This window comes from Streptomyces beigongshangae (assembly GCF_019710745.1).
GTDB classification, from domain to species: Bacteria; Actinomycetota; Actinomycetes; order Streptomycetales; family Streptomycetaceae; genus Streptomyces; species Streptomyces beigongshangae.
This window is the reverse complement of the sequence record NZ_JAHKJW010000006.1, coordinates 115,343-173,013: the sequence shown is the minus strand read 5'-3', so window position 1 is coordinate 173,013 and position 57,671 is coordinate 115,343. Positions and strand designations below refer to the sequence as shown.

Here is a 57,671-nt window from a genome sequence, read left to right as displayed (position 1 = left end):
CAGGAGGACGTACAGGTGCCGCAACGCGTCGGCGATGCGCTGCTCACCCTCCAGTACGAGGCGTACGTACCGGGAGTCGCCCCAGTCCGGGAAGGCGGTGTCCAGCGGCACGGGTTCCGCGTCCACCGTCCAGCCGAGCGGTTCGAAGAGCGCGCGGACGAGATCGGCGCCACCGCGGGCCGGCAGGGCGGGCACCTCGATGCGCAGGGGCAGCGGGCGCCCGGGCAGCTCCGGCCTCGTCCGGCAGACTCCCTTCATCGCGCTGGAGAACACGCTGCTCAGCGCCACGGCGAGCAGGGAGGAGGCGGCGTACGGGCGGTCGTTGACGTACTGGGCGAGGGCCGCGTCCGGTGCTCCGCCACGGCCCTTGCCCTTGCCGCGCCGGACCAGCGCCACCGCGTCGACCTCCAGGAGCAGCGCCGCCGTGCAGCGCTCCGCGCTCGCCTCGGGGTAGAGGACGTGCGCCGTGCCGTAGGAGGTGGAGAACGCCTGCGCGTTGTCGGGGTGCTTGTGCAGCAGGTGGCCGAGGTCGGTCGCAGGGTGCTCGGGAGCGCCGGTGGTACTGATCGTGAGGAACACTGGTCTGCCTCGAAACGTCTTCTGAGCTGCGGGAACGTACCGTGTCGGCGCGCCCGCCCAACGTACAGCGAACGTCTTCGCCGTACGCAGGCATTTTTCCCGCCTGGGATCGGGCCGCCCGGGAGCGGGGCGCGGGCCGTCCACGCCCCGCGCCCCGCGTCCCTTCCTGGCCGTGTTCCTCAGAGCTGGGACTGGACCTGGGAGGAGATGAGGTCCAGGTGGTCCAGGTCGTCGAGGTCGAGGATCTGGAGGTAGATCCGCTGGGAGCCGATCTGCGCGAAGCGCCCGATCCGGTCGACGACCTCGGCCGGGGAGCCCGCGAGACCGTTGGCCTTCAGCTCCTCCACCTCACGGCCGATCGCGGCCGCGCGGCGGGCCACCTCCGCGTCGTCCTTGCCCACGCAGGCGACGAGCGCGTTCGAGTAGACGAGGTCGGTGGCCTTGCGGCCGGCCTGCTCCGCGGCGGCCCGCACCCGGCCGAACTGGCGCTCGCTGTCGTCGACCGACGCGAACGGCATGTTGAACTCGTCGGCGTACCGGCCCGCGAGCCGCGGTGTACGGGACGCGCCGTGCCCGCCGATGAGCACCGGCACCCTGGACTGCGCGGGCTTGGGCAGCGCGGGCGAGTCGGTGAGCTGGTAGTGGGTGCCGTCGTAGCTGAAGGTCTCGCCGGGCGCGGTCCCCCACAGACCGGTGACGATCGCGAGCTGCTCCTCCAGGCGGGCGAACTTCTCCTTCGGGAACGGGATGCCGTACGCCTTGTGCTCCTCCTCGAACCAGCCCGCACCGAGGCCCAGTTCCACCCGGCCGCCGGACATCCGGTCGACCTGGGCGACCTGGATCGCCAGGACGCCGGGGAGGCGGAACGTCCCGGCGGTCATCAGCGTGCCGAGCCGGATCCGCTTGGTCTCCCGGGCGAGTCCGGCGAGGGTGATCCAGGCGTCCGTCGGGCCCGGGAGGCCGTCCCCGGAGCCCATGCGGAGATAGTGGTCGGAGCGGAAGAAGGCGTCGAAGCCGAGGTCCTCGGTGGCCTTCGCCACGGTGAGGAGGGTGTCGTAGGTGGCCCCCTGCTGGGGCTCGGTGAAGATGCGAAGATCCATGCATCCATCCTGCACGGTCCGCCGTCGGCGGGGGCCACCGGTGCCGTCGGCGGTCCCCGCCGGGTTCCCGGTTCCACCGGTCGGCCCGCACCCCCTCGTCACTGCCGGGGCTCCCTATCCCGCCGCCGCCCGCTGGTCCCGCACGGCGAGTCTTCGCAGCATCTCCAGCACCCGGTCGCGCGACTCGTCCGCCGCGTCGATCGCCTCCATGCACTGCCAGTACGTCGCCTCGTCCTCCGCGGCGCACGCCACACCGACCAGGGCTATGCCGACCTCGGCGAGCAGTCCCCCGAGCTGGAGCAGCGCCTCTCCCGCGTCGCCGAGCCCGGTGAGCTGCGCGGCCCGCAGGCTGCCGACGTCGTGCACGGGCGCGCCCAGGATCCCGCACCCCCGGCCCGCCAGCTCCGTCAGCCCCAGCGCCTCGCCCCGCAACTCGGGCGGCCCCGACACCGCCAGCCGACTGCCTATCGCCTGGGCGAGGGCCGACGCCTGCCACGCCTCGCCCATGGTCTCGGAGGCGTCGCCGCTCCGCATCAGGGCGCACCTGCTCGCGCCGATGAGCCGCATCGCATCCATGCGCTGTCCCCGTCTGTTCCGACGCGTTGTGCACACGCCTGCCCGAACTCCACCTGCCACTACCCAGAGTGAAGTAAGCCGGGACGAAAAGCCAGAGGAAGTCCGAAATCTGCGGACACGTAATCGAATTTATATAGATCGATAACTACACAGGGTGACAATCGGAGTGATTGGTCCCTTTTCTCAGGTTCTCGGGTACCGCGCGGGAGCCGGCGCAGTTCGACGCAGCCGACGGCGGCGGACGAGCCGGCTGCCGCGCCCCCTTCACTCCCCCGTCGGAATCACCGGAGCCGCAGGAGCCGCAGGAAACCTTTCCTCGTTCCGGTTCATCTTCGCGTCCAGCGCCGCCAGGGGATCGACGCCGAGCACCTCGCACAGTTGCAGCAAGTACGCCAGCACGTCCGCCACTTCGTCCGCCACGCGGGGCGCCTTCTCCGGGTCGTCCATCACCCGGGCCGACTCCTCGGGCGTCAGCCACTGGAAGATCTCCAGGAGTTCGGATGCCTCCACGCTGAGCGCGGCGACGAGGTTCTTGGGCGTGTGGTACGGCTGCCAGTTCCGCGCCGCGGCGAACGCGGTCAGCCTCCGCTGCAGGGTCGCCAGGTCAAGTTCGGTCACGGCCCAGGTCTACCACCGTCACCCCGTCCACCTCCGCCGCCCAGGACGCGTCGCCGGCGGCCGCGACCAGCCGGACGTGCCCGCGTTCGCACATGCGCGCCGCCAGCCGCACGAGTTCGTCCCGCTGCCGTACGTCCAGGTCGCGGTCGAAGCCGTCGGCGAGCACGGTGAGGGTCTGCAGCGCCGCGGGCACCTCCCCCGCCGGGTCGACGTCCAGCACGCCGGGGCCGGTCAGCAGCACCAGGGCCAGCGCGAGGTACCGCAACTCCCCGTCCCCGAGCCGCCCGAGCGGTGTCCGCGGTCCGTCGCCCCGGTCGAGCAGCGCCCGGACCGTCCTGCCCGCCCCGCCGGTCGCGCTCTCCGCCAGCACGTCGCGGACCGGGCCCGCGCAGCCTGCCCGCACCGCCTCCACCAGCAGTCCGTGACGCCGTCCGCACTCGGCGCGCGTACGCAGGAGCACCTCGGCGAGGTTGCCGCAGCCGCGCAGCAGGCGGCCCGCGCCGAGCGGTACGGCACCGCGCATGGAGCGGGGCAGCGGATCGCAGGCGAAGACCGACCGCAGGGCGACCACCATCTGCTCCGCGGCGGCGATGACGCGGCACTGGCCGTCCGTCCTGCCCGCGACGCGCAGGGGCAGCAGCGCGGTGCCCAGCCGGTCGTCGGGAAACGGCGCCCTCGTCACCGGGGACGCCCCCGCCGTGTGCCAGGCCGCCTGCACCGTGGGCCGGGCCGGATCGCGCAGGGCCGTCTCCAGCAGCGTGAGTCCGCCGGCCGTCAGCCGCTCGCCCGCGATGCGCAGTTCCGGTTCGGCCTGTACGGCGACGTCGAGCCGTACGGGGCCCTCGGGCCCGTCCGCCGTGCAGCCGATGCGGAAGCCGCGCCGCCGCCCGCTGTCGGGCCGGGCCCGCTCGGGCACGCAGGCACCCGGGTCCGGGAACACCTCGGCGAGCCCGGCGCCGCCGCCGAGCCGGGCCAGTGCCTCGTACGCCCGCAGGACACTGGACTTGCCGCTCCCGCTGGGCCCGCAGAACAGGCTGAGGGGGCCGAGCGGGAAGGCGGCACCGCGGTGTGCGGCGAAGGAGGAGAGGCGCAGTTCGGTGATGCTCGGCCGGTCGTGACGGGCCTCGGTCCCCACGTGCGTCGCGCCGGATGACATGGTCATACCGGGACGGTAGGACCCCGCCGGGAGGCCGAACCGTTTCGTCCGCGGGCCTTCCCGCGATCGGGGGATCGGATCAGCGGATCGGGAACCCGGTCAGCCGATCGGGGGACCCGGTCAGCCGGTCGGAAGATCCGGTCAGCCCATCGAGGGACCCGGTCGACGCCCCGGCACGACGGTGCCCCGGGGTGACCCAGGGTGACCCGGTCGGTGTCCCGGTACGGCCGGCTTCACATGCCGGGGATGCCGGTTTCCTCCATCAGGCCCCCGACCTCGGTTCCCGGCGGGGTCAGCAGGAAGACGTTCCGGTCGACCCGGTGCATCCCGCTGGCGAGGCCGAAGACCACGCCCGTGCTGAAGTCGAGCACGCGCTTGGCGACGTCCGGCTCGGCGCTGGTGAGGTCCAGGAGGACCGGGATGCCCGCCATCAGGGTCTCGGCGACCTCGCGGGCGTCCGCGAAGATCGTGATGCGCAGGACCACGAAGCGGCGCCTCGTCTCGGTCTCCGCGTCCGGCATCGACCGGTGGTCCACCGCCGACGGCCAGGCGTCGCGGCCACGCAAAGGAACGACCTGGGCGAGCCCTTCCCACTGTTCATCGGTGACGTCGTGCCTGTTCACCGGCTCCCCCCGCCCTGAATCGTCCTGATTGCCTGTAGCGGCCATTGTTGCGCATGGTCACCCGTTCGGCCGAATGCGACACGGTGCGCAGCCAACCGACCGTAACCGCTCGCGCCCACCCGCACCGGGCCGGGCCGCACGGTGTGACGGGCGTAACGCGGTACGGGGCGGCGAACGTTTCCCCAACTCCGTGCATCAAAACTTGCATCGTTCGTTTACTTGAACTGTTCGTGTTTCTGTCAGTAGGTTGAGCACCATGACCGCACCCCGCCCTGCGAGCACCGCCGAGGAGTTGCGCGGCGCGGGCCTGCGGGTGACGGCCGCCCGCGTCGCGCTGCTCGAGACCGTCCGGGACGGTGATCACCTCGGTGTCGAGGCGGTCGCCTCCGGCGTACGGGCCCGCGTGGGCCACATTTCGCTGCAAGCCGTGTACGAGGGCCTCCACGCGCTGACGGCGACCGGGCTCGTGCGACGCATCGAACCGCCCGGCAGTCCGGCCCTCTTCGAGGGACGCGTCGGGGACAACCACCACCACCTCGTGTGCCGGTCCTGCGGTGTCGTGGCCGACGTCGACTGCGCGACCGGACACGCCCCCTGCCTCACCGCGTCCCAGGACCACGGCTTCTCGATCGACGAGGCCGAGGTCATCTACTGGGGCCTGTGCCCCTCCTGCTCCACCCCCAGCGGTTCCTGAGCCTGTGAACCGCGCCGTTCGGAAGGATTTCCTTATGACCGAGAACCATGACGCGATCGTCACGGACCCGAAGCCGGAGGAGACGGGCGGCTGCCCCGTCGCGCACGGGCGCGCCCCGCACCCGACCCAGGGCGGCGGCAACCGCCAGTGGTGGCCGGAGCGCCTCAACCTGAAGATCCTTGCGAAGAACCCCGCCGTGGCCAACCCCCTCGGTGAGGAGTTCGACTACGCGGCGGCCTTCCGGAGCCTGGACCTCGCGGCGGTCAAACAGGACATCGCCGAGGTCCTGACGACCTCTCAGGACTGGTGGCCCGCCGACTTCGGGCACTACGGCCCGCTCATGGTCCGGATGGCCTGGCACAGCGCCGGTACGTACCGCATCAGCGACGGCCGCGGCGGCGCCGGCGCCGGCCAGCAGCGCTTCGCCCCCCTGAACAGCTGGCCGGACAACGCCAACCTGGACAAGGCCCGCCGTCTGCTGTGGCCGGTCAAGAAGAAGTACGGCCAGAGCCTGTCGTGGGCCGACCTCCTGATCCTCACCGGCAACGTGGCCCTGGAGACGATGGGCTTCGAGACCTTCGGCTTCGCGGGCGGCCGCGCCGACGTGTGGGAGGCCGACGAGGACGTCTACTGGGGTCCCGAGACCACCTGGCTCGACGACCAGCGCTACACCGGCGACCGTGAGCTGGAGAACCCGCTCGGCGCCGTTCAGATGGGCCTCATCTACGTCAACCCCGAGGGTCCCAACGGCAACCCGGACCCGGTCGCCTCGGCCCGCGACATCCGTGAGACGTTCGGCCGGATGGCGATGAACGACGAGGAGACGGTCGCCCTGATCGCGGGCGGTCACACCTTCGGCAAGACCCACGGCGCGGGCCCCGCGGACCACGTCGGCGACGACCCCGAGGCCGCCTCGCTGGAGCAGCAGGGTCTCGGCTGGAAGAGCAGCTACGGCACCGGCAAGGGCGGCGACACCATCACCAGTGGCCTGGAGGTCACCTGGACGAGCACGCCCACCCGGTGGAGCCACGGCTTCTTCAAGAACCTGTTCGAGTACGAGTGGGAGCTGACGAAGAGCCCGGCCGGCGCCCACCAGTGGGTCGCCAAGGACGGCGCCGGCGCGGGGACCATCCCCGACGCCCACGACCCGTCGAAGAGCCACGCCCCGAAGATGCTGACGGCCGACCTCGCGCTGCGGTTCGACCCGATCTACGAGCAGATCTCGCGCCGCTTCTACGAGAACCCCGACCAGTTCGCGGACGCGTTCGCCCGCGCCTGGTACAAGCTGACCCACCGCGACCTGGGCCCGAAGTCGCTGTACCTCGGCCCGGAGGTCCCGGAGGAGACCCTGCTGTGGCAGGACCCGCTGCCGGAGGTGACGCACGAGCTGGTCGACGCGGCGGACATCGCCTCCCTCAAGGAGCAGATCCTCGCCTCGGGCCTCACGGTCTCGGAGCTGGTGTCCACGGCGTGGGCGTCGGCCTCGTCCTTCCGCGCCAGCGACAAGCGCGGCGGCGCCAACGGCGCGCGCATCCGCCTGCAGCCGCAGAGCGGCTGGGAGGTCAACGAGCCCGACCGCCTGGCCTCGGTGCTGCGCACCCTCGAAGGCGTCCAGCAGTCCTTCAACTCCGCGCAGACGGGCGGCAAGCAGATCTCGCTGGCCGACCTGATCGTGCTCGCCGGTGCGGCGGGCGTGGAGAAGGCGGCCGCGGACGCGGGCTTCGCCACCGAGGTCCCGTTCGCGCCGGGCCGCGTCGACGCGTCGCAGGAGCAGACGGACGCCGAGTCGTTCGCCGCCCTGGAGCCGGCCGCCGACGGGTTCCGCAACTACCTCGGCAAGGGCAACCGCCTCCCCGCCGAGTACCTGCTGCTCGACAAGGCGAACCTGCTGGGCCTGAGCGCTCCCGAGATGACCGTCCTGGTCGGCGGTCTGCGCGTCCTGGGCGCGAACCACGGGCAGTCCTCGCACGGCGTCTTCACCGACACCCCGGGCACCCTGACGAACGACTTCTTCGTCAACCTCCTGGACCTGGGCACGACGTGGAGCTCGACCTCCGCCGACCAGACCGCCTTCGAGGGCCGCGACGCCGCGACCGGCGAGGTCAGGTGGACCGGCACCCGCGCCGACCTGGTCTTCGGCTCGAACTCCGAGCTGCGCGCGCTGGCCGAGGTCTACGCGAGCGACGACGCGAAGGAGAAGTTCGTGAAGGACTTCGTCGACGCCTGGGTCAAGGTCTCGAACGCGGACCGCTTCGACCTGGTCTGATCCCGACCGAGGTCTGACGCCCGGGCCGGTCCGCCTGGACCGGCCCGGGTCCCGTCTTCAGCCGTTCAGTTCAACCGCCCGTCCCGGGCCGCCGGTATGAAGGCGGTCCAGCCGGCAGCGGGAAACACGAGCACCGGGCTGTACGGGTCTTCGCTGTCCCGCACGGGCACGTCCGCGGCGGCGGAGTCTGCGGATACTTCGACGCGAGCGCCGCCGTCCTGGTTGCTGTAGCTGCTCCTGCGCCAGGAGGCGGCAGTCAGGTCGACAGTTCGCACGTCGCTTCCCCCAGGCTCCGCAGGATGAACTTGCGCCACTCGGCCGGGGTGGGCGCCAGGTCGCGCACCGCACCGTCGTGCGATGCGTCATGCGGGGGAGGAACGCACGCGCCGCGTCCGGCACAGGCCCGGCAACGGCGCAGAACCTCGACGACCGGCCAGAACCTCAACGACCGGACGGTGCGGGCTGTGCCGGCACGGGTACCGGCTTCCCGTCCGCGGTGCTCCTTCGCCCGGTCGGCATGAGCCCTCGTCCCGTGCGCCGCACCACCTGTCCCAGGTGCCGGTAGAAACGGTCCGGCAGGAACACGGCGTCCGCCACGATCATCGCGCCGGAGAAGAGCGGAAGTCCCATGAACACCGCGATACCCAGGTGCATGACCAGCAGGAGGGCCAGGACCGGGTACTTGAGCCGGCCGAACAGCACGAACGGGAAGGCCACCTGCAGCAGCACGGTCAGATAGCAGGCGAGGGCGATCGGTACGGGGTACTCGTCCGCCAGCAGCGAGAGCTCGGGCCACGGCCGGAACAGGTCGAGGTTCAGGACGTAATGGAGGGCGGTGCCGTCGCCCCAGGTGCCGCCCTGCACCTTGTAGAGCCCCGCGGATCCGTAGAGGAAGCAGACCTGGGTCGCGATGACACACATACCGCAGTTGTGGAGCACTGCCGTCACGGTCCGCCGTGACACGTTCAGCTGCTGCCGGAGAGGCCCTGGGCCCGGATGTGCCGTCCTGTTCTTCGTCCCGGCCCTCCCCGTGAAGGTTCGCTGCCGGGCTCTGCGCGCATCCAGGGACCAGCGCCGGCCGCACGCGGTGAGGACGAGGTACACCGCCATCAGGAGGATGAGGTTGTCTCCTCCGTCGGTCATGAAGATGGCCCTGGCGTGGAAGGACGCCACCACGACCGCGAAGAGCACGGACATCACCCTGGTCCGCCACCCCAGCATGAACAGGGCGGACGTGAGAAGGGCCGCCGCGTAGCAGACCTCGAAGTACGGCCGGCTGTCGGACAGGGTGAGGAAACTGACCCACCCCGTCTGGTCGAACAGCTGCCTGGCCAGCTCGGGGGTCCACGGGGATCCGGGACCCCAGATCTCGTTGCGGTGCGGAAACTCGCGCAGCAGGAAGACGAGGTAGAGAAGTCCGTAGCCGATCCGCAGAACGGCCGCGGCGCAGAGGGCGACGGGCCGTTCGGTCAGGGCGGTGAGAGCGGTGAGGACGGTGACAGATGCCCCGCCCCGCTCCGTCGCACGGTGCGGCGCCCCCCTGTCCGCCGCTTCGGGCATACGCCGGTACGACGCGAGTGGCTGCTCAGTTTCCATGGGAGCCCACCTTCCACCAGGGCAGATACCGTGTTTCGGCGGACTTCGGCGCGTCGGTGGCCGAGCCCGGGCCGGCCGGGGCGGGAGCGGGAGCGAAAACGGGAGCTGCGATGGGTGTCGTGATCACCCGTAGCTGTACGGATTCGAAGGTTCCGTCGCGGTGGGCCGTGATGCGGTCCGCCGCGATGTTGGTCAGGTAGTGCTGCATCATCAGCGCCCGCTGCGAGTGCGGTCGGTCGTCGCCTCCGTGCGTCTCCAGGTAGGAACTCCAGGCCCGCCGCAGCGCGTTCTGCGCCGAGTGACTCGGGAAGACATGGTGCTTCACCGCGGAGTTGTCGAGGGCGCTCAGATCGAACCATCCGCTCACCTGGACGCGACCGTCCGGAGTGGTGTGCGCGGTCCTCGCCGAGATCTGCCGGTTGACCGACTCGGGATCCGGTGCGAAGAGCCGCCAGTTCTGTTCGAACAGGGGGAGAACCCAAGCGTCGATCTGTCGGCTGTACTGCCGGGAGAGGGGGTTCGGGGGCGCCACGTGCAAGAACACCAGGAACACATGGAGCAGGGCCGTCGCCAGGCACAGGACGACGGTAGCTCCCGTGCCCGCCCTCAGAACCTTCACGGGACGGGGCGGACGACCCGAAGCCCTCGACGGTTCCGGAGGTCTTCCGTCCCCCCGCCGGGCCGACCCGGCGCCGGGCCCGTCCACTTCGCCGGCGTCCACCGTTCCGACTCCGCCCCGCACGGCCCCACCCGGCCATTCCATCCAGGCTTCTCCATTTCTCCGCTTCTCCGCGGCCTTCACGGGAGACGCGCGGCGGAATCGATGACGATCCGCCGCGCGCCCCCGTCCTGCTCACCCGCTCACCCGGAACTAGGCGGACTTCCCGTGGTGGTTCTCGTGCCCGCCGGAATGTCCTTCGTGGTGGCCGGGCTTGCCGTGGTGGTCGGGCCGGTCGCCGTAACCGCCGTGGCCCCCCGGCTTCCCGCCGTGGTCGTGGCCGCCGGGCTTACCGGGCTTACCGGGCTTACCGGGTTTACCGGGCTTGCCCGGCCTCTCGCCATGACCGTGGCCGCCACCCGTGCTGCCGTGGCCGCCACCGATGGAGCCGCCCGAGACGCCTCCCGTGGTTCCGCCCGTGTTCCCACCGGTGGTTCCGCCGGAGGTGACACCCGCGACCAGGCCACCGAGGGCGCCGCCGGTTCCACCGCCCGTCGGTACGCCGCCGATGACGCCGGCCGTGGTGCCACCGGTGGTCCCTGCCGTGGTGCCACCGGTGGTGGCGCCTGCGATCAGACCGCCGGAGACGAGACCGCCCGTGGTGCCGGCCGTGGCGCCCGTGGTGGTACCGCCCGTGGTGCCGCCCGTGGTGCCGCCGGCCGCGCACGGCCCCAGGAAGATCCTGTTGGAGTCCAGCGTCACGGCGCCGTCGCCGCGGCCGCCCGCGTCGGCCAGCAGTCGGCCGTTGACGGTCGCTCCCGTGGTGGCGGTGATCGACGTGTCGGCCAGGATGGTGCCCACGAACGTGGAATCGGTGCCGAGCGTGGCCGAACTGCCCACCTGCCAGTACACGTTGCACGGCGAGGCGCCGTTGACGAGGTTCACCGAACTGGCGGACGCCGTCGTCAGCGTGGAGCCGACCTGGAACACCCACACGGCACTGGAATCGCCCTGGGCGTCCAGGGTGAGGGTGCCAGTGATCTGCGCGGAGCTGTTCGCCCGGTAGAGACCCGGTGTCAGCGTCTGGCCGCCGTACTCGTGGGGGGCGTCGTTGTACACCGCGTCCGGCAGGGACTGTCCGGCGGCCTGGTTGTACCCGGTGGTCAGGTCGCTCTTGGCCTGGCCCGCGACGGCGTCGGCGGAGTGCAGGGCGCCGGGCGCGGTGACGATGCCGGGTCCTCCGTCGGACGCGGCGAACCCGGTGATGGCCGTCCCGGGGCTCACACCGACGTCGAGGCCTTCCACGACCGTGGGGCCGGTGTTGGTGACCGTCGCACCGGCCAGCACTCCGAAACCGGCCGCCGTACCCAAGGGCACAGGGGTCGCGACGGCATGCGCGCGCGTCGGCGTCATCACGAGTACGGCAGCGGCGATCACCGCAGCCGCCACCGCGGCGATCCAGACCGACATGATGCGCCGTAGCGGCGCGTCAGGAATATTCAGCGTCATCGAGGGGCCAACTCCTGTGAGAGGGGTGGTGCCTGCCCGGCGATTCGCGGTCGCACGCAATCGCCTGCTTCTTTCGCGGGCATATTACGTACGCGGAGAATCCAGGCGACGTTTGGTTCGCGCGTCGCACATGGAACAGGCAAATGGCCTCGTGAAATACATAGAAATGCTTAAGGGGCCATGTGGCACCGGTCACGGAGCACGGACGCACCGCGGGAAACCTGCACAGCCCCGGATGGCGTCCTGGAGCATTGCCGCCGAGCGCTCTCGTGATCGATGCGATCCCACCCAAGCCACACCGACAGTAATACTGTGAGATTCGGTTTTATTCACTCCTCCGTGCAACCGCCTCGAAAAGCGCGACCCTGTGATCTCGTGACACGATCTTGAGCGGGGAGCCGCGTCCGTCGCAGATCAAGTGGTGCTTGCCGCCCGTCTTGCGCCGGTCGACCGGTGACGGACCACTGTCGGCTCCCCTTTTCGCGCGGATGCGGGAGCCGTCCACACAACACTCGCGACCGGTCGAGTCCGCCGGCCGCATCCAGCTCGGCGAGCGGAACGCGGTGCGACCGGTCGAAGACACCGGCCCGCCGCCGGCGGTCCAGACGTCGCCAGCAGGTCCGTCCCGAGCCAGATCCCAGCTCCAGGGCAGGAGTCGCCAGGCCATGTCGTCGTGGAGCACGTACAGAAAGAAGGCCCCGGAGGCGCAGTCGATCCGTCACCGGCTGCAGGTCTGGCGACTTCTGCGGCCGGGGTGGCAGCAGCCGCCCGGTCGACGCCCGTAAATCGGCGCCCACGATCCATGGCCGCACACACCATTCCGAACGGACGAATCGCCACGTCGGTCACGCCCGACCAGAGCACTCCGACGAGATCCCGTTACGAGCTCAAAGGGTGACAGCCGAAAAGAACGGCGCCCGTTCAGCGCTGAATCACCACGTCACCGAATCACCGACTTACCGGCTGTGGGCATCGTGCGTGATCTCATGCCTGTTTCACGAGTACGGCGCGGGTGTAGAGCAGGTGGAATCCCTGTCGTTGTACGTTCTCCTGGGATTTCGAGCCCGGCTGTGTGGTGACGACGGCCAGATCGCAACCCGCCGCGGCGGCGTCCGCGAGCCGGGCCGCCAGGAAGGCCGTCTGAACGCCCCGGCGCCGGTGGGCCGGGGCGGTGGCCGCGCCCGCCAGCTGGGCGATCCCGTCGGCCAGGCGGACACTGGCTCCTCCCACCACCACGCCGTCACGCAGGGCGCTGTACCGCCGCACACCGGCGGCACCCACCAGATCGCGGATCGCCGCGGCGACCATCTCGCGCGAGAACTCCTCCTGGGAGGCGACGCCTTGCGTGTCGGGATGGGCGAAGCCGTCCGCGACGACGTCGAGCCATTCCTCGAAGTCCTCCTCGCCACTGAGCCGGATCTCGATCCCTTCGGCCTCGGAGCGTTCGTACGTTCCGGTCAGCGGCAGGCCGAGCACGTTCTCGTAGGACGTGAGCCGGTATCCCCGCTCCGTCAACACGGCGCCGACGGCCGGGTCCGACAAGTGGGCCAACTCGACCTGTACGGGAGCGCCCCGGTCGGCGAATGCCTGCTCGACCTCGTCGAGCAGGCCCTCGTCGGGCACGCCACCGAATCCGAGCCCGGCGACCTTGTTGAGCGGCGACGCGTCCTCCGCGAAGGAGGCCACGCCCCCCGCGACCGGTTTCAGAAAACCCGCACCGTCCCCGTTGCGGCGGTGCGCGGCCGTGCTTCCGTTCGCGATCAGCTGCGCCTCGGCCCGTTCGATTCGCTCAGCCAGCTCGACATCGCAGAAGAATGGCTTTCCTGTGATATTCACCGGCGGATGATATAAGGTGGAACGATTCGGGCGCATCCCTTTTCATCACCGGCGGGGCCTACTCGCTCAGCAGCCGCAGTACCGCCTCCTCCACCGGCCCCTGTGTCGCCAGGCCGCCCGCCTCCGGGACCGAGCCCAGGGACGTGAGGGCGGGGGCGATGGTCCTCCCCTCGTCGAAGAGCTCGAACAGGCGCGGGTTGATGTAGGAGGCCCGGCAGACCGACGGGGTGTTGCCGAGGTAGCCGGCCACCTCGCGGACCGCCCGCGCGGACGCGCGCTTCCTGGCGCTCGGCGAGGTGCCGGCGACGGGGTCCGACACGGCGAGCGCGACCGCCGCCAGCACCGTGGCGTGCCAGGTCCGGAAGTCCTTGCTGGTGATGTCGAGGCCCGCGAGGCCCCGCAGGTGCCCGTTGAGGTCGGCGGCGTCGATCGTGTGCCAGCGGCGCGACGCGTAGTAGGCGAAGAGGTGGTCGTCGTCGTCACGGCGGCGCAGCAGGGCCCGGACGATGTCGTGGGCCTGCTCGTCGACGATCTCCCGGCAGTAGCGGCGTCCGCTCTTCGCCGCGTAGTCGAAACCGACCGCGCCCCGGCGACAGGTGACCTGGTGACGCCGTACGGTCGTCAGGCCGTAGGACTCGTTCGCCTTCGCGTAGCGGTCGTCGCCGACCCGGAAGAAGCCCAGGTCGAGCAGGCGGACGGCGAGTGAGAGGACCCTTTCCCGGGTCAGGCCGCGGTCCTCCAGGCCCTTGGCGACCTGGCGTCTCACCTCCGGCAGGGCGGCGCCCACCTCCAGGATCCGCGTGTGCTTGGCCGCCTCCTGCTGCTCACGGAAGGCGGGGTGGTAGAGGTACTGGCGGCGGCCGGCCTCGTCCGTGCCCACCGCCTGGATGTGGCCGTTCGGGTACGGGGAGATCCAGACGTCCTTCCAGGCCGGCGGGATGACGAGAGCGCGTACGCGTTCCAGCTCCGGGCCCTCGGGAAGGGGCCGGCCCCCGGTGTCGCGGTAACCGAAACCGCGGCCGTGCCGGCGCCGCCGGTAGCCCGGGCCCGTGAGGTCACTCGTCCGGAACCGCATCACGTACCTCCTCCGCCCGCGTCGCATGTGTCACACACGTTGCATACGTTGCATGCGTTGCACGGACGTGGGTTCCCTCGGCCGTCTCCCCCAAAAGGCACACCCCGGGAAGTACGCCTCAAAAGGCGTATCTGATGCGCAGCCACGGCGCGTGCGCGGACAGCAGGTGCCGCAGGCGCACCAGGGACCGCTGCTTGGTCTCCAGGGCGTAGCGGACGTTGAGCGCTCCGTTCTGCGAGCGCTTGGTCTCCTGGATCTCCGGTTGCCACAGCAGGTCCTCGGCCCGGGGGTGCCAGCCCAGGTTGACCTCGTGGAGCGCCTGGTTGTGGGTCAGCATGATGATCTCGGCCGCCGCCTGGTCCTTCACACGGGTGGGCAGGACGTCGTCGAGGTGGGTGAGCAGGTCGGCCCAGTCCCGCTCCCACCCCGGGCGCAGCACGACGGGCGAGAGGTTGAAGTGGACCTCGTACCCGGCGTCGAGGAAGTCGGCGGCGGCCGCGATCCGCTCGGGGACCGGGGTGGTGCGGATGTCCAGCAGCCTGGCGTCGTCGGCCGGCATGACGGAGAACCGCACCCGGGTGCGGCCCCGCGGGTCGAGCGCCAGCAGGTCGGGGTTGACGAACTTGGTCGCGAAGGACGCCTTGGCCGTCGGCAGGTGCCGGAAGGCCGCGACGAGATCGGCCGTGTTGTCGCTGACCAGGGCGTCGACGGAGCAGTCGCCGTTCTCGCCGATGTCGTAGACCCACGCCTTCGGATCGCACTGGTTGGGTTCCGTCTTGGGGCCCCGGGCGTGTACGTGGCGCCGGACGTGGGCCACGATCGCCTCGATGTTGGTGAACAGCGTGATGGGGTTGGCGTACCCCTTGCGACGCGGGACGTAGCAGTAGGCGCAGGCCATCGCGCAGCCGTTGGAGGCACCCGGGGCGATCCAGTCGGCCGATCTGCCGTTGGGGCGCGTCACGAGCTTGTGCTTGACCCCGAGGACGAGCGTCTCGGTCTTGGTGCGGGCCCACCGGCCGATGTTGCCGTCGTTGCCGTGGAGGGAGGGGATCTGCCAGTGGCTGGCGACCTCGGTCACACGCACTCCGGGCAGCCGGGCCATGATCTGCCGGCCGCGCGGCGAGTCGAGGGCGGCCGGTTCCGCGTAGACCTCTCGCACGTCGAGCATCCGGCGCGCCTGCGGGCTGTGCCGGAACGTTCCGTCCACGGTCTGCGCGGGCGCGGTGTCCGCCCACTCGAAAAGTGTCTGCTGCTCGGGTTCCCCCGAGTCGGTTCGGTCCGCCGGCTGATCCACGTGCTGTTCCTTTCCGGTTCAAGTGTCTCATTCACGGCGGTATCGGTCCCGGTGGTCGTGCGGTCCCTGGCCGCCCGCATCCGGAACTCGTCGCGCGGCTGACGCACGTCAGTCGTGCGTCAGTCGTGCGTCAGTCGCGCGCCGCCAGAAAGCCGTGCGTCGGCGGGACACGCGCGGAGGGCAGTGCGCGCACGGAAGGCAGCGTGCGCGGGGCGCAGGCCGTACGGGGGCGCGGGTCCGGGCGCGGGTCGGGCACAGGCCGTACGGGACGGGCCCTCCGGCCGGTCCGGTGGTCCTCCGGCCGGTCCGGTGGTCCTCCGGCCGGTCCGGTGGTCCTCCGGCCGGTCCGATACGGCCGGGTACGGTGTCATCCGGCGTCGGCCGGGCCTGCCGGGTTCTCCTGGTCCTCCTGGCTCTCCGGGGTCTCCGGGGTCTCCGGGGTCTTCCGACCCTCCTGGATCTTCCGGCTCTTCGGGATCTTCCGGCCCTCCGGGGGGTTCCGGTCCTTGGAGCCCTTCTGGTTCTCCGGGTGCTCGGGGCTCTCCCGGTGCTTCCCGGGCCGGCCGGGCTCAGCACGCGGGACGGGCGGGCTGCGCAGCGAGGAGCCGTTCTCGATGACGTCCCGGGCGACGCCGCCGAGCAGGATCCGGTGGCTCCGCGCATAGCGGCGCATCATGTCGAACGCCTGATTGAGGCTGATGTTGCGGCGGGCGGCCAGCAGGCCCTTCGCCTGTTCGATGACGATGCGGCTCTGCAGGGCGGTGTGGAGCTGTTCGTTCACGGTGCCCTGCTCGCGGATGGTGCGTGAGTGCAGCAGGCCGATGGTGGCGGCGTCGGCGAGGGCCTGACCGAGAGCGAGGTCCTCGGCGTCCATCGGACGGGGAGCCGCGTGCAGGAGCAGCAGACTGCCGATGGTGTCCTGGCGCAGCCGCATCGGCAGGGCGGTGGCCAGGGAGTAGCCGGCGTGCTGCACGCGCGAGGCGAACTCCGGCCAGCGCCCGGCCGCGTCCTCCGGGCTGCGCGCGTCGACCGGCCGGGCGCTGCGGTAGGCGTCCGCGGCCGGCCCCTGCACACAGGCCACGTCCAGTACGCGCTGCAGGGCGGGACTGGGGTCGCACGGTGCGGGGCTGTACAGGTGCGGGCCGGTGTGCGACAGGAAGACCGCGGCGTCGACGACGTCGAGGAGTTCCTGGCAGCGAACGGTCATCTGCTGCAGGAAGCCGATGACGTCGAAGCCCTCCACCAGCGTGTCGGCCAGTTCCACGAAGGTACGGGCGATGTGTTGCTCCCTGCTCATGGGTGAGCTCCTTGTCCGCCACACAGGGTCATCGTGTGGTCGAACGGGTCGAGTGGTGTCATTGCGGTAGTTCCCGCTCGATGACGGCTTGGGCGGTGTCGGTCAGGGACCGGCCGGAGGCGTACGCCTGGCCCCGCAGGCGGTCCAGGGCCTCGGTCAGGGGAACGCCGAGGCGCGCGCTGAGGACTCCGGTGGCCTGGTGCACTTCGGCGCGGTGCAGTCCCACCGTGCCGCTGCAACCGCGGTCGCGGCCGTGGTGGGTGTTCGCGGCGGCGGGGGCAGGCCAGTTCCCCAGCAGCTGATCGGCGAGCGCGTCGGCGACCAGCCGGCCCTCCGCCGACTGCCGTGGGGCGAGCGGGCCGGGCGTGCGCCGGTAGCCGGTCATCGTCCCTGCCTGTACGGCACCGATGTGCACGGGCCAGACGAACAGCGCCGCGATCTGGAGTTCCGTCACCTCGGCGGCGAACTGCGGCCACTGCCGGGCCGGCAGCCGGTCGAGGTCGGGCAGCTGCCGGACGTCCGACCGGCCCCGGAAGAGCAGGCTGGGGCCCTCCCCCAGGATGAACTGAAGATCCTCCAGGCGGGCACTGGTCATGTCGCTGAACCACAGCAGTTCCCGCCCCAGGGAGACGGCGATGCCGCCGAGGCCGAGCGCGTGCGCGCAGGCGACCGCCCACGCGCGCCGCTCTTCCTCGTCGGCTTCCGGACGCAGGTTGTCCAGCAGGCTCCTGACAGTCGCTGCCATGGCGTCGACCACCGCCCTCCTGGTGTCTTCCGAACGGCATCGGCTGCGATGCCAGCGTAGCGAGGACCGCACCGTGTGTGACAGTGAGTCGGTTCGGTCACCCGAAGTGACAGCGTCTGACAGAAACGGCAACCGACCGTCACTCGCGCAGGTCCGCCGTTGTCGGGCCGCTTCCGGGTCCGGGTCCGGTCCCGGGTTCGGGTCCGGTCGCGGGTCCGGGTCCGGTCGCGGGTCCGGGGCGTGCCGGGCCGCGCTCCCAGCCGTCGTTCGAGCGGTTCCAGTGGATCAGTCCGCGGTCGGCGAACGCGTCGAGCCAGCCGGTCATCGGCCACCATCCCCAGTGGCGGCGGAAGATCCCGGCGTTGCGCAGGATGTCGGACAGGTGCCCCGTCGGCGGGTCGGAGACCGGGTGGTACTGGTGGTAGGCCGGTGCACCGCCCACCCAGGTGAGCCGGACACCGGCCGCGCGGGCCCGCTGACCGTAGTCGGTGTCCTCGCCGCCGTATCCCTCGTACTCCTCGCAGAAGCCGCCGACGGCGTGCCAGGTGTCGGCGGTCAGGGCGAAGGACAGCGACCAGAAGAGCGTGTGGTCCGCGGCGACGCGGGTCTCGCCGGGCGCGGGCGCCGGCCGGGCGGGGTGCGGCCCGGCGAGGGCGGGGAGGTCCGTCAGGCGGTAGCCGGCCGGAGCCGGGGGCGGCAGGTGGGCGACGGTGCCGCAGAGCAGGGAGCGGTGGTGGGCGGGATCGCGTGCCACCTGCGTGTAACGCTCCAGCAGTTCCTCACCGGGGACACAGTCGACGTCCAGGAAGACCAGCAGGTCGGCGCCGTGCGCCAGGGCATGGGCGGCGCCGAGGTTCCGGGCGCGGGCCAGGGGCAGGTTCCCGTCGCGTACCGGGCAGTCGACGACGGTCGCGGCGGGCCGCCGGCCGGCGAGGACGGCACCCAGTTCCGGGTCGTCCATGGCGACGACGACGTACTGGTCGGGAGAGCGCGAACCGGCGGCGAGTCCGGCCTGCTGGAGGGCCAGATGCCGGTGCCGGCCGGCCGCGAGGGTGATCACGGCGGTACGTGCCCTGCCGGTGCGCACCGCCGTGATCACCGGCGGGGCAGGGGTACGCGTCGTACGCATCAGAGGGCCCGCCCGGCCCGGGCCGCGTCGGTCCCCGCCGGGCCGGTCCCCGCCGGGCCGGTCCGGGCCGCGTCGGCCAGGGCGGTCGCGGCCCGCGCGGCGCCGTCGCCGGGCGCCCACAGGGCCCATCGCCCGCCGCCGTTCGCGTGGGCCCGTTCCAGCAGGGCGGGCCAGTCCCCGGCCGCGGGCCACCGGGGGACGACGACCGCGAGCCGGCCGCGGACCAGGGCACGTCCCGTGGCGGCCTGTTCGCCGAAGGGCCGCTCCTGCGGGACGACCACCGCCGGGCGGCGGGCGGCGGCGCACTCCGCCAGGGCGTTCTGACCCGCGTGGGTGACCACGACGTCCGCCGCGCACAGGGCGGGCCACGGGTCGGCCGACCATCCGCCGCCCGGGCCGCCGAGCGTCGTCCACCGCCAGCCGGGGGTGGCCGCCCGCGCGGCCTTCACCTCTCCGGGGGTCAGGTCGGTCCCGCCCGTACCCATCATGAGGAGCACCCGGCGCGGGCGCGTCCGGTCCGTGTCCCCCCGGGCGGACACGGGCTCCGGACGGAGTACGGGGTGCGGACGGCCGTCGAAGCGGGAGAAGGCGCCGGTGTGGACCGTCTTGGCCTGCCAGTGCGCGGGCCGGCCGGGCTCGGGCAGGGCGGCAGGCCAGGGGGCGAGGAGCAGCTCGGCCAGGCCGTACGCCGTCCGGTGCGGCAGGTCGGTCCGCTCGCCCCGCATCGCCGCCACCGCCACGGGAATACCCAGGAGCCGTGCCAGCAGGGCCACCTCGACGGAGACGTCGGACACCAGGAGCCGGGGCGAGGTCTCCGCGATCCACCGTGCGATCAGTGCCATGCGCCCGCGGAGCCCGGCGTGCCGGACGGGTACCCAGTGCAGCCTGCCCCTCGCGGTCACGTCGCCGAAGGACGCGGGGTCGCCGTCGTCGTCCCTCGGCAGGCGCACCCAGTTCCCGGGCCAGTCCCCGGGTGCGGGCAGGGTGGACAGGCCGGTCACCGGGAGGGGGCAGTGCGCGGCGACGCACCGGGCGCGGTTCAGGTGACCGCTGCCCTGGTGGTGCACGTAGTAGCCGATCACGCCGGTTGCTCCGGTTACCCCGGTCGCTCCGGTCATACCGCCCATGCCGTTCACGTCATTGATGCCGTTCATGCCGACACCGACCGGTAGAAGCGTTCGTAGCTGCGGGTCATGACCTTCATGGAGCAGAAGTCCTCCGCGTGCCGCCGGGCGTCGGCGCGGGACAGACCGGTCGTCGGCCCGACGGCCCTCGCCAGCGCCTCGCAGTCGCCGGGCGGCACGAGCCGGGCGCAGTCGGGCGTCACGATCTCCGGCAGGGCGCCACGGGCGAATCCGCACACCGGGGTACCGCAGGCCAGTGCCTCCGCGATCACCAGTCCGTACGGTTCGTCCCAGCAGGGGGAGACGACCGCGGCGGCCGAGGAGCCGACCAGCTCGCACAGTTCCGGCTGGGGCAGATGGCCCACGTAGGTGATCGCGCGGTCCAGGCGCGGGCGGATGCACCCCTCGAAGTAGTCCGGGTCCCCCACGGGTCCGGCGAGCCGCAGCCCGCGGCCGGCCAGCCGTGCGGCCTCGATCGCCAGATGGGCCCCCTTCTCCGGCACGATCCGGCCCGACCAGACCAGGTCCTCCCCGCCGGGGCCCGGGCGCCAGCGCCGGGTGTCTATGCCGTTGCGCACCACGGTGGCGGCGGGCACGACGTGCCGCCAGGCCGCGGCGGTGTGGTCGCTGACCGCGCTGAACCGCATCGGGCAGCGCGGCGCCGCCTGGATGGCCGACTCCAGCCACGGGGTGGGCGGGGTGTGGAGGGTGGTGACGACGGGGACGGGGAGCGCGGCGGCCATCGCCACCGGCAGGTAGTGCAGGCTGTTGTTGTGCACGATGTCGTACCGCGCCGGACCGCGGGAGAGGTCGAGCATCAGCTCCAGGTAGGCGTGGTGCTCCGCCAGCCAGTGCGCGGCCACCATGCTCGTGTCCCGGCGGGCGACGGCGCTGATCCGGGGCGGGCGGAAGGGCATCTCCACCACCCCCAGCGCGGGGTCCGAGCCCGGCCCCGCGAAGATCGTCACCTGGTGGCCGCGTCCGCGCAGGGCCTTGGACAGGGTCCAGGTGTGCGCTTCGAGTCCGCCGGCGAAGGGGTCGCGGATCGGGTACCGGGCGGAGGCGATCAGGGCGATCCGCAGGGGCGCGGGTGCGGGCTGCGACGCGGGCCGCACGGCAGCCGTCACAACAGGTCCGCGTAGAGCGCTTCGTGCTCCCGGGCGAGGCGGAGGCGTTCGGCCCGGCGGTCGGCCGGGTCGGCCCGCCAGGCGGGGCGCAGCTCGTGGGCCGTACGCACCGCCTCGCGCAGCGACACCGCGTCCAGCCCCCGCCGGTCGTGACCGTAGGTGAGGCAGGGCCGCTGCTGCGCGTAGAACCCGCAGGACGGGGCGAGGACCGTGGTCCCCAGGTCGTGGCACGCCTCCAGCCAGCCGGAGTGGGTGCCGAAGCGGTAGGGCAGCACGGACACGTCGAGGTTGATCAGGTAGTCGTGGAGCGCCTCGTCGTCGAAGTAGTCGTGGACGTGCAGCTCCAGCCGCTCCTCGCGGGCCGTCGCGCGCAGCTCGTCGAGCACACCGGGCGCGTACCAGTGGCTTGCCGGGTCGTCGATCTCCGGGTGGCAGTCGACGCGCAGCACGGCGTCGGGCAGTTCCGACAGCGCGTCGGCGAGCACGCGGACCACGGGCAGCGGGTCCATGTTGGGGCGGATGCTCTTGGCGTGCACGCCGACCGTGAAGGTGTCCCGTTCGGGCCGGGGGCGTACGAGACCGGTGGCCCCGACCACGTGCGGGTGCGGCAGGACCAGTGCGGTACGGCCCCACCGTGCGGCGATCTCCGCCGCGGCGCCCGGGGTGAGGGTGATGATCCGGTCCGCGGCGGGGACGAGCACGTCCAGCTGCGCCCGGTGCTCGGCCTCGTCCCGGTGGTGGGGGTTGACGAGGTCGTGGACGGTGTGGACGAGCGGTCTGCCGTTGCGCCGCAGGGCCTCGACGAGTGCGCGCAGCGCCGCGGGGCTCTGCGCGTCGAAGCCGAAGTGGAGGTGGAAGACGTCGAAGTCACCGGCGTGCGCGTCGACCCAGCCCGGTTCGAGCATGACCGGCGGCCACCACTGCTGGGACCCGCTCGGCGCCGTGCAGGGCCGGGGATCGACCAGCCGGACCACCCTGTCGCCCCCGGGCGGCGACAGGTGCCGCACGTAGACGTGCCCGGCGGGGACGGAGGCGACGCGGATGGGGCGGGAGGGGTCGGCGGACGGACGGGAGGAGCCGACAGGCGAGCGGGAGGGGGCGGCGGGCGCGGGGGCCCGGCCGGAGGGGGCGGTGGTGGCGGTGGTGCCGGGAAGCGGGCCGGTGCCGGGGGCGGCCTCGGACGCCGTACCCGTGCTGCCGGGAGCCCTGGACGCGGGCCCGGTGCCGTCAGCGGTCACGGGCACGGACGCGGACGCGGACGCGGACGCGGACGCCGACATGGACCCGGTGACGACGGCCGTCGCGCGCACGGGACCGGGACCGGAAGTTCCGGCAGCCGCACCGGTCGCCGGGTCGGCCGACCCGCGGCCCGGCCCCGCCGTCGCGCCGGGTCGGGAGGCGGACGTCTGCGAGGGTGGCTTCGCGGGATGGCGGTGGGCGACCGGTTCGGACACAGGCGTCTCCTCGTTCCGTCACGCGGGGCCGCCCCGCCCTTCGGGTCCCGGCGGGGCACCGTGGTGCCGCGTGGAGCACGGCGGAGGCCGTATCTGCGCGTCTCGATCTCCGCGTCTCGATCTCCGCGTCCCATCGTCTCCCGCGGACGGACCGGCGGCATGCCGGGCTCGGCCGGCCGGGTGAACACGGCCGCCCCGCCCCCTCCTTCAAGACCGGGACGCGCCCACCGGAGCCGCGGTCCGCCTCCGGCGTCACAGTCGTGGGAAATCCGTCGCCGCGGGTGCAGCCCGCCCTGTGACGCCGGGCACAGGGCGGGCATCCGGGCGATCCGCCGCCTGCCGGGCACTCCACCGGGTATACGGCATCCCGTGCACACTCCTCCCGTCGAGCCCCGGACGTCGTCGGACGCCCCCACCGCGCTCAAAAAGGTCCTGACCACCCCGCTGCTCTACTTCTTCATCCTCGGCGACGTCCTGGGCGCGGGCGTGTACGTCCTGATCGGCCAGGTCGCGGCCGACGCGGGCGGCGCCGTGTGGGTGCCCCTCGTCGTGGCGCTGTGCCTGGCGCTGCTGACGGCCGCCTCGTACGCCGAGCTGGTCACGAAGTACCCGCGCGCGGGCGGTGCGTCCCACTACGCCACCCTGGCCTACGGGCCCTTCGCCGGGTTCCTCGCCGGGTTCTGCATGCTGGCCGCCGGCATCGTGTCGGTGGGCGCCCTGGCCCGCGGCTTCGGCGGCGACTACCTGTCCGAGTTCATCACGCTCCCCGTGGTGCTCGTGGTGATCGTCTTCCTGGGTGCGCTGGCCCTGCTGAACGCGCGCGGCATCAGCGAGTCGACGCGGGCCAACACGGTCGCGACGGTCATCGAGGTCGGCGGACTGGTGCTGGTGATCGGGCTCGGTGCCTGGATCGTGCTGCGCGGCGACGGGGACGTGGGTCGGCTGGTGGACCTGGGCACGTCGGAGAACGGGCCCGCCGCCGCCGTGCTGAGCGGGGCGGTGCTCGCCTACTACTCGTTCGTGGGGTTCGAGACGTCGGTCAATGTGGCCGAGGAGACCCGCGACCCCCGGCGCGCGTACCCCAGGGCGCTCTTCGGGGCCCTGGTCACCGCGGGCGCCGTGTACGCCCTGGTGGGGGCCGCGGCCGCGGCGGCCGTGCCGACCGGGAAGCTGGCGGAGTCCAGCGGTCCGCTCCTGGAGGTCGTCCGGGCGGCGGGCGGGGTCCCCACGGAGGTGTTCAGCGCCATCGCGCTGGTGGCGGTGGCCAACGGCGCGCTGCTCACCGGCATCATGTCCTCGCGGCTGGCCTACGGCATGGCCCGGGACGGTCTGCTGCCGGGATTCCTGACCAAGGTCCTGCCGGGCCGGCGCACACCCTGGGCCGCGATCGCCGCCACCACGGTGCTCTCGCTCCTGCTCGCGCTGACCGGTGACGTCGCCACCCTCGCCTCGACCCTGGTGCTGCTCCTCCTGGTGGTCTTCTTCTTCGTCAACACCGCGCTCCTCGTCCTGCGCCGGGACGCGGTCGCCCACGACCATTTCAAGGCACCCACGGTCGTGCCGGTCCTGGGGGCGGTGTCCTGCGTCGTGCTCGCGACCCAGATCGAACGGGACGTCTGGCTGCGGGGGCTGCTCTTGCTCGCGGTGGGCGCGGCCCTGGGCGTCGTCGCGGCGGTGCGGCTACGGCGCGCCCGCTGACCCGGACCTGGCGGGCAAGCGCACGGGCGGGGCGGAAACGGACGGAACGGGAACGGACGGAGCGGGAGCGGACGGAACGGGAACGGACGGAGCGGGAGCGGACGGAACGGGAACGGACGGGGCGGGGACGGGCGGGGACCGCTCCCGCCCACCGCCGGCTCACTTCTTCGGGTCGTGCCCCCAGTTCATGAGGGAGTACCGCCATCTGGTGTCCGTGACGTCACCGGAGGGCTGCTGCTTGAGGTGCCGGTGCACATAACCGACGACCTTCCGCATGTGCGCGATGTCGTCGTCGGTCAGGTCGGCCTTCTTCTTCTCCAGCAGCCCGACGATGCGGCGCCCGTACCCGTGCCCCACGCTCTCGCCGCCGTCGGACTGGCCCACGCTCTTGGAGTCGTCCGTCTCCAGCCACTTCTTGAGGCTGCCCGGCGTCATGTTGACGGCGTCGCCGAACTCCTTGATCGTGTCCTCCCGGCCCGTGTCGCCCTTCCCGCTCATGACCCGCCGCTCTTCTTGCGCAGGGACCCGGGCTTGTGGACGGCGCTGCGGCCGGACTTGTCGCTCTCGACCTCGTACTGCGGTTCGTCCTTCGAGGCGTCGACGCTGCGCCCCGCCACCTCACCGCGTCCGGTGATCTTCTTCTTCACCTTGCCGGGGACGGTCTGCCCATGACTGCTCCAGGAGACCTCGTCGCCCTTCTCGAGTTTCTTTTCCTTCGCCACGATCCGCACACTCCCTCGGCTACGGCCCCCGTCGACTGGCCCCCGCGACGACCTCAACTCTCCCGCCCTTCACGGCCGGGCGCATTTCGGCGGGCCGCCGGGGCGAAGCCGGGCGGGGGCGGCGGGAGGACCGCGCCCGCGCGCGCGGCGGCGTACACGTAGGCGTCGGGGCGCAGCGCCACCGTGGCCGCGCGGTGCGCGGCGAACCAGGGCAGCAGGACGCCGTCGGTGTCGACGACGGTGCCCGCCGCCGGGCGGGACCCGGCCGGTACGACGGTGAGGGACGGGACGTCCCACCGCGGCTGGGGGGTGGCGGTGCGCGCGTGCAGCAGCAGCCAGCCGCCCCCGAGCACCTCGTCCAGCCGTACGCGGGTCCCGTCGGGCGCGGTGACACGGGGCTGCGGGATCTGGTGACCGGTCGCGCGGATCCGGGAACGGGCCAGAGGACGGGTCCGGGGACGGATCCAGGGGCGGGGCCGGGGATGGGCCCGGAGCCCGGTGGCGTAGTGGGCGGCCGGGGTCCAGTGGGAGTCCCGCAGCCACCGGGTGAACCCCGGTACGCGGCTCAGGAGCGGCAGGACGGTGTCCCGCAGGCGGGTGAGGGGGCGCCGCCGCTCGGTGACGATCCGGCCCACGAACACCGAGCGCCTCGTCACCTCCCTGACGTGCGGTGCGCGCTCGGCCTCGTAGCTGTCCAGGACCGACTCGGGCAGCTCGCCGCGCAGCACGGCGTCCAGCTTCCAGCACAGGTTGCCGACGTCGCGCACTCCGGCGGCCATGCCCTGGCCGATCCACGGCGGCATGGCGTGGGCGGCGTCGCCGGCGAGGAGGACCCTGCCCACCCGGAACCGGGCGGCGGAGCGGACGTGGTGGCTGTAGACGGCGGCCCGCAGGATCCTGATGCTGTCCGGACCCACCCCGTAGCGGGCCACCAGACCGAGGATCGCCTCCTCGGTCGTCAGCCGGGACACGTCGTCGCCGGGCAGGACGGGGAACTCCCAGCGGTGGTGGCCGAGCGGCGTCGGGCAGTCGACCGCCGGGCGGGCCGGATCGCAGCGGAAGCGCAGCCGGTCGTGGTCCGGCCACGGCCTGGTCATCTCCGTGTCGACGACCACCCAGCGGTCCTCGTACGTCCGCCCCTCGTATCCCACGCCCAGTTGCGTCCGGGTACGGCTGGAGCCGCCGTCGGCGGCGATGACGTACGAGGCGCGCAACCACCGCACCGGGGCGCCGACCGCGTCCGCGGCTCCTGCCGTGCCTGCGGCGGCTGTCGTGTCCGCGGTGCCTGCCGCGCCCGGGGTGCCTGCCGCGCCCGCGGCGATCGCCGTGTCCGTGGTGGCCACCAGCAGGTCGACACCTTCCGCGTCCTGGCGCACGCGCAGGCACTCGTGGCGCGCCAGCACCGTCACGTTCGGGTACCGGGCCGCCCCCGCGCGCAGTACCCGCTCCACCGCGGGCTGGTAGAGGAACAGCTGCGCCGGATGGCCGTGCCCGTGTGAGACGGGGTGGGCGTGGAGGAAGGTACGGCCCTGTGCGTCCACGAAGTCCACCGGCCGGTCGGCCAGCATGTCCTGCTCCAGCCGTTCGGCCAGCCCGGCGCGCTGCCAGATCCGCATCACCTCCTCGTCGGTGGAGATGGCGCGGGCGCGGGGGCAGACCTCGGCGTCGCGCTCCAGCACCACGACGCGCAGACCGCGTGCGCCCAGCAGGTTCGCCGCGGTGGCGCCCGTGGGTCCGTACCCGATGACGGCCACGTCGTACACGGCGTCCCGCTCCCCCGTCCCGCTCGCCGGGTGGCCCCGCCGGTGGCCCGTCACGACAGTGCCGTCCGTACGCGTTCCGTATGTGTTCCCCGTTCCCGACCGGACCCCGTCCAGGAGGCCGCCGCGTGACCGGTTCGTCCCGCCGCATCGACGTCCACCAGCACCTGCTCCCGCCCTTCTACCGCGACCTCCTCGCCAGGTCTGGCATCACCGGGGCGGGCGGCCGTGCCCTGCCGGACTGGAGCGCCGGGGCGGCCCTGGAGTTCATGGACCTGCTGGGGACGGCCACCGCCCTCGTGTCCGTCTCCACCCCCGGCACCGGCTTCCTCGGCGATCCGGGCGAGGCCGCCCGCCTGGCCCGCCGGCTCAACGACTTCTGCGCGGCCCTCCCGGGCGAGCACCCCGGCCGTCTCGGCTGGTTCGCCACCCTGCCCATGCCCGACGCCGCCGCCTGCGCCGCCGAGGCCGCGCGGGCGCTGGACGGGCTCGGGGCCGACGGCGTCATCCTGCTGGCCAACAGCCGGGGCACCTACCTCGGCGCGGACGGCCAGGACGTCCTGTGGCGGGCCCTCGACGACCGGTCCGCCGTGGTGCTGGTCCACCCGGCCGATCTGCCGGCCCCGGCCGTCGACGGCATCCCGCCGTTCGCCGCGGACTTCCTCCTGGACACCACGCGGGCCGCGTACCTGCTGGTGCGGAACGGCACCGTACGCCGCTACCCGCGCATCCGGTTCGTCCTCGGCCACGGGGGCGGCTTCGTGCCGTACGCCTCCCACCGCATGGCCGCCGCCCTCGCCGGTGACACCGGCCGCAGCCCGCTGGACGTCCTGGACGACCTGCGCGGCTTCTACTTCGACACCGCCCTGTCCTCCAGCCCCGCCGCACTGCCCACCCTGCTGGCCTTCGCCCGCCCCGGGCACGTCCTGTTCGGCAGCGACTGGCCCTTCGCCCCCGCCGCGGCCGGCCAGTACTTCGCCGCCGGACTCGACACCGGGGTCGACCCGGGCACCCTGGCGGCGGTCGACCGCGGCAGCGCCGAGGTCCTCTTCCCCCGTTTCGGCGGGCCGGCGGGACCGGCCACGGCCACGGCTCCGGCCCCGGCCTCCAGGACGAGCCTGCGCACGGGGGCGCGGCGCGCCGCCGCCCGGCTGCTGTTCAAGCTGGTCCAGCCCGGCGCCGACTGAGGGCCGTCCCCGGCCGCCGGTCAGGACAGCAGCTCGCGGATCAGGGACAGCACGGCGGTCCGCTGCTGGTCCGGATGGCAGAAGTAGTGGTCCCCGGCGAAGGTCTCCAGCCGGAAGGCGCCCCCGGTCACCTGCTGCCACGCCCTCGTCCCCGCCTCGTCGACCAGCGGGTCCCGGCGGCCGTGCAGCGCGGTGACCGGCGCGTCGAGGACCTCTCCCGCCGTCCATGGAGCGGCCCCGCGGACGAGGCACAGATCGGCGCAGCCGACCGGTTCCGGCACACCGAGCAGGTGCTCGCCGGCGTCCGCGCCGAGACGGTCCCGCAGGGCACGCCCGACACGCAGCGGATGTTCCCCGTACGCCGTGATCATCTCGGCGGAGGACGGCCACCCCGGGTACCCGAGGGACCGGTACGCCTCCGCGATCCGCGCGGCCACCGGGTTGGGCCCCAGGGACGGCGAGGTGCAGGCCGCGACGAACAGGTGGCGCAGCGGCCCGCCCCGCACCACGGCGAACTCGTGGGCGAGCCGGTGGGCGAGCAGGGCGCCCATGCTGTGCCCGTAGAAGGCGAAGGGGCGGTCGGTGTACGGGGCCAGGACCTCGGCGAGGAGGCCCACGGCCTCCTCGCAGTCCTCCAGCGGCCGTTCCCGCCAGCGGTCCTCCCGGCCCGGCAGCTGCACCGGGCAGACGTCGATGTCCGTCGGCAGCCCGTCCGCCCAGGTGCGGTAGACGGACGCGCCACGTCCGCCGTACGGCAGGCAGAACAGCCGTACCCGGGGGTCCGGGCCGAGCCGGTGGTGGCGCAGCCAGCGGGCCGGGTCGCGGGAGACGGGAGCGCTGTGCCGTCGCCCGGCCGGCTCCTGGTCCCGCCCGGCCGGGGACGCCTCCCCCGCGGGGGCGCCGGCGGGGACGGCAAGGGGGTCGGCAGGGGCGTCGGCGGGGGCGGGCCGGAAGACGGGCAGTCCGGCGAGCAGGACGGCCAGGTCGCCCACCGTGGGACCGTCCACCAGGACGTCCAGCGGCACGTCGGCGCCCAGGTCCGCGGACAGCTGCCGGCGCAGTTCCAGGGCCGCGAGCGAGTCGAGTCCGAGCTCGGCGGCCGACCGCTCCCGCAGGTCCTCGGCGGGCACGGTGACCAGACCGGCCAGCACGTCCGTCAGATGGGCGAGGAGGATCTCCGGCCGCCGGTCCGGTACGGCTCCCCGCACCCGCCGTACGAGGTCGGCCCGCCGCGGGCCTCCGGGGACGGCCGCGCCGGCCGCCGTCCCGGTGGCCGTGTCCGCATGACCGGGCGGGTGCGGGGTGACGAGCCCGGCGGCCAGGACGCGGACCTCCGCCCCCTGGCATTCGGCGAGCAGGCGCCCCTCCGGGCCGAAGAGCCGGTAACCGCCCGTCCGGCCGTGCCCGTCCGCCGGCCCGGCCTGCCGGAAGTGCGCCCACAGCGGCCGCGCTCCGGGACCGGGGGTGTTGTCCAGGCGGAACCGGCCCAGCGCGGAGGTGATGAACGCGGCGCCTGCGGGAAGGTCCTCCCCCGCTGCCAGCGCGTACAGCTGGGCGCAGGCGTCCAGCACCCCGGGGCGCAGGCGCGCCGTGTCGCCCTGGCCTCCGCCCGGGCCTCCGCCTTGGTCGGGCCCCTCCGGGCCGGTGGCGCGCAGCCGGGCCAGTACTTCGCCGCCGCCCGACCACGCCTCCTCGACGCACATGACCGAACCGCCCAGTGCCACACCGCGTCCGCGCAGCTCGCGGTAGAAGGCGTCCCCGGTGGTGTGGACCGGCAGCCGTTCGCGGAGCACCCGGCGGTCCTCCTCGGACAGACCCGGCCCGGACACGCCGGACACGCCGGACACGGAGGGACAGGGACGGAATCGGCCGTGCGCGTGCCTGGTCCAGCCGGCCTGTCCGTCCGTGGTGTCCGTGGTGTTTGTGGTGTTTGTGGTGTCAGTGGTGCTGTGTACGCCGAAGGCACTCCATCCGTCGTCCTGGTCGTCACCGACGACGATCTGCACCGTGCGGCTGCCGTCGGCGAACGCGAGCACCTGTTCGAACACCACCTCGCGCAGTTCGTACGACGGGGCCCCGCCCAGCTCCCGGGCGATGTCCGTCAGCAGGTCGTGGTAGTGGCCCAGGTGCAGGACCCCTCCCGTGTCGGCCAGCTCGGGCAGCGACCGCAGGCCGAGAACGATCTCGAACTGCCGGCTGCGCAGCGGAGACCGCACTCGCCTGAGCACCGGCGCCGGCGGGCCGACGGGACCAGTAGGACCGGTGGGACCGGTGGGACCGGTGGGCGGGGGTGCAGTCACGTCCGGCCGGTGCGCGGCGGCGGCCCGGAAGGCGTCGGCGCGCGGCAGCGGCGGAGCGTGCCGGGTGCGCCGGAAGGGGTAGGTCGGCAGGGCGAGGCGGGCCGGGCGTTCGCCCTCGTGCAGCCCCTCCCACCTCACGTCGGCCCCGGCGCGGTAGGCCGCGGCGAGCCCGTCGAGCAGTCCGGACCACGGGTCCCTGCCGCCCCCGGCGGTGCGGGTGATCGTCCACCACAGGCCGTCGGCCGCCTCACCTGGCGCGCCGGTGGGCACGACGGTGGACGCGTCCGCGGCAGGGCCGACGACGACGAAGGTTCCGTAACCGCTGTCCGCGAGCGGAGCGAGTACCGTGCGCCCGTCGTGGCGGGCGTCCGCCGGGTCCTGCGCCGAGAGCCAGAACCCGGGATCGTCCGGTGGCCCGTCCTCCGTCGCCGGGGCGCGACCGGTGAGGAAACGCAGCCGGGGCGCGGCCGGTACGGCCGTGGGCGCCGGACCGGCACCGCGGCGGGCCGCGAGGTACGCCCCGGCGGTCGTTACGTCCATGATGCCGGCGACGCAGGCGGCGGCCAGCACGCCGGGTCCGCGGCCACCCACCGCGGCGGGGGCCAGGCCCCAGCAGTCGGCCAGCAGCCGGGACAGCGCGAACTGGTAGGTGAAGCGGCACACGTCGGCCGCCAGGGGGTCGACCGGCGTACGCGGATCCACCGGCGCGGTGGCCGGTCCGGCCGCGGTGGCCCGGAGCCGGGTCACGCATTCCTCGTGCGCGGCGCGGAAACCGGAGCTGTCGGCGTACAGCTCCGTGGTGTGTTCGGCCGCCTGGAGGAGGTCCGCGTCGAGGAACAGGGCCGTGTGCCGGCCGGCGCGGCAGGGCCGGTCCGGTACCGGGTGGGCCGCCGTGCGGCGCAGTTCGGCGCCGAGGTCCGCTCCCCCGGCCCCGGTCACCAGCGCCGTCCGGTACGGGAAGTGGCGACGGCGCACCCCGAGGGTGTGGGCGAGGTCGGTGAGCTGCGCGTCGGGGTGGGAGTCGGCCCACTCCGCGAGGTTGCGCACGAGGTCCCGCAGGGCGCCGGGGTCCGCGGCGGACAGCGGCAGCACCTGGGCCCTGCGCCGTGCCGACGGAGAGGCCGTCACCGCGTCGGCCGCACTGGCGGCCTCCAGCACGACGTGGGCGTTGGTGCCGCTGAAGCCGAGGGAACTCACTCCCGCCGACCGCGGGCGCCCGTCAGCCGGCCAGTCCACCGACCGGTCGGGCAGGATCACGGGCAGACCGGCCGTGCCCAGCCGCGGATTGGGCTCCCGCAGATGGAGGTTGCCGGGGATCCGCCCGTGCCGCAGCACCAGCACGGTCTTGATGAGGCCCGCGACACCGGCGGCCGGTTCCAGGTGGCCGACGGCCGATTTCAGCGCGCCGAGGACCAGGGGGCGCGACGTGGGCCGGTCCCGGCAGAGGACGTCGACCGCGGCGCGGACCTCGATCGGGTCGCCGAGCGGTGTCCCGGTACCGTGCGTCTCCAGGAATCCCACCGCGTGCGGGTCGGTGCCGGCGTCCCGCAGCGCCGCGCGCAGCAGTTCCCGTTGTGCGCGCTCGCTGGGCACGGTCACCCCGCCCGCCCTGCCGTCGTGGTTGACGGCCGAGCCGCGTACGACCGCCAGCACGGGAGCGCGTACCGCACGGGCGTCGGACAGCCGCATGAGGGCGACCAGGCCGCAGCCCTCGGACCGGACGTAGCCGTCGGCGGCGGCGTCGAAGGTCCGGCACCGGCCGGTGGGGGACAGCGCGCCCATCTTGCTGAGGGCGACGTACGGTTCCGGCGCGAGCAGCAGGTTGACCCCGCCGGCCAGCGCGGCGTCGCACTCCCCCAGCCGCAGGCTCCGCACCGCCAGGTGGACGGCCACCAGCGACGACGAGCACGCGGTGTCGACGACGAGGGCCGGTCCGCGCAGGCCCAGCGTGTGGGCGAGCCGCCCGGCGGCGACGCTGGGGGCGGCGCCGGTGGCGGTGAAGGGGCCCACCTCGGCGGCCTGCACGGGCACCCGGGCGTGGTCGGAGCCCGACATGCCGACGAAGACGCCGACCGCGCCCGGGTCCGGCCGGTCGGTGAGCAGACCGCCGCTCTCCAGCGCCTCCCAGCCGGTCTCCAGCAGGAGGCGGTGCTGCGGGTCCATCCGCGCCGCCTCCTGCGCGGAGATGCCGAACAGGGCGGCGTCGAAGGCGTCGATGTCCTCGGCCAGGAACCCGCCGCCGGTGGTGTACGTGCGGCCCGGTGCCCGTGGGTCGGCGCAGTAGTACGGCTCCGTCGGCCAGCGGTCGGCGGGAACCTCGGTGATCGCGTCGGCGCCCCGTTCCAGCAGGTCCCACAGGAGCGCCGGTGAATCGGCGCCGCCGGGCAGGCGGCAGGCCATGCCGACCACGGCGATCGGCCGGTGCCGGGCCGACCGCTCCTGCGCCAGCTCGGCACGGAGGGTGCGGATGGCTGTCAGGGACCGTTGCAGCAGGTCCTCCTGGCGGTCCGTCACAGCCCCAGCTCCTTCAGCTCGGCGGCCAGCGCGCCCCGCACCCCGGCCTCCCCGGCCTCCCCGGCCAGGATCGGCAGGGTCCGGGCGAGTCTGCCGAGGTCCGCGTGGAGTACGCCGAACTCGGGTCCGCCGGTGCCGAGGGCGCGGTCGAACGCCTCGGTGGCCAGGTCCGTGTCCACGGGGGCCAGACCGTGGCGGCGCAGCAGGTACCCCTCGGTCGCCGCGTCGAGGCGCATCCCGCCGTCCCGCATGTACGGCCAGATCAGCGCGACGGTACGGCCACTGCGTACGCCACCGGCGCGCAGCGCCTCCCGCTGCCGGGCGAAGGCGGTGAGGAAGGCGCTCGCGTAGCCGTAGTCGCTCTGCCCCGCGTTGCCGGTGAGCGCGGTGAGCGACGAGAACATCATGAAGAAGTCCAGCCCGTCGTCCCGGGTGTGGGTGTCCAGGTGGACGGCCCCGGCGAGTTTCCCGGCGAGGACGGCGTCCACGTCCCGTGCGCTCTTGTTGGTCACCAGGGCGTCCTGGAGGTGGCCCGCCGCGTGGACGACGCCGTCGAGTCCGCCGTACCGGGCGCGTACGCCCGCCAGCAGGCGGCGTACGTCCTCCTCGCGGCCGACGTCCGCGACGACGTGTTCGACGCAGGCGCCGAGCTCCGCGATCCGGTCGACCGCCTCGCGCCGCCCGGGAGCCGGCGCCGACCGGCCGGCGAGGACCAGCCGGCAGCCGGGAGCCCGCCGGGCCAGGTGCCCGGCGAACAGAAGGCCCAGCGCCCCGAGGCCGCCGGTGATGAGATAGGTGCCGCCCGGTGCGGGGCGGACCGCGGGCGGCTTCCCGGTGTCCGGCGGCAGTGACCGCATCCGCCGTACGAGGCGGCCGCCGGGACCGTGGCGGACCTCGGGGGGTGGATCCGGGAGCCCGAGCTCGGTCTCGCACGCCTCGATCACGTGTGCCGGTGTCGGCAGGACGTCGGCCGCCTCTCCGGCCCCTGCCCCTGCCACGGCCACGGCCACGGACTGGCAGACCAGCCGCGGACTCTCGTGCCGTACACAGCGCGCGAATCCGCCGAACGCCTCCACCAGCGGCTGCGGTCCTCCGGCCGCGGCGTACTCGTCGAGCACCAGCAGACGCACCGGACCGGAGAGGGGGACGAGTCCTTGGACCAGCGGCAGCACCGAGCGGACACCCGCGTCGAGACGTTCGTCGAGGGTCCGCCCGGCCGTCGCGGCGCCGCACGCCCAGCGGTGGACGAACACCCGGGGCACCCCGCCGGGCCGGTTGGTGAGGTCCTCCACCAGCCGGGCGCAGTCCTCGTCCCGGCCGGGCCGTACGACGTACTCGTCGTCGCGCGTGCGGCCGTACTCCGCTCCCGGCCGGACCAGGACCACGGGGCCGCCGGAGCCCAGCTCGCGCAGGCGCCGGGTCAGCGCCGCGGCGAGTACGCCGTCCGTGTCGAGGACGACGGCCCCGGTCGCCCAGACCGCGCGGGCGTCCGCCGGGCCGGGGGGTGGACCGGGTGGTGGGGCCGCCTCCCAGGTCCCCTCGTAGAACAGCTTCTCGAAACGCGGCTCCGGGGCCGAACCCGGGGCCGGGGCCGGGGCCGGGACCTCCGCCGCCGCGGATTCCGATTGCGACTGCGGCTGCGGCTGCGGCGGTGACTGCGGCTGCGGCAGGTCCGGGCCGATCCTCTCCAGCAGGTACCGGGCCAACTCCGTGACGGTCGGGTGGTCGAACGTGACGGTCGCGTACATGGGTACGCCGAGTTCCTCCTCGATCCGGGTACCGAGCCGGACGGCGAAGACCGACTCCAGGCCGAGATCGGTGAAGCCGTGGTCGGGAGCGGGCAGGGTGCCGGGGGCGTACTGGAGCAGACTGCCCAGCTCCGTCCGCAGCCGCTCCACGAGGAAGGACTGCCGCTCGCTCTCGGGCAGCGCCCTGAGCGCGGCGAGCGTGCCGGTGTCCGGGCCGTCCGTCTCGACCGGATCCGTCGCAACCGGGTCCATCGCAGCCGAGGCCGTTGCAGCCGGATCCGTCGGAGCCGCCGGTCCCGCGTCGTCGAGCCAGTGCCGTTCGGGGGTGAACGGATACAGCGGAGCGGGTGTCCGGCGCGGGCTCTCGTCCGCCGCGTACATCTCCTGCCAGTCCCAGGACGCGCCCCGCACCCACGCACGGGCGATGCCGTCCCACTCCCCGCGTCGCGCGAGTGCCGCCAGCTCGCCGACGGCGGTTTCCGACCGTGGTTCGCGCGGCACGGCTCCCGTGTGCACCACGGGCCGGCCGGCCGCCCCGCCGCCGTCCAGGTAGGCGTCCAGGGCGCCGGTCGCCTCGTCGCGGTCGGCGGCGACGAACGCCAGCCGGTGCGGCAGGGCGCTCCGTCCGCACTGCAGGGTGTACGCCAGGTCGAGCAGGGCACCGGGCCCGTACCCCGACTCGTACTCGTGCTCGCACTCCTGCTCCTGCTCCTGCTCCTGCTCGTACTCCTGCTCGCGCTCGGTCAGGAATGTCCGTAGCCGCGCGGCGTAGCGACGCAGGGCGGCCTCGTCGTCGGCGGACAGGACGAGGACACGGGGGCGGCGTTCGGGCCGGCGCCGGGGGGCCGGCGGGGGCGCCTCCTCCAGTACGAGGTGGACGTTGACACCGCCCGCCCCGAAGGAGCTGATGCCCGCCCGGCGCGGCAGCGGCGTGCCGTCGGGGCCGCGCAGGGGCTCCCACGCGGCCCGTTCGGTCTGGACGCGGAAAGGGGTCTGTGCGAAGGGGATCTCGGGATTGGTGCGGTCCGAGTGCAGCAGGGAGGGGACCAGTGTGCGGTGGTGCAGTTGCAGCGCGGTCTTGGTCAGCTGGGCGATACCGGCCGCCGCCTCCGCATGGCCGATCACGGACTTCACGGAGGCGATGGCGCAGTACTGGCCCGGCCGGCCCGCGGGGGCGTACGCGTCGGTGAGCGCGCGCAGTTCGATGGGGTCGCCGAGGCTGGTGCCGGTGCCGTGGGCCTCGACGTAGCCGACGGTGTCCGCGGTGACCCCGGCCGACCGCAGGGCCGCCCGGACCAGTTCGGTCTGGGCGACGGGGTTGGGCACGCTGTAGCCCAGGGTCCGGCCGTCGCTGTTGACCGCCGAGCCCTTGACGACCGCGTAGACGTGGTCGTTGTCGCGGAGCGCCCACCGGAGGGGCTTCAGCAGCACGGCGCCGACCGCCTCGGCCGGTACGTAGCCGTCCCCGCCCGCGCCGAACGCCCGGCACCGGCCGTCGCTCGCCAGGAAACCCGCCTGGTCGAGCATCATGTACTTCGTCGGGTGGAGGGAGAGGTTGACCCCGCCGGCGATGGCCGCCCCGCACTCGCCGCGCCGGATGCTCTCGCAGGCGAGGTGCACCGCGTACAGGGACGAGGAGCAGGCGGTGTCGACGGTGAGGCTGGGGCCGCCGAGATTCATCAGGTACGAGACCCGGTTCGCCACGGAGAACGTCTGCGACTCGACCGCCACCCACTCGCCCCGGGCGACGGCCTCGGCTCCGAACAACTGGTAGTTGTTGTACGTGACCCCGCAGAACACGCCGACCGGCGCCCGGCCGTCGCCCGCTGCGGTGCCTGCTCCGGGGCCCGCTGTGGGGCCCGCTGTGGGGCCCGCGAGGGCCGCGGGCGGGTAGCCGGCGTCCTCGGCGCACTCCCAGGCCGTCTCGATGAACAGCCGCTGCTGCGGATCGAGGAACCGGGCCTCCACGGGCGCGATGTGGAAGAACGTGGCGTCGAAGGCGTCGACGTCGTCGAGGAAGCCGCCCCAGCGCGGCCAGTCGTCACCGTGCCGCTGTCGCGCCAGTTCGGCGTAGTGGCGGTAACCGGGCCGGTCCAGGGGAATGTCGCCCACCGCGTCCACGCCGTCGAGCAGGTTGCGCCAGAACGCGGGCACGGTGCGGGCGCCGGGGTAGCGACCGCTGATGCCGATGACGGCGATGTCCTGGCCGGGTGGGGAATCGGGGTCAGGGTCGGGGTCGGGGTCGGTGGGAGCGGGGGCGGGGGTAGGGGTGTCGGCCTGGCGTGTGAGGTGGGCGGCCAGGTCCCGGAGGTTCCTGCAGGTGTAGAAGACCGTGGTGGACAGCGGCCCGTGGCGCTGCTCCAGACGGCTGCGCAGCTGGAGCACCGTGACGGAGTCCAGGCCCAGCCGCTCGAACGGCGTGTCCAGGTGCATCTCGGACCGGTCCCACCCGAGCACTCGCGCGAACTCGTCCAGAAGCGCCTCTGCGACATCGTCGACATCGTCCCCGGCGGACGGCACGACCGGACGGGGGGTACGGCTGCCCTGCGGCCGGGGCCAGAACCGGCGCCGCTCGAAGGGGTAGCCGGGCAGGGGCACGCGGCGGTACGGACCCGCCGGGCGCAGCGCGGCCCAGTCCAGGTCGGCCCCCGACACCCACAGCCCGGCGAGCCGGTCGAGTCTGCCGTCCGCGGCCAGCCCGGCGAGGTAGGCGGCGCCCTGCGGGTCCGCTCCGAGGTCGGCGAGGACGTCCGCGGCGACGCCGGTGTGGACGCCCGCGCCGGCTCCGCCGTCCGCGCTGCCGTGCCGGCAGAAGCCCTCCAGCCCTGCCCGCAGTTCCGCGACGTCCCGTGCGACGACCGCCAGCCGGTGGGGCATGGCCTCCCGCCCGGTCTGCAGGGTGGCTGCGACGTCCGGCAGGTCCGCCACCGGGTCGCACGCCGGACGGGTACGCAGCCGCGCCGCGAGCTGTCCGGCCGCTGCCCGGAGCCGCTCGGCGGAACCGGCGGACAGCGGCACGACGTGCGACCGGAGGTCCGGGCGAGCGTCCGGCCGGACGTCCGGGCAGGCATCCGGGCGGACGTCCGTCCGGATGCCCGCCCGTGATCCGGTCGGCCCGGTCGGCCCGGTCGGCCCGGTCGGCCCGGTCGGCCCGGTCGGCCCGGTCGGCCCGGTCGGCCCGGTCGGCGGAACGTACTCCTCCACCACCACGTGGGCGTTGACGCCGCCGAAGCCGAACGAGCTGATCCCGGCACGGCGGGGCAACGCGTCGCCGTCCGGCCCGACGGGACGGGGCCAGGTACGGGTCCGGTCCAGCAGGTGGAAGGGGGAACCGGCGAGGCGGAGATGCGGGTTGGGCGTGGTGAAGCCGCGCAGGGCCGGCCGCCGCCCGCACCGGACGGCGAGGACGGCCCCGACCAGTCCGGCCATGCCCGCGGCGGCCTCCAGATGGCCGATGGAGGTCTTCACCGAGCCGATGCCGCAGTGCGGTTCGTCGGGGCCGGCCAGACCCCAGTCCTCGTACAGCGTCCCGAACGCCTGCCGCAGCCCCTCGATCTCGACCGGGTCACCCAGCTCGGTACCGGTGCCGTGCGCCTCGATCAGACCGGCGGTGGACGGATCGAGGCCGGACTCCCGCCAGGCCGCGACGATCACGTCCGCCTGGCGGTCCGGGCCCGGGGCGGTCAGCGAGGCGGTCCGGCCGCCGTGACCGACCGCGCTGCCCCGGACGACCGCGTGGACGTGGTCGCCGTCGGCCTCCGCGCGGGCCAGCGGCTTCAGCAGGATCGCGGCGACGCCCTCGCCGCGCACGTATCCGTCGGCCCGTGCGTCGAATGCCTTGCAGTGGCCGTCCGGGGCGAGCATGCCCGCCCGGCTGAAGGAGACGGAACCGCTGGGCGCGGCGAGTACGTTGACCCCTCCGGCGACGGCCTGGTCGCACTCGCCGAGCCGGATGCTGCGGACGGCGCGGTGCACGGCCACCAGGGAGGACGAGCACGCGGTGTCCACCGGCTCGCTGGGGCCGCGCAGTCCCAGCAGGTAGGAGACGCGGTTGGCGAGCACCGAGTGCGCCAGTCCGGTGGCCGTCCTGGCGTCGACCGGGACACCGGCGGTGATGAGGGTCTCGATGTAGTCCATGCCGCTGACCCCGGCGAAGACCCCGGTGCGGCTGCCGTCGAACTCGGACGGACGCCGGCCGGCGTCCTCCAGGGTGTGCCAGACGGTCTGGAGGAACAGCCGTTGCTGGGGGTCCATCAGCAGCGCTTCGCCCGGGGAGATGCCGAAGAAGGCGCAGTCGAACGTGTCGGCGTCCCGGAGGAAGGCGCCCCATCGGTGGGGCACCGCGGTCGCGGAGGACGTCCCGTGACCGTCGCCGTCGTCGAGTGCCCGCCAGTCCCAGCGGTCGGGAGGGATCTCGCCGACCGCGTCGTGTCCGGCGAGCAGGTTCTCCCAGAAGGCGGGGAGGTCGTCCGCGCCCGGGAAGACCCCGCTCATCCCGATCACCGCGATCGGCTCACCGGCCGGGACGGGCCGGCCGGCGAGGGCGGACCGGCCGGCGGGAGCCGACCGGCCGACGGGAGCGGACTGTGGTGCCGGACCCGTCGGTTCGACACCACCGTCCGCCACCGGCTCGGTACGACCCGCCGCCCGCGCCGGATCGCCGGACGGGTCCGGGTACAGGTCCGGGCCCGGGTACAGGTGCGGCATCCGGTCCCGGTGCGCGGACGCCAGGTGGCGGGCGAGCGCACGCACGGTGTGGTGCTCGAAGAACACCGACGGCGCCACATCGGTCCCCAGCCGGTCGCCGAGCCGGCCGGAGAACTCGATGAGCTGCACGGAACCGAACCCGAGCGCGGAGAGTTCGGCCGTCGGAGTGACGGAGGCGTCCTGGCGGCCGCCGACCGCCAGCATCTCCCGCACCCCCCGCAGCAGGTCCTCCTCAAGGAGCCGGACGTACGCCTCCTGCACCTTCTGTGCCCCCTGCACCTCCTGCACCTCCTGCGCCTCCCGGTGCGGAGCGACGCCCGTCCGGGCAGCTCGTACCGCCCGGACCATCCCGATGACCGCCGTACCGGGTCCGATCTGCCGGAAGTCGTCCACTCCCGCGTCCAGCAGCCAGCGCACCGAGTCCGTCCAGCGCACGGGCGCGGTCAGCTGCCGGACCAGTTCGGCGCCGATGTCCCCCCGGTGCGGCGCGGCGGTGGTGTTGGCGATCACCGGGATCCGCGGCGGCGCCGGCTCGAACCCGGTCACGAAGCCGGCGAACGCCTCGGCCGCCCCGGCCATGTACCGGGAGTGGAACGCGCCGCTCACGGGCAGCGCCAGGCAGCGGGCACCGGCCGCCTCCAGGTGGGGGCGTACGCGGGTGAGACTCCCGACCGGCCCGGAGATCACCAGCTGGTCGGGGGTGTTGTGGCCGGCGATGTCGATGTCGTCGCCCGCACAGCGGGCCAGGACGTCGGCGAGGTCCTCGGCGCCGAGGCCGATGACCGCGGCCATGCCCCCGCCGGTGGCGAGGGCCATCAGTTCGGACCGCCGCCGCACCAGCCGCAGACCGGTGGCGAAGTCGAAGACACCGGCGGCTTCCAGGGCGTTGTACTCCCCCAGGCTGTGGCCGGCCAGGAAGTCCGGCGGGCTGTCGTGCCGCGCCGACCAGCTCCGGTGCGCGAGGGCGTTGACGACGTACAGCGCGGGCTGGGTACGGCGGGTGTCGCCGAGCCGCCCGCCGGGGTCGTCCAGGCACAGCCGCTCGACCGACTCCCCGAGGATGTCGTCGGCCTGGGCGGTCAGCTCCGGGAAGCGGGGGAAGAGTTCCGCTCCCATGCCGCGGTGCTGGGCACCCTGCCCGGGGAAGACGAGCGCGATCACTGGTGATTGCTCCGAACGCTGGGGACCGGGTGGACGGCGACGGGCCATGGCTAAGCGTGAAGGTCCGCCCGGACCAGCCGCCCCGCTTCGTAGGCTTCCCGGCAGGCCGTGCGCCGGAGCTTTCCGCTACTGGTCATGGGCAGGCTCCCGGGCCGTACGGGAACCAGTTCGTGCAGTTCGACGCCGTGCTTCACCATCAGTGCCGTACGCACCGCCTGCTCCACGGCGGGGTCCGTCGTCCGCTGCTCCCGCACGGCCTCGGGCTGCACCTCGGCGACCATGACCAGGCACTCGCGACCGGCGGCCTCGGACCGGAAGGCGGCGATCCGGTTCGGTCGGAAGACGGGGACGGCGACCGAGACGGTGGCCTCCAGATCGGTGGGCCAGTGGTTGAGGCCGTTGATGATGACGACGTCCTTGACGCGCCCGGTGACGTACAGCTGACCGTCCGCCAGGAACCCGAGGTCCCCGGTGCGCAGCCACGCGCCGCCCGCCTCGTCGTCCACGCTGCACGCTTCGTCGTCCACGTCGCCGTCCACCCCTCCGGGCCGGTCGTGGAAGGTTCCGGCGGTGACGTCGGTGGTGTTGGTGGTGTCGGCGGCGTCGGTGGTGTCGGTGGCGTCTCCCGCGTAGCCGGGGCTGACGTTGCCGCCGCTGGTCCAGATCTCGCCGACCCGGCACTCGGGCAGGAACCGGCCGGCCGGGTCGGTGACACAGAGGCGCTGACCGATGGGCACTCCGCAACTGACCAGCTCCACGACCCGCTCGCCGGCGGCCCCCGCCGTGACGGCGTGCCCCCGGGCCAGGGCCTCCCGGTCGCAGACGAGCACGCGCGGGACCTCGTCCACGGGCACGCAGCTGACCATGAGGGTGGCCTCGGCGAGCCCGTACGACGGGGTGTGCGCCTCGGGGCGGAACCCGCAGCGGGCGAAGTGCGCGGAGAAGCGGCGCAGGCTGGACGCGCGGACCTGCTCACCGCCGTTGCCGAGCACGGTCAGGCTGGACAGGTCGAGGCCGTCCAGCGCGGCCCCGCGCACCCGGTCCACGCACAGGTCGAGGTTGAAGCACGGTCCGGAGGTGACGGTGCCGCGCCAGCGGCTGATCGCGCCGAGGTACACGAGGGGCCGGCGGACGAAGTCGGCCGGCCCCATCAGGACACAGGTGGCGCCCAGCCCCACGGGTCCCAGCACCCCGAGCATCAGACCCAGGTCGTGGTGCAGCGGCAGCCAGCTGACGGCGACGGTCGACGGCCCGGCCCGGAAGGCGGTGGACGCCTGGGCCACGGCCCGGGCGATGTTGCCGTGGGTGATCCGCACGCCGCGGGGCGCGGACGTCGACCCGGAGGTGTACTGCAGATAGGCGACCGTCTCCGGGCCCAGTGCGGGAGGCAGCCACGCGTCGCACCTGCCGTCGGGCACCCGGTCGGTCCGGACCACGTCGAGGGCGGCGAGCCGCGGATCCCCGGCCAGCAGGCGGCGGACGTCCTGGTCGCCCGCTCCGTCGGTGAGCACCGCGCGGACGCCGGCGCCGGGCAGCACCGACGTCAGCCGGTCGGCGCCCGCCACCGAGTCGGCCTCGCACAGGGGGACGGCGACGACTCCCGCGTACAGGCAGGCGAGGAAGGCCGTGACGTACTGCCGGCCCTGCGGGCACACCACGGCCACCCGGCTCCCGCGTGCGCACCGTGACTGGAGTTCGGCGGCGACGGCACGGACCCGGCGGTCCAGTTCGGCGCGGGTCCGGACGAGTGGCTCCTCCACGGTTCCGCCGTGGCTGCCGACGAAGCGGTAGGCGACACCGTCCGGCCGGTCGCGGGCGAGACCGCGCAGCCGCGACACCGGGTGGTGCGCCGGCAGGCCGGGCCAGGCCGGGGTCCCGTCGGCGGCACCGGATGGTTCAGTGAGCGAAGCCGACACGTCCGGGCTCTCCTAGGTCGCGGTCGAGGAGCAGGTCGATTACCAGAATGTTCCGGTACAAAAAGGAAACGCGCGAACGGTGCCCCCCGATCGCGGGCCGCTGGTTCCGGGGGTGGAGTAGGGGTAACCGTGGACGTACCGGATGTCCTGCCGAACGCCCCTGCCCGACTCCCTCCCCCGCCTGACCCCCTCCCCTCCCCTCCCTCCCGGAAGAAGACCGCACATGACCCACGACAAGCCCCTTGCCCTCGTCACCGGTGCCTCCAGCGGCATCGGACTGGAACTGTCCCGGCAACTGGCCGAGCGGGGCTTCGACCTCGTCGTCAACGCCGAGGACGGCGCACGGCTCCAGCAGGCGGCCGAGCAGCTGCGCGCGGCGGGCGCCCAGGTGGAGGCGGTCCAGGGCGATCTGCGCTCCTACGAGGCCACCGAGGCCCTCTTCGCGGCCGCCACGACGCTGGGCCGGCCGCTCGACGTCGTCGTCCTGAACGCCGGGGTGGGGCGGGGCGGGGCGTTCGCCGACACCGACCTGGCGGACGAACTGGAGATCGTCGACCTCAACGTCCGCTCGACGGTGCACCTGGCCAAGCGCGTCGTACAGGACATGGTCGTACGCGACACGGGCCGCATCCTCGTCACCTCTTCGATCGCCTCGACGATGCCCGGCTCCTTCCAGGCGGTCTACAACGCCTCCAAGTCGTTCCTGCAGTCCTTCACCGAAGCGCTGCAGAACGAGCTCAAGGACACCGGGATCACCCTGACCGCGCTGATGCCGGGACCGACCGAGACCGACTTCTTCCACCGCGCCGACATGGACGACACGAAGATCGGCCGGCAGGACAAGGACGACCCCGCACAGGTCGCCCGGCAGGGTCTCGACGCCCTCTTCTCCGGCAAGGACAAGCTCGTCGCCGGCTCCCTCAAGACCAAGGCGCAGGGGCTGGCCGACAAGGTGCTGCCCGACAAGGCGAAGGCACAGGCGCACCGGAAGATGGCCGAGCCGGGTTCCGGCGACCAGCAGAGCTGAAAGCCACGAAGGGCGTACACCCATATCGGGCAGGAAGTGGCGGCCCGGTCCGACCGGCTGCGGGAGGTCGTCCTGGAGGTGCACCGCCCGCCGGAACCCGGGCACGCCTGCGGGCACGACCTGATCGCCGGGGCGGGAGTGGGCGCGGCACTCGCGCTGTGCGCCGTGCTGGAGCAGGTGGGCGGCACGATGGACGGCACGCTCCTCGCGGTCGGTACGCCCGCCGAGGAGGGCGGTTGCGGCAAGGTGACTCTGCGCGACGCGTTCCTCGGGCCCACCGAACCGGTGCCCTGGGAGAAGGCGGCCGCCGCGTCACCGCGGAGCGTCTTCGTCCTGTCAGTTCTCGTCCCGGACGTCGTCCGGGTGGAGTCCGGCCTCCTCCATCGCCTCGCGCAGGGTGCGCCCGGTGGCGCCGTTGTCCTGCTCGGCCGACGCCCTCTCGTCACGGGTCGCCACGACCTCGTCGGTGGACGTCGTCTTGGGGCGGTTCTCCTCGGGAACGGTCACGACTGCTCCTTGCATGCGGTGCGGGACCAACTCGGGACGGAGGACCGGCTCGCCCTCCGTGGAATGCACGGGTAGCCGTACCGTTCAGGACGAAACGCGCAGGTCGCGTTCGGGGCGGGCGCTCGGCCCCTGCGCACCTGGGAGGCGTCCGAACGCGGCACCCTGGTCCAGGCCGCCCTGCCGCGCCTGAGAGGACCGGCCGCCTCGCAGGCAGCGGACACGCACTCCGCCCAGACCGTTTTGCCCGGCCCCCCGCGCCGGGGGTGCCAGCCCCAGCGGACGGCGAGCGCCGCGACGAGGAGCAGCCCCCGGCCACCGGTGTCCTCGGTTCCGGGGACGGGCAGCTCCCGCGGGTCCGGCGGCGTGCGGTCGCCGCGCGTGTCGGTGACCTCGACCCTGACCGTGCGGGCGGGTGCGCCCACCCGCAGGAGCAGACGGAAGTCCCGGCCGGGGACATGGCCGTGCCGCACGGCGTTGGCGGTCAGCTCGCCGAGCACCAGCACCACCTCCTCGTGCGGACGGGTGCCGTACGGGATGCCCCAGACGTCGAGCCGGTGCGCGGCCGGCCGGCGCGCGAGACGGGCACCACGCGGGGTGGAGGTGGACCGCATCTCGAAGGAAAGGTTCGAGTTGCCTTCGGGACACGTGGGTTGAGAGGTGCCGATGGGGCTGGGGTGGTGGCTCGTCATACCGACGACGATGCCGCCGGTCGCTTAGCGTGACCAGCAGTGACGCACCGACGTGGTCCGTTGTGCGCGCGGTGGCGGTACGGGTACGGGACGCGCGGCGTGACGGGACCGCCGGGCCGGCGTTGGACCAGGAATACGGACGAGGGGGCCGGGGCCGTGGTGGCGGAGGATGCGGATACGGGAGAGGCGACGGCGGACACGTCCGGCCAGGCGGTGGTCGTCGCGTTCGGACGGACACCGAAGACGCTGCGGGTGCGGGCGGGTCTGGAGCGCGAGGAGTTCGGACGGCGGATCGGTTACGCGGCGTCCACGGTCGCGTCGTACGACGAGGACAACGCCGGTGTGGACGGTGCGTTCACGGTCATCACCCGCAGGGACGGAACGAGGTTCGTCTACACGGAAGTTCAAGGAACCAGCGCTCTTCAGACCGAGCCGGAACAGACCACACTCGCCGCTGCCCGTTATGGGATCATGCGATCACAGGCTCTCCCCTCCCGAGAGTCGTTGGACTTCGTGGAAAGGTTGCTGAGATCCCTATGAACAGCTCTGAGTCCCCGGCCGTCGAACCCGGCCTCGCCTGGCGGAAGAGCAGCTACAGCGGAGCCGAAGGCGGCCAGTGCGTCGAGGTCGCGGCCGGTACGGAAGCCGTACACGTCCGGGACTCCAAGTCCGCGGCCGGGCCCGTGATCCGCGTGTCACACGAGGCGTGGGCGGGGTTCGTCGGGAATTCCTGACGGCCTGTCATCATCGCGCGGCTTCCCGTTGACAGCCGCCCGGAACCGTTCCGCCGTCCGTGACGGCCCTGCGCACCCCCGAGTGGAGAAGCAAGACACATGTCCGTAGAGCAGCAGTCACCCACCGTGCGTGAGGTACTGCGGAGTCTTGACGTGTTCGCGGGTCCGCTGCCGCGGTTCTCTCCGCAGGAGACCCCGGACTCGCCCCAGGAACTGTTCATCGAGTGGCTGACGGAGGCCGTCGCGGCAGGGGTGCGCGAACCGCACGCCATGACGCTGTCGACGGCGGGGCAGGACGGCATGCCCTCCGCCCGGGTGCTGCTGCTGAAGGACGTCGGCCCGGCAGGCTGGAGCTTCGCCGCTCACGCGGCCAGCCCCAAGGGCCGTGACCTGGCGGCCGCGCCCGCGGCCGCGCTCACGTTCTACTGGCCGCAGCAGGCCCGCCAGGTACGGCTGCGTGGCGCGGTGGCGACCGGGAGCCCGGAGCTCAGCGCCCAGGACTTCCTCGCCCGCCCGCTGGGCTCCCGCGCGGAGGCGCTGGCCGGGATGCAGAGCAGGCCGCTGGACGACCCGAGGAGCGTCTCGGCGGCGACCGAGGAGGCGCTCGCCCGGCTGGGGCGCGAACCGGACCTGGTGGTGCCGGAGTGGACCCTGTACACCCTGGACCCCCACGGCGTGGAGTTCTGGCAGGGCGACAAGCAGCGCAAGCACACCCGGCTCGCCTACCTCCGCTCCGCCGAGGGCTGGGACAAGCAACTGCTCTGGCCGTGAAGGACCGGCTCCAGACTTGGAGACCGGCTTGCACCGGGGAGGGACCGGTCTGCGCCGGGGAGGGAGCGGCCGGGCTGATCCAGGCGGACGACGCACACCGGGCCGGGCCACGTCACGGGCGTCGCGCCTCCCGCGTGGCGTCGATCTCGGCGATGAGGGCCTCGACGCGGGTCCTGATCTCGTCGCGGATCGGGCGGACGGCGTCGACGCCCTTGCCCGCCGGGTCCTCCAGGGCCCAGTCGAGGTACTTCTTGCCGGGGAAGACCGGGCAGGCGTCGCCGCAGCCCATGGTGATGACGTAGTCGGACGCCTGGACCGCCTCGGTGGTGAGGATCCTCGGCCGGGCGGCGGACATGTCGATGCCGGCCTCGGTCATCGCCTCGACGGCTGCGGGGTTCACCCGATCGCCGGGGACGGAGCCGGCGGAGCGGACCTCGATGCGGTCGCCCGCGAGGTGCTGGAGGAATCCGGCGGCCATCTGCGAGCGACCGGCGTTGTGGACGCAGACGAACAGCACGGAGGCGAGCGGAGCGGAGGACATGCGTTCTTCCTTCTCAAGGTGAGTGGCAGGTGGTCCGAGGGGTTTCAGGCGCCCGGGAGGCCGGCGAGCAGGCCGGTGACGCGGCAGTCGATGTCGCCACGCATGGCGCGGGGCCGCCGCGGACGGCGCGGGCGACTGCGATCGGGGCGCCGTCGGGATCGGGGCGCGGGCCGGTCCAGGTACCGGCGGCCAGGCTCCCGTCCGGCAGGGCGAGGGCAAGGGCGAGGACGGGGACGGGGACGGGAGCGTCGGACATGGAAAGACCCTTTCGACGGGCCCACGGGTCAGCTCCGGCTGATATCAGCACCAGGTGATGTGACAGTATCAGTCCATGATGACGTCAGTCGACACTGACCTGATCCGGGTGCTGGCCGACCCGCTCAGGCTCCGGATCGTGACCCTGCTCGCCCGCGAGACGCTGTGCACCACCCACCTGGTGGAGGAGACCGGCGCCAAGCAGACCAACCTCTCCAACCACCTGAGAGTCCTGCGCGAGGCCGGGGTCGTCGAGACCGAGCCGTGCGGACGCTTCACCTACTACAGGCTCCGCCCCGATGCCATCGCGTCGCTCGCCGGGCAGTTCGCCGACCTGGCCAAACAGGCCCGTACCGCCGCCTGCAACAAGAGGGCCTGCCCGTGACCCGCGCCGAAGCGCCCGCGACGACGCAGGAAGCATCCGTCGTCGCCAAGCTCTCCACGCTCGACCGCTACCTCGCCGTGTGGATCCTGCTCGCCATGGCCGTCGGCCTCGGACTCGGCCGGGCGATCCCCGGGCTGGACGACGCGCTGGCGGAGGTGGAGGTCGGCGGGATCTCCCTGCCGATCGCGCTCGGCCTGCTGATCATGATGTACCCGGTCCTGGCCAAGGTCCGCTACGACAAGTTCGACGCCGTCACCGGCGACAAGAAGCTGATGATCTCCTCACTGGTCATCAACTGGGTCCTGGGACCCGCGGTGATGTTCGCGCTGGCGTGGCTCTTCCTGCCGGACCTGCCCGAGTACCGCACCGGCCTGATCATCGTCGGACTGGCGCGCTGCATCGCCATGGTCATCATCTGGAACGACCTGGCCTGCGGCGACCGCGAGGCGGCCGCTGTGCTCGTCGCGCTCAACTCGGTCTTCCAGGTCCTGGCGTTCGGCCTGCTGGGCTGGCTCTACCTCGACCTGCTGCCCGGTTGGCTCGGCCTGGGCGACGGCGAGCACCTGGACATCTCCATGGGGAAGATCGCGCTCAACGTGGTCGTCTTCCTCGGTGTCCCGCTGCTGGCCGGCTTCCTCACCCGTCGGATCGGCGAGCAGAGGATGGGCCGCGAGGACTACGAGCGGAAGTTCCTGCCGAGGATCGGGCCGTGGGCGCTGTACGGGCTGCTGTTCACGATCGTCGTCCTCTTCGCCCTGCAAGGGAAGACGATCACCTCACAGCCGCTGGACGTCGTCCGGATCGCACTGCCGCTGCTGGTGTACTTCGCGGTGATGTGGTTCGGCACCTTCGCGCTCGGCAAGGCCATCGGCCTCGCCTACGACCGCACCGCGACCCTCGCGTTCACCGCGGCGGGCAACAACTTCGAACTGGCCATCGCGGTCGCCATCGCCACCTTCGGCGTCACGTCGGGGCAGGCTCTGTCCGGCGTGGTCGGACCGCTCATCGAGGTCCCGGTGCTGGTGGCGCTGGTGTACGTCTCCCTCGCCTGGCGGCGCAAGTTCACGGCCGCCCAGCCGGGTTCATGACGCGGCCCACCGATGCGGTGCCGGCCGGCGGCGGCCACCCGGCCCGGGACGCCGCACAGCTGCCGTGACAGTCGAGTGACGCCGGGGCTGCGGCACTCGACCACGTCCGCGTACGCGTCCCGCCCACCGCTCCCCCTCCTGTCCGCTCTCTCGCCGGACGGCGGCCGGTCTCCCCTCAGACGGCGGCCGGTCTCCCCTCAGACGGCGGCCGGCAGGGTCAGCAGCTTGCCCATCGCGGCGAGCACCGACGGCTCGACCCGGTAGTACACCCAGGTGCCGCGCCGGTCGGAGGTCAGCAGCCCGGCCTCCCTCAGCTTCTTCAGGTGATGGGAGACGGTCGGCTGGGAGACGCCGACATCGGAGATGTCGCACACGCACGCCTCCCCGCCCTCGTGCGAGGCCACAGCGGAGAACAGCCGCAGCCGGACCGGGTCACCGAGCGCCTTGAACATCCGCGCGGCCACCTCGGCCTCCACGGCGGTCATCGGGCGCTCGGCCAGCGGCGGGCAGCACGGCGCCACGCCGTGGCCGTCGCCGTGGCCGTCGCCATCGCCTTCGACTTCGAGCGGTGGCGCTACGTTCGCATTCGACATGTGTCTATGTTGACACATGTCGAACCAGCACGGAGAGGCCCGTCACCGACGCGCGAGGCGGACGGCCAGGCGCCGGGCGATCCACTCCGCACCCCGACCGACCCCCACGCAGCGAGTTCACCGACGGGCCGCGCCGCCAATCCGGCCCGACGGGCGCAGGCCCCGGCGCGCCGGCGGCCGGACCCTCGCGGCGCCGCGGGTTCCCCCAGCGTCCAGGGCGCCGTCCAGACAGGCGAGAACAGCATGAGGCTGTCGCGGTGGCGCGGCGACCACGCCCCCACCGCAAGGCCGGACCGACCACCGCCGATCACGGCGACGTCGATGTCTTCCATCAGCGAGTCCCTTTCAATTTCGATGAACGTCTATGTTGACGTTCATCAATACAGGTGTCATGCTGGGCCGCACAAGCCATCGACAGACGTCGAAACACGCAAGGAGCCGCCGTGAACGCGCCCGCCGCCGAGCTGCCCGTCGTCGTGATCGGGGCCGGTCCCACCGGTCTGGCAGCCGCCGCCCATCTGATCGACCAGGGCATTGAGCCCTTGGTCCTGGAAGCCGGCCCACGGGCTGGTGCCTCGGTGCGTGAGTGGTCGCACGTGCGCCTGTTCTCCACCTGGGGTGAGGTCGTCGACCCGGCCGCCGAGAAGCTCCTGGCTCCCACCGGCTGGACGCGGCCGGACCCGGCCACCTACCCGTCCGGCGGTGACTGGGCCGAGCTGTACCTGCAGCCGCTGGCCGACGTCCTCGGTGACCGCGTACGTACCGGCGCCACCGTCACCGGCGTCTCCCGGGCCGGCCGGGACCGGACCGTGGACGCCGACCGCGAACAGCAGCCGTTCGTCGTGCACGTCGCCCACGCCGACGGCCGCGAGGAGCGGCTCCTCGCCCGCGCGGTCGTCGACGCCTCCGGCACCTGGACCACACCGGGTCCCGCCGGCGGCAGCGGACTGCCCGCGCTCGGCGAAAGGGCTGCCGCGGACCGGATCACCTACCGCGTCCCGGACTTCAAGGACCCCGCCGTCCGCGCCCGGTACGCCGGCAGGCGCACTGCCGTCATCGGCTCCGGCGCCTCCGCGTTCACCGCCCTCGCCCACCTCGCCGACCTCGCCGGGTCCGACGACGGCGCCGGGACGAAGGGCGTGTGGATCCTGCGCAGGGGCGTCTCGGGCTCCACCTTCGGCGGCGGCGAAGCCGACCAGCTGCCGGCGCGCGGGGCTCTGGGCGTGGCGGCGAAGGCCGCCGTCGACGCCGGCCACGCCGACGCGGTCACCGGCTTCCGCACCGAGGCCGTCGAGCGCGACGGCGACGGCCGCCTGATCCTGGTCGGCGAGGGCGGCCGCCGCCTGGACGCGGTCGACGAGGTGATCGTGCTGACCGGCCTCCGCCCCGACCTGTCCTTCCTGGACGAGCTGCGCCTGGGCCTCGACGAGCGTCTCCAAGCGCCGGTCGGGCTGGCTCCGCTGATCGACCCCAACCAGCACTCCTGCGGCACCGTCCACCCGCACGGCCACCGCGAGCTCGCCCACCCGGAGCAGGGCGTGTACCTGGTCGGGATGAAGTCCTACGGCCGCGCCCCGACGTTCCTCGCGATGACCGGCCACGAGCAGGTCCGCTCCGTCGCCGCGGCGATCGCCGGCGACCTCGACGCGGCCGACCGCGTGGAACTCACCCTGCCCGAGACCGGGGTCTGCGGCGGCGCCGGCCTGTTCGACACCCCCGACGCCCAGGAGGGCGACGGCGGCGGTTGCTGCGCGCCCGCGCCGCAACTCGTCCGGCTCGGCACCCCCGCCGTGGCCGGGGCGACTGCCGGGGAGACCCCGGCGGGCGGCTGCTGCGGCTCGTGACCGCCCTGGGGCACCCCGTGCGCGGGGCCGCGACCGGAACAGGGGACCGGTCGCGGCCCCGCACCGCCCTGCCCACCCTCCGCCTGCCCACCCTCCGCGTCACGCGGATCGTGAGCCGGGACATCGTCCACTACGCCTTTCCCGTCCTCGACCCGCAGTTCACCACCCAGGGGAGCTGGCCACCGCAGAGCGGGCCGCAGGAGAACGGGCCGCAGGCGGGGAGGGCACGTGCCGTGGCAGCACACGGTGGGCAGCACGTCCTCCTCGCCGCCGCGGACCAGGATCGAGCACGGCGGCCGCTCGGTCACGAGAGACCCCGGCCGCCGTGCGTCGGGAGGTCAGCGGGAGGCCAGCGGAAGGTCAGCGCTGCAAGGTGAGGACACCCGGCCGCCACGGCAGCCGGTTGTAGTCGCCGCCCGCGGTGGGGGACTTGCCCTGATAGAGGAACTGCAGGTTGCAGGGGTCGACGGTCATGGTCTGGTCGGGGTTGTTGCGGACCAGGTCACCGTGGCTGATGTCGTTGGTCCAGGTGGCACCGCTGTTGGCCTTGCCCGCGAAGGGGTTGCCCTCACTGGCGGCCTGCGGGGTCCACGAGCCGCTCAGGCTGGAGGCTGTGAAGGAGCGGAAGTAGCGCCCGTTCGCACCCATCGCCTCGACGATCATGAGGTACTGGTTCTGGCCCTGGACCTTGTAGACCTGTACGCCCTCGAAGAGGTTCGCCCTCGTGTCACTCATGATCGTCGTGTACGACGAGCCGAAGTTGCCCGGGAAGTTCCCGATCGGCATGCTCGCCCGGTAGATCTTGCCGTTGTCACCCGCGAAGAACAGGTACATGTTCTGGCCGTCGGCGATCAGGGTCTGGTCGATCGGGCCGGTGTCGGAGCCGGAGATGCTCCCGGTGAACAGCGGCTGCGGAGAGGACCACCCGTTGGGGTTGGTCGGGTCGCTCGACGTGCGGTAGATGAAGGGCCACGCACCCCACTGGTACGCCAGCACCCAGATGTTCTTGGGCGCGAAGTAGAACAGCGTGGGCGCCACCGCGGCCTGGCTCATTCCGGTCTGTCCGGCCGACGCCATGTCCGACCAGTTCGTGAAGGGGCTGAACATCATCGAGCCGTACGACGATCCCGAGAAGTTCGACGCGTAGACCAGGTGCCTGCCGTTGTGCGTCACGGTGGTGAAGTCCTTCACCGACGCCCACCCGTTCGCCGGCTGCGCCAGCACACCCGTCGACGTCCACCGGTACGTCGACGGAAGAGAACACGCGCCGTCCGGCGGGGTCGGGGTCCCGGACAGGCCGGTCCACTTCTGGTTGCCGCCGCCGTTGCACGTCCCGATCCGCACCGCCGTGCCGTTGGCCGTACCGGCGCCCGCAGCCTCCAGGCACAAGCCGGACTGCACGCCGACGACCGTACCGTCGGAGTTCACCCGCCACTGCTGGTTCGCGCCTCCGGTGCAGGTCCAGATCTGCACCCGGGTACCGGACGCGGTGGCGTGGCCCGGAACGTCCAGGCACTTGTTGCCGTACACGGTCAGCCGGCCGTCGTCCGCCAGCGTCCACTGCTGGTTGGTCCCGTCCCAGCAGTCGTGGATCTGCAGATACGTGCCGTCGGCCTGGCTGGCGCCCGGCACATCGAGACAGCGGTTCGAACCGACACCGCGCAGGGCGCCGGTGGAAGCCGCCTGAGCCGGGGTGGCGACGAGCATCGCCGCCAACGCGGCCAGGACCGCGACCACGGCGGCGAGCACCACAGACCGATGCCTGCGGCTGAAATTTCCTCTGTGCATGGAGACTTCCCCAACCTCGAGTGGATGGTTCCGGTCGATCTCGCCGGAGATCGACCGGACTGCCGGTGCAGGAATCCAGGAATCCAGGAGCGCAGGAGCGCAGGAATGCAGGAGCGCAAAGGTGCAGGGGTGCGGCAGTGCAGGCATGCGGTAGTTCGGTGTACGGCGATCCGTGGGCGCCACGGCGGGCCGCTTGTCACTTCCCGGTCCTTCACGGCCTTCCGGGAGACCGGTGGCACCCGCTGCCTTCAGGCGGCATGGGCGCCAGGAAGAAAGGTTCGGGCGGTACGACCCGGAGTCGCTCCCCCGGGCAATGGAGCGACCCAACGCGTTCGTGATACCGAACAAGTGTCGAAGTGTCGAGCGCTTTGAATGATAGGGACCCGACGAACGGCGTCAATACCTCTCGCATGCGTCGCCATCGATGCCGAAACATTCGTGCGAGCCCACGCGCGAAACGTCGCATGTCACACCGGTGAAAAGCCGATCCGCACCACACTCGGCGCCGGTTCGGAGGCGGCCTGGCACAACCTCAGGCTTCAACTCCAGCCCCACGGCGCCCACCGACGACGACACCGGGGTTCACCGTCCGACCCACCGGGATCCCGAAAGTTTCGCATGAGAAGCAGAAACTTTTCTTGCGAAGAGCATTGACGATGCATCGTCAATGCCCCAATCATTCCTGTCTGAGAAACCGGCTGCAGTTCGGCTCGACACCCCGAACCATCCGACCCCGGGCAACCCGTACCGCACGACAGCTCCCCCCACGACAGCTCCCCGCACGACAGCGCTCCGCACGACCGCACCACAGATCCGCGCACCAGAAGCACCTGCGCCACTGACCGCGGTGTCCGGCGATTCCGCGCTGCCCGGGCTCCGGCCCGCCACGCCCGTCTGCCGGACGGGAGCGGACGACGCAATCCCCTGCGCGCTTCGGTCCTTCCGTGATCCCTACCCTGGAGGCACAAGCATGGGCTCGTACGCCCTTCCCGGACCCGTTGTCCGCCGCAAGCTCCACGGCCTGCTGCTGGCGCTGGTCGTCGGAGTCCTCGGTGCGGTCACCGCACTGGTCGCACCGCCGGCCGCACACGCCGCCGAGAGCACGCTCGGCGCCGCCGCGGCGCAGAGCGGCCGCTACTTCGGCACCGCCATCGCCTCGGGCAAGCTGGGCGACTCGGCGTACACGACGATCGCGAACCGCGAGTTCAACTCGGTGACGGCCGAGAACGAGATGAAGATCGACGCCACCGAACCGCAGCGGGGCCAGTTCAACTTCACCGCCGCCGACCGCGTCTACAACTGGGCGGTGCAGAACGGCAAGCAGGTGCGCGGCCACACCCTGGCCTGGCACTCCCAGCAGCCCGGCTGGATGCAGAGCCTCAGCGGCAGCCAGCTGCGCCAGGCGATGATCGACCACATCAACGGCGTGATGGCCCACTACAAGGGCAAGATCGTCCAGTGGGACGTCGTGAACGAGGCGTTCGCCGACGGCAGTTCGGGAGCCCGGCGGGACTCCAACCTGCAACGCACCGGCAACGACTGGATCGAGGTCGCCTTCCGCGCCGCGCGCGCCGCCGACCCGGCGGCCAAGCTCTGCTACAACGACTACAACGTCGAGGACTGGACCTGGGCCAAGACCCAGGCCATGTACGCCATGGTCCGGGACTTCAAGCAGCGCGGCGTGCCGATCGACTGCGTCGGCTTCCAGTCGCACTTCAACAGCGGCAGCCCCTACAACAGCAACTTCCGCACCACCCTGCAGAACTTCGCCGCCCTCGGCGTCGACGTCGCCATCACCGAACTCGACATCCAGGGCGCCCCGGCCTCGACCTACGCCAACGTGACCAACGACTGCCTGGCCGTCCCGCGCTGCCTCGGAATCACCGTATGGGGGGTGCGCGACACCGACTCCTGGCGAGCGGAGCAGACGCCGCTGCTGTTCAACGGTGACGGCAGCAAGAAGCCCGCCTACACCGCCGTCCTCAACGCACTCAACGGCGGCTCCACCACGCCCCCCGAGGGTTCCGGGCAGATCAAGGGAACCGGTTCGGGCCGCTGCCTGGACGTGCCCGGCACCAGCAGCGCCGACGGTACCCAGCTCCAGCTGTGGGACTGCCACAGCGGCACCAACCAGCAGTGGACGTACACCGACGCCGGCGAGCTCAGGGTCTACGGCAACAAGTGCCTGGACGCCGCCGGCACCGGCAACGGCTCCAAGGTCCAGATCTACAGCTGCTGGGGCGGCGACAACCAGAAATGGCGCCTCACCTCCGACGGAGCCGTCGTCGGCGTGCAGTCCGGCCTCTGCCTCGACGCCGCGGGCGGCACCGCCAACGGCACCCTGATCCAGCTCTACTCCTGCTCGAACGGCAGCAACCAACGCTGGGCCCGCACCTGACAGGACCTGCCGCACACGCCGATGAGCGGCGCCAGGCAGGTCGGCCGGAGCGGCGTTCGTGCGCTCCCCCGTGCCTGGCACCGTCCAGCGGTACGTTCCACTCGCCGGACGGTCCTCCCTCCGGGCGCGGCGCGTGAACCGCCACCGTGTACGGCGACACACCGCCGTACACGGTGCGGACGACCGCGCCGCGCCACGGGCGCCGACCGGCACCGCGGGCGCCCGCCGCTTCGCCTCGCTCACGACAGCCATGACCCGCCCACTCGGCGGTCCGACTCACCGCCGGCGAACAGGATCGACGAGCTGCGGGACACTGCCCCGCAGCGCTCATACCACACATAACACCTATACCCCACATGACGCATACACCGGCGGCGGAGGTGACGGACCCCGATCAACAGGTCGCCGGGATCGACGAGTTCGTCGAGGCGCGGTTCCGCGAGCACCGGACCCCTGAACCACGCCCTCGGCTTCCGCCCGGTGGCCGCGGACCCGCCGCCGGACGCGGGCCGCCCACGAAGCGGGGTGCGTGCGCGTCGCCGGGGCGGACGCCGCCCGCTCGGGCCGGGGCGGGCCGGCACCCGTCACCCACGCGGATCACGAGGTCACGGGGTGACGGCCGATCCGGCGGGAAGCGGGTGCCGTCCGGGCTCGGCGACGGGGAACCGCACTCCGGTGAGGTCTTCGGAGACGGCCCACAGCCGCCGCTGGACGGCTGCCTCGTACGACTGCGGGCTGGAGGTGACCAGCCGGGGGTGGCCCTTGACCTCGTAGCTTCCGCCGGGTCCGTAGTACTGGCCGCCGAGCACAGCGGGGTCGGTGGCGGCGCGCAGGGTCGGCAGCGCGCCCATCGCCGGCGTCTGGGTGATCAGGGGCGCGAGCCAGGTGAGCGGAAGCCGGAGGGCGGCGGGGCTGTTGCGGGCGAGTTCGGTGCTGGACAGGCCGGGGTGTGCGGCCACCGCGACGGTGGTGCCGTGCGCGGCGAGCCTGCGCTGCAGTTCGTAGGTGAACATGAGGTTGGCCAGTTTGGACTGGCCGTAGGCGGCGGCCCGGCCGTACGACCGCTCCCACTGCAGGTCGTCGAAGTGGATCGCGGCCCGGATGCGGTGGCCGGTGCTGCTGACCGTCACCACGCGCGAGCCGGGCACCGGCAGCATCAGGTCCAGCAGCAGCCCGGTGAGGGCGAAGTGGCCGAGGTGGTTGGTGCCGAACTGCATCTCGAAGCCGTCCCGGGTGGTCTGCTTCGGGGTGTACATCACGCCGGCGTTGTTGATCAGCAGGTCGAGCCGGCCGAGCCGGGACCGCAGCGCCGCCGCCGCGGTCCGGACGGAGTCGAGCGAGGTCAGGTCCAGCGCCTGCACGGTCACGTCGCCGGTCATGCGGGCCGCGGCCTGCTCGCCCTTGCCGACGTTGCGCACGGCGAGCACCACGGAGGCCCCGCGCTCGGCGAGCGCCTTGGCGGTCTCGTACCCCAGACCGGTGTTGGCCCCGGTCACCACGGCCACCCGCCCGCGCTGGTCCGGAATGTTCGCCGTCGTCCACTTTTCACTCATGCCGAGCTCCCGCCCAATTAAGTACCGAAGGTATCTTGTGTCTGCGACATTAAAGTACTCCCGGTACGTTGTCAACGTACCGTCGGTACCTAAGTTAGGGTGGTGATCGTGACTTTCCAGCGGGCGCGAACCGAGGAGCAGCGGGAGATCCGCCGACGGGCGATCCTCGACATGGCGTCGGCGATGCTCGACGAGATGCCCGTGGCCGCGATCACCTTGAACGAGCTCAGCCGCCGCGTAGGGCTGGCGAAGCCGAACGTGCTGCGCTACTTCGAGTCCCGCGAGGCGGTGCTGCTGGAACTGCTGGACCGCCTCCTGCAGGAATGGCTGACGGAACTGGCGGGCGAGTTGGCCGCCGGCGTCGACGAGAACCTGCCCATGGCCGGGCGAGCGGCAGCGGTGGCCGAGATCCTCAGCCGCTCGCTCTCCGGCCGAGTGGTGCTGTGCGACCTCTTCGGCGCACAGAGCAGCGTCCTGGAACGCAACGTCTCCGTCGAGGTCGTCGCACGCTACAAGCGCGCCTCCCTGGGCCATCTGACCACCATGACCACCCTGCTCCTGGAGTACCTGCCGGAGCTGGGCGAGAACGCGACGCTGTTCAGCCTGCAGACCATGCTCACGGCCGGCGCGCTGCCGGCGTACAGCACACCCCCGCCCAGCCTGCAGGCGGCCTACGAGACCGAGCCCGACCTCGCCCGCTTCCACCTGGAGGTCGAGGACTTCCTGAAGCTGGCCCTGACCGCGACTCTCCTGGGCGCGCTGCCCCGCAGCTGACCCGCGGCGCACCGCAAGCAGGCACCTGACACACGGTGGACAACCGCATCAGGGGCGGAGTCCAGCACGAGCCTGTCATCCAGTCGGGCACCGTTGCCGGACCGGCCTTCCACGTGGAGCACGTCGATCGCGCGGATGCCCGCTCGGTGAGCTTCGGTCAAGGTCGTCGGGGAGTCGGAGTGTCATCGCTTCGAGGACCTCCAGGACATGGGGCGGGAGAGGGAGCGGATCCAGCTCTGGACGTCCATGCGAGTGATGGCCCGCATCTCCCGGTCCGCCCGGTAGGGCATGACGTGATTCTTGATGAGAGCCCGCGAGAACACGCCCTCCGCCTGGGGCGACCTGCAGAATCAGTCAGGTGGCACCCCATCAGAACGAGCATCGAACGAGCGTCACGGTCGACAAGTAGCAGGACGTCCCCATGACAGGGGTGGGCGGCAGTGTGTTCGGTGACGAAGTCAGCGTCCGTAAAGGCCGGAAAATGCATGACGCTGGAGTGCATCAACTCCAGCCACGCCTCTCGCCGATGGCCGCGTCGGCGAACGCACCGACTCG

At 72.8% G+C, this 57,671-nt stretch carries 43 protein-coding genes and 2 pseudogenes (1 of these 45 cut by a window edge); 14 read left to right on the top strand and 31 right to left on the bottom strand.

What is annotated here, in order from left to right:
• The 6 genes from KM933_RS07010 to KM933_RS06985 all read right to left on the bottom strand — a co-directional run.
• A protein-coding gene (locus KM933_RS07010) for a 3' terminal RNA ribose 2'-O-methyltransferase Hen1 (RefSeq protein WP_221349242.1) crosses the window boundary here: on the bottom strand, window positions 1–579 show its 5' portion. The gene continues 996 nt to the left of window position 1, outside the view; the window shows 579 of its 1,575 coding nt (coding positions 1–579); the start codon lies at window positions 577–579; its stop codon lies beyond the left edge, outside the window.
• A gap of 179 nt (window positions 580–758) precedes the next feature.
• Window positions 759–1,679, bottom strand: coding sequence for an LLM class F420-dependent oxidoreductase (locus KM933_RS07005; protein WP_221349240.1), 921 nt, complete (start codon window positions 1,677–1,679; stop codon window positions 759–761).
• Between the two features lie 114 nt (window positions 1,680–1,793).
• Window positions 1,794–2,255 (bottom strand): DUF6099 family protein, encoded by a 462-nt coding sequence (locus KM933_RS07000; RefSeq protein WP_221349238.1) that lies wholly within the window; start codon window positions 2,253–2,255, stop codon window positions 1,794–1,796.
• Window positions 2,256–2,519: 264 nt separating this feature from the next.
• On the bottom strand, window positions 2,520–2,873 hold the full coding sequence (locus KM933_RS06995) for a nucleotide pyrophosphohydrolase (RefSeq protein ID WP_221349236.1): 354 nt from the start codon (window positions 2,871–2,873) through the stop codon (window positions 2,520–2,522).
• Entirely contained in the window at window positions 2,860–4,035 is a 1,176-nt protein-coding gene (locus tag KM933_RS06990; RefSeq protein ID WP_260333164.1) for an ATP-binding protein, read from the bottom strand. Before KM933_RS06990 ends, KM933_RS06995 begins: the two co-directional genes overlap by 14 nt.
• A gap of 227 nt (window positions 4,036–4,262) precedes the next feature.
• Window positions 4,263–4,697 carry a cell division protein SepF gene (locus KM933_RS06985; RefSeq protein WP_221349234.1) on the bottom strand — a complete coding sequence of 145 codons (435 nt, stop codon included), beginning with the start codon at window positions 4,695–4,697 and terminating at the stop codon, window positions 4,263–4,265.
• A gap of 211 nt (window positions 4,698–4,908) precedes the next feature.
• Here KM933_RS06985 and KM933_RS06980 point away from each other — a divergent pair, with 211 nt between their 5' ends.
• Both KM933_RS06980 and katG read left to right on the top strand, forming a co-directional pair.
• Window positions 4,909–5,346, top strand: a complete 438-nt coding sequence (locus KM933_RS06980) for a Fur family transcriptional regulator (protein ID WP_221349232.1) — start codon at window positions 4,909–4,911, stop codon at window positions 5,344–5,346.
• Window positions 5,347–5,380: 34 nt separating this feature from the next.
• Window positions 5,381–7,612 carry a catalase/peroxidase HPI gene (katG, locus tag KM933_RS06975; RefSeq protein ID WP_221349230.1) on the top strand — a complete coding sequence of 744 codons (2,232 nt, stop codon included), beginning with the start codon at window positions 5,381–5,383 and terminating at the stop codon, window positions 7,610–7,612.
• Between the two features lie 65 nt (window positions 7,613–7,677).
• Here the strand turns inward: katG and KM933_RS06970 are convergent, their stop codons facing one another.
• The 13 genes from KM933_RS06970 to KM933_RS06910 all read right to left on the bottom strand — a co-directional run bounded on the left by KM933_RS06970 (window position 7,678) and on the right by KM933_RS06910 (window position 22,312).
• Window positions 7,678–7,887, bottom strand: coding sequence for a DUF397 domain-containing protein (locus KM933_RS06970; RefSeq protein ID WP_221349228.1), 210 nt, complete (start codon window positions 7,885–7,887; stop codon window positions 7,678–7,680).
• Between the two features lie 166 nt (window positions 7,888–8,053).
• Window positions 8,054–9,208 carry an HTTM domain-containing protein gene (locus tag KM933_RS06965; protein WP_221349226.1) on the bottom strand — a complete coding sequence of 385 codons (1,155 nt, stop codon included), beginning with the start codon at window positions 9,206–9,208 and terminating at the stop codon, window positions 8,054–8,056.
• Window positions 9,198–9,827 (bottom strand): DUF5819 family protein, encoded by a 630-nt coding sequence (locus KM933_RS06960; protein WP_308013286.1) that lies wholly within the window; start codon window positions 9,825–9,827, stop codon window positions 9,198–9,200. Before KM933_RS06960 ends, KM933_RS06965 begins: the two co-directional genes overlap by 11 nt.
• Window positions 9,828–10,079: 252 nt before the next feature.
• Window positions 10,080–11,375, bottom strand: coding sequence for an ice-binding family protein (locus KM933_RS06955; protein WP_221349222.1), 1,296 nt, complete (start codon window positions 11,373–11,375; stop codon window positions 10,080–10,082).
• 984 nt (window positions 11,376–12,359) lie between these two features.
• Window positions 12,360–13,211: a GNAT family N-acetyltransferase gene (locus KM933_RS06950; RefSeq protein WP_308013285.1), complete on the bottom strand. Its 852-nt coding sequence runs from the start codon at window positions 13,209–13,211 to the stop codon at window positions 12,360–12,362.
• Window positions 13,212–13,269: 58 nt separating this feature from the next.
• On the bottom strand, window positions 13,270–14,286 hold the full coding sequence (locus KM933_RS06945; RefSeq protein WP_221349218.1) for a DNA topoisomerase IB: 1,017 nt from the start codon (window positions 14,284–14,286) through the stop codon (window positions 13,270–13,272).
• Window positions 14,287–14,404: 118 nt separating this feature from the next.
• Window positions 14,405–15,580 carry a spore photoproduct lyase family protein gene (locus KM933_RS06940; RefSeq protein WP_221349216.1) on the bottom strand — a complete coding sequence of 392 codons (1,176 nt, stop codon included), beginning with the start codon at window positions 15,578–15,580 and terminating at the stop codon, window positions 14,405–14,407.
• A 367-nt stretch (window positions 15,581–15,947) separates the two neighbouring features.
• Entirely contained in the window at window positions 15,948–16,877 is a 930-nt protein-coding gene (locus tag KM933_RS06935; RefSeq protein WP_221349214.1) for a GAF and ANTAR domain-containing protein, read from the bottom strand.
• Between the two features lie 58 nt (window positions 16,878–16,935).
• Window positions 16,936–17,622, bottom strand: a complete 687-nt coding sequence (locus KM933_RS06930) for an ANTAR domain-containing protein (protein WP_221349212.1) — start codon at window positions 17,620–17,622, stop codon at window positions 16,936–16,938.
• A 139-nt stretch (window positions 17,623–17,761) separates the two neighbouring features.
• Window positions 17,762–18,751, bottom strand: a complete 990-nt coding sequence (locus tag KM933_RS06925; protein WP_221349210.1) for a glycosyltransferase family 2 protein — start codon at window positions 18,749–18,751, stop codon at window positions 17,762–17,764.
• On the bottom strand, window positions 18,751–19,905 hold the full coding sequence (locus KM933_RS06920; protein ID WP_221349208.1) for a glycosyltransferase: 1,155 nt from the start codon (window positions 19,903–19,905) through the stop codon (window positions 18,751–18,753). Before KM933_RS06920 ends, KM933_RS06925 begins: the two co-directional genes overlap by 1 nt.
• Window positions 19,902–21,002 carry a glycosyltransferase family 4 protein gene (locus KM933_RS06915; RefSeq protein WP_308013284.1) on the bottom strand — a complete coding sequence of 367 codons (1,101 nt, stop codon included), beginning with the start codon at window positions 21,000–21,002 and terminating at the stop codon, window positions 19,902–19,904. The genes KM933_RS06920 and KM933_RS06915 overlap by 4 nt, the downstream gene beginning before the upstream one ends.
• Window positions 20,999–22,312 (bottom strand): glycosyltransferase, encoded by a 1,314-nt coding sequence (locus tag KM933_RS06910; RefSeq protein ID WP_308013283.1) that lies wholly within the window; start codon window positions 22,310–22,312, stop codon window positions 20,999–21,001. Before KM933_RS06910 ends, KM933_RS06915 begins: the two co-directional genes overlap by 4 nt.
• A 513-nt stretch (window positions 22,313–22,825) precedes the next feature.
• Here KM933_RS06910 and KM933_RS06905 point away from each other — a divergent pair.
• Complete coding sequence (locus KM933_RS06905) at window positions 22,826–24,154, top strand: APC family permease (protein WP_430727288.1); 1,329 nt, start codon at window positions 22,826–22,828, stop codon at window positions 24,152–24,154.
• Between the two features lie 159 nt (window positions 24,155–24,313).
• Here the strand turns inward: KM933_RS06905 and KM933_RS06900 are convergent, their stop codons facing one another.
• From KM933_RS06900 to KM933_RS06890, 3 genes are read right to left on the bottom strand one after another with little or no spacing between them, the layout of a single operon-like run.
• Window positions 24,314–24,652 (bottom strand): DUF3140 domain-containing protein, encoded by a 339-nt coding sequence (locus KM933_RS06900; protein ID WP_221349206.1) that lies wholly within the window; start codon window positions 24,650–24,652, stop codon window positions 24,314–24,316.
• Window positions 24,649–24,876, bottom strand: coding sequence for a hypervirulence associated TUDOR domain-containing protein (locus KM933_RS06895; RefSeq protein ID WP_221349204.1), 228 nt, complete (start codon window positions 24,874–24,876; stop codon window positions 24,649–24,651). Before KM933_RS06895 ends, KM933_RS06900 begins: the two co-directional genes overlap by 4 nt.
• 53 nt (window positions 24,877–24,929) lie before the next feature.
• Window positions 24,930–26,693 (bottom strand): bifunctional 3-(3-hydroxy-phenyl)propionate/3-hydroxycinnamic acid hydroxylase, encoded by a 1,764-nt coding sequence (locus tag KM933_RS06890; RefSeq protein WP_308013282.1) that lies wholly within the window; start codon window positions 26,691–26,693, stop codon window positions 24,930–24,932.
• Window positions 26,694–26,764: 71 nt separating this feature from the next.
• On the opposite strand from KM933_RS06890, the gene KM933_RS06885 reads away from it, so the two are divergent.
• Complete coding sequence (locus tag KM933_RS06885) at window positions 26,765–27,823, top strand: amidohydrolase family protein (RefSeq protein ID WP_308013281.1); 1,059 nt, start codon at window positions 26,765–26,767, stop codon at window positions 27,821–27,823.
• 20 nt (window positions 27,824–27,843) lie between these two features.
• Here the strand turns inward: KM933_RS06885 and KM933_RS06880 are convergent, their stop codons facing one another.
• Genes KM933_RS06880 through KM933_RS06870 form a run of 3 tightly spaced genes read right to left on the bottom strand, consistent with a single transcriptional unit; the run spans window position 27,844 to window position 42,169 of the window.
• Window positions 27,844–32,637 carry a beta-ketoacyl synthase N-terminal-like domain-containing protein gene (locus KM933_RS06880; RefSeq protein ID WP_221349200.1) on the bottom strand — a complete coding sequence of 1,598 codons (4,794 nt, stop codon included), beginning with the start codon at window positions 32,635–32,637 and terminating at the stop codon, window positions 27,844–27,846.
• Window positions 32,634–40,253: a type I polyketide synthase gene (locus KM933_RS06875; protein WP_221349198.1), complete on the bottom strand. Its 7,620-nt coding sequence runs from the start codon at window positions 40,251–40,253 to the stop codon at window positions 32,634–32,636. The genes KM933_RS06880 and KM933_RS06875 overlap by 4 nt, the downstream gene beginning before the upstream one ends.
• A gap of 50 nt (window positions 40,254–40,303) precedes the next feature.
• Window positions 40,304–42,169, bottom strand: coding sequence for a fatty acyl-AMP ligase (locus tag KM933_RS06870; protein ID WP_221349196.1), 1,866 nt, complete (start codon window positions 42,167–42,169; stop codon window positions 40,304–40,306).
• A 223-nt stretch (window positions 42,170–42,392) separates the two neighbouring features.
• On the opposite strand from KM933_RS06870, the gene KM933_RS06865 reads away from it, so the two are divergent.
• Window positions 42,393–43,196, top strand: coding sequence for an SDR family NAD(P)-dependent oxidoreductase (locus KM933_RS06865; RefSeq protein ID WP_221349194.1), 804 nt, complete (start codon window positions 42,393–42,395; stop codon window positions 43,194–43,196).
• A gap of 36 nt (window positions 43,197–43,232) precedes the next feature.
• Window positions 43,233–43,430: pseudogene (locus KM933_RS39050) on the top strand (amidohydrolase); the annotation flags it as partial.
• Between the two features lie 102 nt (window positions 43,431–43,532).
• Here the strand turns inward: KM933_RS39050 and KM933_RS06860 are convergent.
• Both KM933_RS06860 and KM933_RS06855 read right to left on the bottom strand, forming a co-directional pair.
• Window positions 43,533–43,703, bottom strand: a complete 171-nt coding sequence (locus KM933_RS06860; protein WP_221349192.1) for a hypothetical protein — start codon at window positions 43,701–43,703, stop codon at window positions 43,533–43,535.
• 221 nt (window positions 43,704–43,924) lie between these two features.
• Window positions 43,925–44,392, bottom strand: a pseudogene (locus KM933_RS06855) (ATP-binding protein); the annotation flags it as partial.
• A 156-nt stretch (window positions 44,393–44,548) separates the two neighbouring features.
• Here KM933_RS06855 and KM933_RS06850 point away from each other — a divergent pair.
• From KM933_RS06850 to KM933_RS06840, 3 genes are all read left to right on the top strand, one after another.
• Window positions 44,549–44,932 (top strand): Scr1 family TA system antitoxin-like transcriptional regulator, encoded by a 384-nt coding sequence (locus KM933_RS06850; protein ID WP_308013280.1) that lies wholly within the window; start codon window positions 44,549–44,551, stop codon window positions 44,930–44,932.
• A complete protein-coding gene (locus KM933_RS06845; RefSeq protein WP_221349187.1) occupies window positions 44,929–45,126 on the top strand; it encodes a DUF397 domain-containing protein in 198 nt (65 codons plus the stop codon). Before KM933_RS06850 ends, KM933_RS06845 begins: the two co-directional genes overlap by 4 nt.
• Before the next feature lie 99 nt (window positions 45,127–45,225).
• Entirely contained in the window at window positions 45,226–45,897 is a 672-nt protein-coding gene (locus KM933_RS06840; protein WP_221349185.1) for a pyridoxine/pyridoxamine 5'-phosphate oxidase, read from the top strand.
• Window positions 45,898–46,009: 112 nt separating this feature from the next.
• Here the strand turns inward: KM933_RS06840 and KM933_RS06835 are convergent, their stop codons facing one another.
• Window positions 46,010–46,438, bottom strand: coding sequence for an arsenate reductase ArsC (locus KM933_RS06835; RefSeq protein ID WP_221349183.1), 429 nt, complete (start codon window positions 46,436–46,438; stop codon window positions 46,010–46,012).
• A 331-nt stretch (window positions 46,439–46,769) separates the two neighbouring features.
• On the opposite strand from KM933_RS06835, the gene KM933_RS06830 reads away from it, so the two are divergent.
• Window positions 46,770–47,078 carry an ArsR/SmtB family transcription factor gene (locus tag KM933_RS06830; protein ID WP_221349181.1) on the top strand — a complete coding sequence of 103 codons (309 nt, stop codon included), beginning with the start codon at window positions 46,770–46,772 and terminating at the stop codon, window positions 47,076–47,078.
• The gene (arsB, locus tag KM933_RS06825) at window positions 47,075–48,166 is read left to right on the top strand and encodes an ACR3 family arsenite efflux transporter (protein ID WP_221349179.1); all 1,092 of its coding nucleotides are present in this window, start codon (window positions 47,075–47,077) and stop codon (window positions 48,164–48,166) included. The genes KM933_RS06830 and arsB overlap by 4 nt, the downstream gene beginning before the upstream one ends.
• A 197-nt stretch (window positions 48,167–48,363) precedes the next feature.
• Here the strand turns inward: arsB and KM933_RS06820 are convergent, their stop codons facing one another.
• Window positions 48,364–48,759, bottom strand: coding sequence for an ArsR/SmtB family transcription factor (locus tag KM933_RS06820; RefSeq protein WP_221349177.1), 396 nt, complete (start codon window positions 48,757–48,759; stop codon window positions 48,364–48,366).
• A 443-nt stretch (window positions 48,760–49,202) separates the two neighbouring features.
• Here KM933_RS06820 and KM933_RS06815 point away from each other — a divergent pair, with 443 nt between their 5' ends.
• Window positions 49,203–50,603 carry an NAD(P)-binding domain-containing protein gene (locus KM933_RS06815; RefSeq protein ID WP_221349175.1) on the top strand — a complete coding sequence of 467 codons (1,401 nt, stop codon included), beginning with the start codon at window positions 49,203–49,205 and terminating at the stop codon, window positions 50,601–50,603.
• 360 nt (window positions 50,604–50,963) lie between these two features.
• Here KM933_RS06815 and KM933_RS06810 read toward each other — a convergent pair whose 3' ends face one another.
• Window positions 50,964–52,391: a non-reducing end alpha-L-arabinofuranosidase family hydrolase gene (locus KM933_RS06810; RefSeq protein WP_221349173.1), complete on the bottom strand. Its 1,428-nt coding sequence runs from the start codon at window positions 52,389–52,391 to the stop codon at window positions 50,964–50,966.
• Window positions 52,392–53,361: 970 nt separating this feature from the next.
• Here KM933_RS06810 and KM933_RS06805 point away from each other — a divergent pair.
• Entirely contained in the window at window positions 53,362–54,789 is a 1,428-nt protein-coding gene (locus KM933_RS06805; RefSeq protein ID WP_221349171.1) for an endo-1,4-beta-xylanase, read from the top strand.
• A gap of 605 nt (window positions 54,790–55,394) precedes the next feature.
• Here the strand turns inward: KM933_RS06805 and KM933_RS06800 are convergent.
• Window positions 55,395–56,342, bottom strand: coding sequence for an SDR family NAD(P)-dependent oxidoreductase (locus KM933_RS06800; protein WP_221349169.1), 948 nt, complete (start codon window positions 56,340–56,342; stop codon window positions 55,395–55,397).
• Between the two features lie 108 nt (window positions 56,343–56,450).
• On the opposite strand from KM933_RS06800, the gene KM933_RS06795 reads away from it, so the two are divergent.
• Window positions 56,451–57,116, top strand: a complete 666-nt coding sequence (locus KM933_RS06795) for a TetR/AcrR family transcriptional regulator (RefSeq protein ID WP_221349167.1) — start codon at window positions 56,451–56,453, stop codon at window positions 57,114–57,116.
• Window positions 57,117–57,671: the final 555 nt, after the last annotated feature.

Excerpts from the sequence above, each read along its gene's own strand:
- KM933_RS07005 (WP_221349240.1), bottom strand. The coding sequence starts at position 1,679 with ATGGATCTTCGCATCTTCACCGAGCCCCAGCAGGGGGCCACCTACGAC.
- KM933_RS07000 (WP_221349238.1), bottom strand. The coding sequence starts at position 2,255 with ATGGATGCGATGCGGCTCATCGGCGCGAGCAGGTGCGCCCTGATGCGG.
- KM933_RS06990 (WP_260333164.1), bottom strand. The coding sequence starts at position 4,035 with ATGACCATGTCATCCGGCGCGACGCACGTGGGGACCGAGGCCCGTCAC.
- KM933_RS06985 (WP_221349234.1), bottom strand. The coding sequence starts at position 4,697 with ATGGCCGCTACAGGCAATCAGGACGATTCAGGGCGGGGGGAGCCGGTG.
- KM933_RS06980 (WP_221349232.1), top strand. The coding sequence starts at position 4,909 with ATGACCGCACCCCGCCCTGCGAGCACCGCCGAGGAGTTGCGCGGCGCG.
- katG (WP_221349230.1), top strand. The coding sequence starts at position 5,381 with ATGACCGAGAACCATGACGCGATCGTCACGGACCCGAAGCCGGAGGAG.
- KM933_RS06965 (WP_221349226.1), bottom strand. The coding sequence starts at position 9,208 with ATGGAAACTGAGCAGCCACTCGCGTCGTACCGGCGTATGCCCGAAGCG.
- KM933_RS06955 (WP_221349222.1), bottom strand. The coding sequence starts at position 11,375 with ATGACGCTGAATATTCCTGACGCGCCGCTACGGCGCATCATGTCGGTC.
- KM933_RS06945 (WP_221349218.1), bottom strand. The coding sequence starts at position 14,286 with ATGCGGTTCCGGACGAGTGACCTCACGGGCCCGGGCTACCGGCGGCGC.
- KM933_RS06935 (WP_221349214.1), bottom strand. The coding sequence starts at position 16,877 with ATGAGCAGGGAGCAACACATCGCCCGTACCTTCGTGGAACTGGCCGAC.
- KM933_RS06930 (WP_221349212.1), bottom strand. The coding sequence starts at position 17,622 with ATGGCAGCGACTGTCAGGAGCCTGCTGGACAACCTGCGTCCGGAAGCC.
- KM933_RS06925 (WP_221349210.1), bottom strand. The coding sequence starts at position 18,751 with ATGCGTACGACGCGTACCCCTGCCCCGCCGGTGATCACGGCGGTGCGC.
- KM933_RS06920 (WP_221349208.1), bottom strand. The coding sequence starts at position 19,905 with ATGAACGGCATCAATGACGTGAACGGCATGGGCGGTATGACCGGAGCG.
- KM933_RS06900 (WP_221349206.1), bottom strand. The coding sequence starts at position 24,652 with ATGAGCGGGAAGGGCGACACGGGCCGGGAGGACACGATCAAGGAGTTC.
- KM933_RS06865 (WP_221349194.1), top strand. The coding sequence starts at position 42,393 with ATGACCCACGACAAGCCCCTTGCCCTCGTCACCGGTGCCTCCAGCGGC.
- KM933_RS06845 (WP_221349187.1), top strand. The coding sequence starts at position 44,929 with ATGAACAGCTCTGAGTCCCCGGCCGTCGAACCCGGCCTCGCCTGGCGG.
- KM933_RS06840 (WP_221349185.1), top strand. The coding sequence starts at position 45,226 with ATGTCCGTAGAGCAGCAGTCACCCACCGTGCGTGAGGTACTGCGGAGT.
- KM933_RS06835 (WP_221349183.1), bottom strand. The coding sequence starts at position 46,438 with ATGTCCTCCGCTCCGCTCGCCTCCGTGCTGTTCGTCTGCGTCCACAAC.
- KM933_RS06830 (WP_221349181.1), top strand. The coding sequence starts at position 46,770 with ATGATGACGTCAGTCGACACTGACCTGATCCGGGTGCTGGCCGACCCG.
- KM933_RS06820 (WP_221349177.1), bottom strand. The coding sequence starts at position 48,759 with ATGTCGAATGCGAACGTAGCGCCACCGCTCGAAGTCGAAGGCGATGGC.
- KM933_RS06810 (WP_221349173.1), bottom strand. The coding sequence starts at position 52,391 with ATGCACAGAGGAAATTTCAGCCGCAGGCATCGGTCTGTGGTGCTCGCC.
- KM933_RS06805 (WP_221349171.1), top strand. The coding sequence starts at position 53,362 with ATGGGCTCGTACGCCCTTCCCGGACCCGTTGTCCGCCGCAAGCTCCAC.
- KM933_RS06800 (WP_221349169.1), bottom strand. The coding sequence starts at position 56,342 with ATGAGTGAAAAGTGGACGACGGCGAACATTCCGGACCAGCGCGGGCGG.